Consider the following 52,727-nt stretch of genomic DNA (forward strand, 5'->3'; position numbering starts at 1 on the left):
GGGCGGGTGATGATGAGCAAGCTGACCCAGCGGAGCCCAACAACAATGAAAAACACCCCGTTCGATCTCACCGGCAAGGTCGCCGTCGTCACCGGCTCGAGCCGCGGCATCGGCCGCTCCTCGGCGGAGTTGCTGGCAAAGCTCGGCGCCAAGGTCGTGGTCTCCTCGCGCAAGGCCGACGCCTGCAAGGAGGTCGCCGACGGCATCAATGCAGCGGGTGGTGATGCCATCGTCATCCCCTGCAACATCGCGCGCAAGAACGAGGTCGAGGCGCTCATCGCGGGCGCGACGAAGCACTACGGCAAGATCCACATCCTCGTCTGCAACGCCGCGGTCAATCCGTATTACGGCCCGCTGCTCGACATCACCGACGACGCCTTCGACAAGATCATGGGCTCGAACGTGAAGAGCAACATCTGGCTCTCCGCGCTCGCGATCCCGCAAATGGCCGAGCGCGGCAACGGCTCGGTGATCATCATCTCCTCGATCGGCGGCTTGCGCGGCTCCACGGTAATCGGCGCCTACGGCATCTCCAAGGCCGCCGATTTCGCGCTGTGCCGCAGTCTCGCCGGCGAATGGGGCCCGAAAGGCGTCCGCGTCAATTGCATCGCCCCCGGCCTCGTCAAAACCGATTTCGCCCGCGCGCTCTGGGAAGACGAAGCCCTGCTCAAGCGCCGCACCGCCACCACGCCGCTGCGCCGCATCGGCGAACCCGACGAAATCGCCGGCGCGGTGGCCTATCTTGCCTCCGACGCCTCGAGCTTCATGACCGGCCAGACCATCGTCATCGACGGCGGCGTGACGACGGCGGCGGTGTAGCCGTCTCTTTCCCTCTCCCCTTGTGGGAGAGGGTGGATCGCCGCGTAGCGGCGAGACGGGTGAGGGGTCCGTCTCCGCGAGTGACCCTCCCGCATTATTCCACGCCGATAGAACCCCTCATCCGGCGCTTCGCGCCACCTTCTCCCACAAGGGGAGAAGGAAGCGCCGTGGCACCCACTGATCCAACCTTGACCTTCCGCCTCCAATCCGCTCCCTTTGGTCCGACACAACGACCCCCTCAGGGAAACGCCAAGAAAAACGCCAAGGTAAGCCGCCATGTCTTTCGTCCTCGCCATCGACCAGGGCACCACCTCCTCGCGCGCGATCGTGTTTCGCGGCGACATTTCCATCGCGGCGAAGGCGCAAGCCGAGTTTCCGCAGCACTTTCCAGCCTCGGGCTGGGTCGAGCACGAGCCGGAGGACATCTGGACCTCGACGGTGATGGTCTGCCGCGAGGCGATCGAGCACGCCGGCATCAGCGCCAAGGACATCGCCGCGATCGGCATCACCAACCAGCGCGAGACCACCGTGGTGTGGGACCGCGCCACGGGCCAGGCCGTGCACCGCGCCATCGTCTGGCAGGACCGCCGCACCGCCGACGTCTGTGCGAAACTGAAGGCGGACGGCCGCGAGCCCGTGATCTCGCAAAAGACCGGCCTGATCATCGATCCCTATTTCTCCGGCACCAAGGTCGCCTGGATCCTCGACCACGTTCCCGGCGCTCGCGCCCGCGCCGCGCGCGGCGAACTGATGTTCGGCACCATCGACTGCTATCTGCTCTGGCGCCTCACCGGCGGCAAGGTGCACGCCACCGACGCCACCAACGCCTCGCGCACGCTGCTGTTCAACATCCACACCGGCCAGTGGGACGACGAACTGCTGGAGATCATCGGCGTGCCGCGCTCGATGCTGCCCGAGGTGAAGGACTCCTCCGCCCGCTTCGGCGAGAGCACGCCCGATTTGTTCGGCGGTGCGATCGCGATCTCCGGCATCGCCGGCGACCAGCAGGCCGCGACCATCGGCCAGGCCTGCTTCCGCCCGGGCATGATGAAGTCCACCTACGGCACCGGTTGCTTCGCGCTGCTCAACACCGGCACAACACCCGTTGTCTCCAAAAACAAGCTGCTCACCACCGTCGCGTACCAGCTCGACGGAAAACGCACCTACGCGCTCGAAGGCTCGATCTTCGTCGCGGGCTCGGCGGTGCAATGGCTGCGCGACGGTCTCGGCATCATCAAGCACGCCGCGGAGACCGGCCCGCTCGCCGATCAGTCGGACTCCATGCAGAGCGTCTATCTCGTCCCTGCCTTTGTCGGCATGGGCGCGCCCTACTGGAATCCGCGCGTCCGCGGCGCGCTGTTCGGCCTCACCCGCAACACCGGTCCCGCCGAGCTCGCCCACGCCGCGCTGGAGAGTGTTTGTTACCAGACCTTCGACCTCTGGGCCGCCATGCGCGCCGACTGGCCGAGCTCTGAGACCGCCAGCGTCGTGCTGCGCGTCGACGGCGGCATGACCGCCTCCGACTGGACCATGCAGCGCCTCGCCGATCTCCTCGACGCACCGGTCGACCGCCCCGTGATCCAGGAGACCACGGCGCTGGGCGCCGCCTATCTCGCCGGCCTCCAGGCCGGCGTCTATCCCGAGCCGACAAAGTTCGCCGACAACTGGCGCCTCGAGCACCGCTTCAAGCCGAACATGAGCGAGGCGACGCGCGAGCGAAAGCTCGCGGGATGGGCCCGCGCGGTGAAGGGCGTGCTGGCGAGCGACGAGGGGGAGGGGTAGGCCCCGATAACGGCGGCAGCGATCGCTCTGACGCCGAGGGAATGAGGCGCGTCCACAAACTCCGCTGTCGTCCTGGCGAAAGCCAGGACCTATAACCACCGAGCCAAGTTGCCTTGGACCGCTATCGGCCCCAACCTGCCGCAACAACGACCAACTGTGGTAATGGGTCCTGGCTTTCGCCAGGACGACACGGGGTGTGTGGACGGCGTTCAGCTTCAAAGGGACGCATCCTATGATCATCCCCGACGGCTATTCCGACGTCCCCGCCGGCAAGATCGCCGCTGTCGTTACCCATCTCGAAATGACCGCACCTCCCGCGCACCGCGCCGATCCGCGCGGCAGTTGGTCCCTGCGCAAGGTCGACGCTCCCGCGCTTGATTGGTACCGCGACCTCCACCGCCGCGTCGGCGAGGAGTGGCTGTGGTTCTCGCGCGCGCGCATGAGCGACGCCGAACTCGCCGCAATCATTCACGCGCCGGGCGTCGAGATCTACGCGCTGGCCATGGACGGTCGCGACGAAGGCCTGCTGGAGCTGGATTTCCGCGAGCCCGGCCAGTGCGAGCTGGTCTATTTCGGCGTCACCGCCAGCTTGATCGGGCGAGGCGCCGCCCGCTTCCTGATGAACCGCGCGCTGGAGATCGCATGGTCACGCGACCTTCGCCGCGTCTGGGTGCACACCTGCACCTTCGATCACCCCTCCGCCGTCGCGTTCTACCAGCGCTCCGGCTTCCGTCCCTTCCGCCGCCAGATCGAGATCGCCGACGACCCGCGCCTCGACGGCACCGCGCCACGCGATGTGGCGAAGCATGTGCCGATCATCGAATAGTACGCGGCTGCCGCTCCACCGTCATTGCGAGCGCAGCGAAGTCCGAGACAGAATCCCCCTTCAAGCCGAACATGAGCCATGCGACGCGCGAGTGGAAGCTAGCCAGCTGGGCAACGGCGGCGAAGGGCGTGCTGGCGAGCGACGAGGGAGAGGGTAGCTTGGGCCGCACGGTTGCTTCTGCACCGTCAGGCAGCTAGACAAGTGGATGCAACCAGTGCGAGAATGGTTGCGGTCAGTTGCAATGGCTTGTCTATTTTTTCCAGAAAGAAATTTCAATGAGCGTTCTTGAGACGACTAAAGTTGAGAACCTCTCGCGAATTGTCGAAGAATCAACTCGGTCAACAAAAGAGGGCGTGAAGTACTTTATTGAGCCCGCTCCGGGTACGCTGGCTCGAGCCAAGAATAAGCGCTATCATATCATCTTCGGACGCAGAGGATCCGGAAAGTCGAGCCTGTTGGCAAAAGTGACAGCGGATCTCACTGTTAACAGAAGTCCGATTGCCTACGTAGACCTCGAAGAGTTTAAGGGGCACAGCTATCCAGATGTATTGCTGAGCGTGCTCATCAAGACGCTAAGCGAATTCAAAGCGTGGATGGATTCCGCGGCAATCCACCCATCCAATAGAACATCATTCTGGAATAAGCTTTTTGGAGCGTCGCCGTCGAAGAAGGGGTTCCCTCGCGCAAAAACCGTCGAAATATCTGCCGAGCTTGGGGAGATGATCAAAGAGCTCAACACTGTCCTTTTCGCCGCTGACGATGCCAAGATTCAAACGACGCGCAAGGGCGAAACCGCTGTTGAGTTGCAGACGGCGCTTACCGCTGGAGGAAAGATCCCAATTGCCTCGATTGAATCAAATCTGAAATCCTCTGAAAAAGGGACGCAGTCGACCCAAACTCAACAGGAGTATACGTCAAGGAAGATCGAAATCCTGCACCGGAATATTATGCGATACAAAGGTCTGTTCCAGCGCATGACAGAACTCGCCGACGGACCAGCGTTTCTATTGTTGGACGATTTGTATCACATAAGGAAAGCGGATCAGGCTGAGGTTGTTGACTATCTCCATCGAATTGCAAAAGGGCTCAATCTTTGGATCAAGGTCGGCACGATACGTCACAGGTCGCGTTGGTATACGTATAGCGATCCGCCGCGAGGAATGAAGCTCGGCGATGACGCGGAAGAAATTGATCTGGATGTGACGTTAGAGAAGTATGATCTGACGAAGCGCTTTCTCTTGCGAATTCTGGAGCAGTTCGCTCGAGAATCTAATCTGAAATTGGACGACTTTCTTACCGACGGAGCACGCGATCGCCTTGTGTTGGCAAGCGGCGGCGTGGCCCGCGATTTTCTCACTATTTTCCGGCGTGCAATTGATGTAGCGAGAGAGCGCCTCGCACGAGGAGACAGCGCGAGAGGGGAGAAAATCGGTGCAGAGGATGTCAACAAGGCGGCCGGCGAGTTCGACAAATTTAAAAGAGAGGACTTTTCACGCGATGCCGGCAAAGATGAGGAAAAGAAGCTTCTAGAGATATTTGAGAAGCTCAGCGATTTCTGTTCGACTGAAGCAAAGGCAAACTGCTTTTTGATCGATAAGGATTATAAGGAGAGCGACGTCGAGAACGTCCCAGATCTTGTTGATCTGAAATTCCTCCACCACGTTCGATCCCGAGTCACTGTCCGAGAACGCGTTAATCGACTATACGATGCTTATATGCTCGATCTTAGTCAGTATACGGGGGAGCGTGCTCGCCGAAATTTTGAAATTGTAGAATTTTGGGGGCAGAATGCCGAGGATGCGCTACGCAAATCTCGATATATTTTTGCCGAGAGACCGCGATCCTAATCGCCGCTAAAACACCTTCTGCTCCGCCCGCGCCAGCGAGAATCCGTGCTGCATGGCGTTGAAGCACGTCAATCCCGTCTGCTCCGACCGACATGTGAACCCCGCGCGCTGCCACACCTCGCCATAGGCGAGCACCGGCAGCGAGGCGTCCATCACGGTGTCGCCGGCGCAGATGCCTCCCGCGCTGCCTTTCGCGCTCATCTCGAAGGCATGGCCCCAATCGAGCTCGCAGTCTGCTGGCCGGCGCGGGCGGTTCTCCATGTTCATGATGTCGCAGCGGAGCACGCTCTGGCCGTTATCGGTGAAGAACTGGCAGACAATGTTCTTCGACGGCGTCAGAAAGCCGATCGGGCGGTCCTGTGCATGGGCGACGCTCGCGGCGGCGAGCAGGGCGAGCGTGGTGAAAGATCGCAGATGCATGACGAGCCCTCGGCTGATCGAGTGTGCATTGATTCCGCTTTGTTGCGGGATGCGCAATGCTCTTCTTCCAAGATATCTGTTGCGGCAGGTCCGCATTGGCGATGAACTGGACGGCCCTGCCATATCCCACGACTGACAAGAGCGCGAACCATGTTCCTGATCGGCCAATACGACTCCCCCTTCGTCCGCCGCGTCGCGATTGCGTTGCGGCTTTACGGGCTCGCTTTCGAGCACAAGCCGTGGTCGACCTTCGGCGATGCCGACAAGATCGCGCCGTACAACCCACTGCGCCGCGTGCCGACGCTGGTGCTCGACGACGGCGAAGCGCTGATCGAGAGCACGATCATCCTCGACTATCTCGACGAGCTCGTCGGCGAGGCAAAGGCGATGCTGCCGCGCAGCGGCGCCGGCCGGCGCAAGCATCTGCGCATCTGCGCGCTCGCCTCCGGCCTCGGCGACAAGGCGGTGAGCCTGCTCTACGAGCGCGTGCTGCGGAAGGAGCAGCTTGCGCTGTGGGTCGAGCGCTGCCAGGCGCAGATCGCTGATGTCCTCGGCGTGCTTGAAGCCGAGCGCGCCAGGGTGACGACGCCGTACTGGCTCGGCGAGCGCATCGGCCACGCCGACGTCGCGGTCGCCTGTGTCCTTCGCTTCACCCGCGAAGCGCATCCGCAGCTGTTCGATGCCAACCGCTATCCAGCGCTCAGCGCGCATGCCGAGCGTTGCGAGGCGCTGCCGGCATTCCGGGAGATCGTGCAGCCGCTGGCGCCGCCGAAGGGGTGATATCTCTTACCCTCCCCTGGAGGGAGGGTCGATCGCGCAAAGCGCGAGCGGGGTGGGGTGATCTTTCAACACGGGCAGAGCCGTAGCCCGGATGAGCGAAGCGATATCCGGGAAGACCTGTCCCGCATGTCGCTTCGCTCATCCGGGCTACGCGCTTGCTCGCCAGGACGGCACCGGTGGGCGCGCGGCACCCGCCCGACTGACGACAGGCGGTCCGCGATGATGGAATATTACTACTGTTTTGCCCGACGCCGCAACTCGATTTCGGTAACCCCGAAATTCGTCAAGCTTTTCAACCCCATTCTACTGTGCATGGGGTTGTTTTCGCATTTTTGTTTTGAAGGCGCGGCTAGCCCGCGCCTGCGCGCTTCTTCTGCCAGACCAGATGCACCGCGCAGGTGCAGCCGGGCGGATGCGAGGCGAGGTCGTTTGACGCCTCATCGTTCGCCGGCGTCGCCGCGAAGGCCTTGCCCTGCTGCGACGGGATGTAGTTCAGCACCGGCGCGAGCCAGCGCTCGGCTTCCGCCACCGTCATGCCCTTGCGCGCGGCGTAGTCCTCGACCTGGTCGCGCTCGATCTTGCCGACGCCGAAATAATAGCTCTCGGGGTTCGCAAAATAGAGCCCGGATACGGATGAGCCCGGCCACATCGCAAAACTCTCGGTCAGCTTAACGCCGGCGGTCGCTTCCGCATCGAGCAGCTCGAACAGCGTCGCCTTCTCGGTGTGGTCGGGCTGCGCGGGATAGCCGGGCGCGGGGCGGATGCCCTGATACTTTTCGAGGATCAGCTCGTCGTTGGAGAGCGCCTCGTCCGGCGCATAGGCCCAGAACTCGCGGCGCACGCGCGCATGCATACGCTCGGCGAAGGCTTCGGCGAGGCGGTCGGCCAGCGCCTTGCACAGGATCGAGGAGTAATCGTCATTCGCCAACTTGAAGCGGTCGGCGACCGCGTCCTCGCCGATGCCGGCGGTGACGACGAAGCCACCGACATAATCGGGCACGCCGGTGCCGACAGGCGCGATGAAGTCGGCGAGCGCCGCATTGAAACGGCCCTCGCGCTTCTCGAGCTGCTGGCGCAGCGTGTGCAGCGTCGCGATGCTCTTGGTGCGGCTCTCGTCGGCATAGAGCACGATGTCGTCGCCTTGTGCGTTCGCCGGCCAGAAGCCGATGGTGGCGCGGGCTCGGAACCACTTTTCCTTGACGATGGTGTCGAGCATCTTGCGCGCATCGTCATAGAGCGAGCGCGCGACCTCGCCGACCTTGGCATCGTCGAGGATGGCGGGGAAGCGGCCGTGGAGCTCCCAGGTCTGGAAGAACGGCGTCCAGTCGATGCAGTCGACGAGCTCGGCAAGGTCGTATTCGTCGAAGCTGCGGATGCCCAGGAAGGTCGGCTTCACCGGCTTGCTCTTGGCGAAATCGACCGGCACGCGGTTGGCGCGTGCGGCAGCGAGCTTCAACCGCTTCTTGTCGGCCTGCGCGCGCAGATGCGCGTCGGAGATCTTGGCGTATTCGGCGCGCACCTCGGCGGCGTAGGCCTCGCGCTTCTCAGGGCTCAGCAGCGAGGAGGCGACGCCGACGGCGCGGCTGGCGTCGTTGACGTGCACGACGGGGCCGGCGCGATAGCTCGGGTCGATCTTCACCGCCGTATGCACGCGGCTGGTCGTGGCGCCGCCGATCAGTAGCGGCAGCTTCAGTCCCTCGCGCTGCAATTCGCCGGCGAAGAACGCCATCTCGTCGAGCGAGGGCGTGATCAGGCCGGAGAGACCGACAATGTCGGCCTTCTCCGCCTTCACGGTCTCGACGATCTTGGCGGCGGGCACCATCACGCCGAGATCGATGACCTCGTAATTGTTGCACTGGAGCACGATGCCGACGATGTTCTTGCCGATGTCGTGGACGTCGCCCTTCACCGTCGCGAGCACGATCTTGCCGGCGGACGACGAGCCCTCGGTGCCGATGCCGCTGGCGAGGTTGCGCGCCTTCTCTTCCTCCATGAACGGCATCAGGTAGGCAACGGCCTGCTTCATGACGCGCGCGGACTTCACCACCTGCGGCAGGAACATCTTGCCGTCGCCGAAGAGGTCGCCGACCACGTTCATGCCGGCCATCAGCGGGCCCTCGATCACGTCGAGCGGGCGCGAGGAATTCTTGCGGGCCTCTTCGGTGTCCTGCTCAATGAACTCGGTGATGCCGTGGACCAGCGAGTGCGACAGCCGCTTCTCCACCGGCCATTCGCGCCAGGCGAGGTCGGCTTCCTTGCTCTCGGTCTTCTTGCCGCGGAATTTCTCGGCGAGCGCCAGCAGGCGCTCGGACGCGCCGGGATCGCGATTGAGGACGACGTCCTCGCAGGTCTGGCGCAGCTCGGGATCGATGTCGTCATAGACGATCATCTGACCGGCATTGACGATGCCCATGTCCATGCCGGCCTTGATGGCGTGATACAGGAACACCGAGTGCATGGCCTCGCGCACCGGCTCGTTGCCGCGGAACGAGAACGACAGGTTGGAGACGCCGCCGGAGATGTGTGCGCCCGGCAGGTTCTGGCGGATCCAGCGCGTCGCCTCGATGAAGTCGACGCCGTAATTGTTGTGCTCCTCGATGCCGGTCGCGATCGCAAAAATGTTCGGATCGAAGATGATGTCCTCAGGCGGGAAGCCGACCTTGTTCACCAGGATGTCGTAGGCGCGCTTGCAGATCTCGGTCTTGCGCGCGAACGTGTCGGCCTGGCCGACCTCGTCGAACGCCATCACCACCACGGCCGCGCCATGGCGGCGGGCGATCTTCGCCTCGTGGATGAACTTCTCCTCGCCTTCCTTCATCGAGATCGAGTTGACGACGGGCTTGCCCTGCACGCATTTCAGGCCGGCCTCGATCACCGAGAATTTCGAGGAGTCGACCATCACGGGGACGCGGGCGATGTCGGGTTCGGCGGCGACGAGGTTGAGGAACGTCACCATCGCGGCTTCCGAGTCCAGAAGACCCTCGTCCATGTTGACGTCGATGATCTGCGCGCCGTTCTCGACCTGGTCGCGCGCGACCTGCAGCGCAGCCGTGTAGTCGCCGTTGGTGATCAGCTTGCGGAAGCGGGCCGACCCCGTGACGTTGGTGCGCTCGCCGACATTGACGAAGGGGATAGCATCGGTCAGCACGAACGGCTCGAGGCCGGAGAGCCGCAGGCGCGGCTCGATTTCGGGCACGATGCGCGGCTTGTGCGGAGCGACCGCAGTCGCAATCGCCGCGATATGGTCCGGCGTGGTGCCGCAGCAGCCGCCGACGATATTGACCAAACCATCGCGCGCGAACTCACCGACGAGGCGCGCCATGTATTCCGGCGTCTCGTCATACTGGCCGAATTCGTTGGGCAGACCGGCGTTCGGATAGGCGCAGACCAGCGTATCCGCGACGCGGCCGATATCGGCGATATGGGCGCGCAAATCTTCGGCGCCGAGCGCGCAGTTGAAGCCGATGGTGATAGGTTTTGCGTGCCGCACCGAATTCCAGAACGCTTCCGGCATCTGCCCGGACAGCAGGCGGCCGGACTTGTCGGTGATGGTGCCCGACACCATCACGGGCATGTCGATGCCGAGCTCTTCGGTGATCTCGGCGATCGCATAGAGCGCCGCCTTGGCGTTGAGCGTGTCGAAGATGGTCTCGACCAGCAGCAAGTCGACGCCGCCGTCGATCAGGCCGCGGATCTGCTCGCCATAGGATTTGCGCAAATCGTCGAAGGTGACGGCACGGTAGCCCGGATTGGAAACGTCCGGAGAGATCGAGGCGGTGCGGTTGGTGGGACCGATGGCACCCGCAACGAAGCGCGGCTTGCCGTCTTCGGCTTCGACGCGGCGGGCGGCGTTGCCGGCGAGGCGGGCACCCTCGCGCGCCATCTCATAGACGATGTCGGTGAGGTCGTAGTCGGCCTGTGCGATCGAGGTCGTCGAGAACGTGTTGGTCGCGACGATGTCGGCGCCGGCGCGCAAGTAGGCGGCGTGGATGTCCTCGATCGCCTGCGGCTGGGTCAGGATCAACAGGTCGTTGTTGCCGCGCAGGTCGCGATGGAAGTCCTTGAAGCGCTCGCCGCGGAAGGCTTGCTCGTCGAACTGGAGGTTCTGGATCATCGTGCCCATGGCGCCGTCGAGCACGAGGATGCGCTCGCGCGCGGCGTTCAGCAGGGCAGTTCGCTTGGCGGAAACGGGTACGGTCATTTTCTGTTACGCAGCCTTCTGGGCGCTCTTGGCGCGAATGCCGAGCAAATGGCTGATCGCGAACACGAGATCGGCGCGGTTCATGGTGTAGAAGTGGAAGGTGTCGACGCCGTGCTTGGCGAGCTTCTGCACCTGGCCGGCGGCGACGGTCGCGGCGACCAGCTTGCGGGTTTCGGGGTCGTCATCGAGGCCTTCGAATTTCGCGGCGAACCAGTCGGGCACGGTGGTGCCGGCACGTGTGACGAAATTGCGGGCCTGCTTGAAATTGTGCATGGGCATGATGCCCGGCACGATCGGAATACTGATGCCGCGAGCGCGGACGCGGTCGAGATAGCGGAAGTAGAGGTCGTTATCGAAGAACACCTGCGTGATGGCGCGCGTCGCGCCGGCGTCGACTTTTGCTTGAAGCGTGTCGATATCGGCGTCGAAGTCGCGCGCCTCGGGGTGCTTCTCGGGATAGGCCGAAACGGAGACCTCGATGTCGCTGTGCCGCTTCTTGATTCCCGCGACGAGCTCGGCCGAGCTCTGGTAACCCTCGGGATGGCTGGAATAGGGCGTGCCGATGCCGCCGGCGGGATCGCCGCGCAAACCGACGATGTGGCGGACGCCGACCTCGTGATAGCGGTCGACGATCTCGTCGATCTCGCCGCGCGAGGCGCCGACGCAGGTCAGATGCGCCGCCGGCAGCAGCGCAGTCTCCTTGAGGATGCGGGCGATGGTGGAATGTGTCCGCTCGCGGGTCGAGCCGCCGGCGCCATAGGTCACCGAGACGAATTTCGGGTCGAGCGGGGCCAGCCGGTTGATGGTCTCCCAGAGATTGCGCTCCATCTCCTCGGTCTTGGGCGGAAAGAACTCGAAGGAGATCGCAGGCCGCTTCAGCTGCCCGTCTTGCCGGTCGGCTGTCGCAGGCGTCGTCAGGTCATTCATGGCACCACTCGTTGCAAGGATCCCGCCAAGTCTTCGTGGCCGGCCGTCAGGTCTAGGTTGGGAGCGCGTAAGATAGGACAAAGGCGGTCTGCCCGACAGCCCATCAGAAGTGGGAAATAGCCCACTTCTGATGGGCAGCACGCAATTTTGCGCCGTTTCGAGGTCGATGTGGGATATGGATAGGTGTGTAAATTATATAATATTCATATGTAGTTGGTGAAATTTTCGGGTGCATGATACCGCTCGAATTGATGTGGGCAGCTTGAAGTTAGTGTGTCTACAACTGTCTTTGGCCCAATACCGCCGGCTCGACCGTGCACAGGCGCCGCCCGCACGCCAGACCTGCGCTGCCAACCCATTGCCGCCGCAGGGTCCTTCACTACGCTAACGCGCCATGATCCCGCTCTCAGTCCTCGACCTCTCCGTCGTCACCACAGGCACCAAGCCCGCCGCGGCGCTGCGCAACAGCATCGACTTGGCGAGGCATGTCGATGGCCTCGGCTATGTCCGCTATTGGCTCGCCGAGCATCACAACCTGGCCTCGGTCGCGAGCCCGGCACCCGACGTGATGATCGGGCAGATCGCGGCGGTGACGAAGCACATCCGCGTCGGCTCAGGCGGGGTGATGCTGCCCAACCACGCGCCGCTGGTGGTGGCTGAGCGGTTCAAGATGCTGGAGGCGCTGTTTCCCGGCCGTATCGATCTCGGCCTCGGCCGTGCGCCCGGCACCGATGGTGCCACGGCCTACGCGCTGCGCAGCCGGCTCGACCGCCGCGAGGGCGACGATTTCCTGGAGCGGCTGCACGAGTTGATCCTGTGGGAGACCCGCGAATTTCCCTCGGGCCACCCCTACAACAACGTCGTCGCGATGCCGGACGATACCGCCCTGCCGCCGATCTGGCTGCTTGGCTCCAGCGATTATTCTTCGGAACTCGCCGCGCAAGTCGGCATGGGCTTCGCCTTCGCGCATCATTTTGCGTCCCACGACGCGATCGATGCGATGGTGCATTACCGCGACCGCTTCCAGCCCTCGGCCTGGCGCGCGAGCCCGCACGCGATCCTCGCGGTGGCCGTCATCACGGCCGATACCGACGAAGAAGCCGAAAAGCTCGCGACGTCCTTCGACCTCAATCGCCTCCGCCGCGACCGCGGCCAGTATCTGCCGCTGCCGAGCGTCGAGGAGGCGCTAACCTATCCTTACTCCGACTCCGAGCGCACCTCGATCGCCCGCAACCGCTCGCGCCTGTTCGTCGGCAATCCGGCGACGGTGCAGAAAAAGCTGCAGCCGCTGATTGATGCCAGCAAGCCGGACGAGTTGATGGTGATCACCGCCGTGTACGATCACGACGCGCGGAAGAAGTCGTATTCGCTGCTGGCGGAGGCGTTCGGGCTTAGAGCGGCTGTGTAAGACGGTTTCGTGCCCCGGACGCAGCGCAGAGCGGAGCGGTGCGCTGCTGAGCCGGGGCCCATCGCGCCTCCGGGTATTGCGGCTTCTGGGTCCCGGCTCGCGCTTTGCGCGTCCGGGACACGAGATCAATCCTGCGTCTCGCTGAATGTCGCCCGGAACGGATGCCCGGGATACACGCCGACGATGCGGAATTCGCGCGAGAAGAATTTCAGCTCCTCGATCGCGAACGCCAGGCCCTTGTCTTCGGGATGGCCGTCGACGTCTGCGTAAAACTGCGTGGCGAAGAAATTGCCGTCGACCATGTAGCTCTCGAGCTTGGTCATGTTGACGCCGTTGGTGGCAAAGCCGCCGAGCGCCTTGTAGAGCGCGGCGGGCAGGTTGCGCACGCGGAAGACAAACGTGGTGACCAGCGGGCCCGATCCTTGGGACGCCCATTTCGGCTCGCGCGCCAGCACCACGAAGCGCGTCGTGTTGTGGGCCTCGTCCTCGATGTCCTCGGCGAGGATGTAGAGGCCGTAGATCTTTGCGGCGAGGCGCGAGGCGATCGCGGCGACGGTCTTGTCCTTGCGCTCGGAGATGTCGCGGGCGCTGCCGGCGGTATCGGCGTGCACGATCGGCTTGATGCCGAGCTTGCGGATGATGCGCCGGCACTGGCCGAGCGCATGGACATGGCTCTCGACGCTCTTGATGTCTTCGAGCTTGGTTCCTTTCACCGCCATCAGCTGGTGGCGGACCGGCAAGAACCATTCGCCGATGATGAAAAGGCCGGAGGCCGGCAGCAAATGATGGATGTCGGCGACGCGGCCCGCGACCGAATTCTCGATCGGGATCATGCCGAGATCGGCCTCGCCGGACGAAATCGCCGACAGGGCGTCTTCGAAGGTGGCGCAGGGCATCGGTTCGGCGTCGGGATAGGCCTCGACGATGGCGATGTGGGAATTGGCTCCGGGTTCGCCTTGGAATGCGATCTTCATCTTGCTCATGTCTTGAAGTGCTCCTGGTCGGCCTTGTAACAGCGGCTCAGGATTTGGAAAGGATGCTGCGCGCGGTTTCGAGATCGGGCGGCGTGTCGACGCCGCGGGGCACGCTGTCGACGATCATGATGTCGATGCGCATGCCGGCCTCCACCGCCCGGAGTTGTTCCAGGCTCTCCTGCTTTTCGAGGGGGGAGGGCGGCAGCGACACGAACCGCTCCAGCGCGGCGCGACGATAGGCATAGAGGCCGATGTGGTGGTATCGCGGTCCGTTGCCGTAGGGGGCGGTGGCGCGGGTGAAATAAAGTGCCCGCAACCGTTTCGGCCCGATCGGTGAGCCGATGGCCTTCACCACGCTCGGGGCGAGGTCCTCCTCCTCGGTGTGGATCTGCGAGGCCAGCGTGACGATGTCGACCGCGGGATCGTCGAAGGGCGGCAGCACCTCGCGGATGGTTGCCGGTGTGATGGTCGGGAAATCGCCCTGGAGATTGATCACGATCTCGGCCTTGCCCTCTGGATCGAGCTTCTGCATGGCCTCGTGGATGCGGTCCGAGCCGGAGGGGTGGTCGGGGCTGGTCATCACGGCCTCGCCGCCATGGGCCGTCACGACCGAGGCGATCTCGTCCGTGTCGGTGGCCACCGCGACCCGGCCGATGCCGGCGGCTTCTGCGCGGCGCAGCACATGCACAATCATCGGCAGGCCCGCGATATCGGCGAGCGGCTTGCCGGGCAGGCGGGTGGCGGCCATGCGGGCCGGGATCAGCACCAGAATGCGGGGATCGGTCATTGGGTTCAAAGGTCTGGGGTCAAGGGCCTGGAAATGGAGCGTTTTCCGCGCCGAGAAATGGGTGGGGACGGGTTCGAAGCCGGGTCGCTTATACGGGTTGCCAGACCCCGGGCAAACCGATATCTCAATGGCAAAACTCGGGGAAACTACAAGGAACGTTCTGATTCTCCCGAGGCTCGTCCTGGCGGCCGCCCGGCCGCTCAATCCTTCTCAGCGGTGTGGGGCCTGGCCGGAAATGGACTCTTTCGAACTGAACAAGATTATCGGTGCCGTGCTCGGCACCTGTCTCATCCTGCTGGTGACGAGCTTCACCGCCCAGGCACTGTTCTCCCCCAAGATGCCGGAAAAGCCGGGCTTCGAGATCGCGGTGAAGGAAGACGCCGGCCATGGCAAGGAAGGCGGCGCCGCCGCGGCTTCCTCCGAGCCGATCGAAAAGCTGCTCCAGACCGCCTCCGTCGAGAAGGGCGCGGCCGCCGCCAAGAAGTGCGGCGCCTGCCACACCTTCGAAAAGGGCGGCCCGAATCGCGTCGGTCCGAACCTCTACGGCGTCGTCGGCGAGAAGCGGGGCGAGGGCCGTAACGGCTTCAACTTCTCGGCCGCGATGAAGGGCAAGGGCGGCACCTGGACCTTCGACGACCTCAACAAGTTCATCGCCAATCCAAAGGGCTTCATTCCGGGCACCGCGATGGGCTTCGCCGGTATCCCCAAGGATTCCGAGCGCGCCGACGTCATCGCCTATCTGAATTCGCTGTCGGAGCATCCGCAGCCGCTGCCGACGGCATCGAAGTAAGGCTTCAAGACTCAATCTTGGAAGATGCGGCCAGGCTGAAAAGCCTGGCCGTTTCCTTATCCGGACCTCGCGGGCTCGTTATCGGGGCGTTTGGCCGCATCCGAGAGGCCGTCCGGCCTTCCAACATGAGGAAAAAGCAACATATTCCGTCGAAACCTCGCCTATATTGGGACCTTAAAGGAGTAGCCTCCTTCAAGACAGGACTATTGATTTGGCCATTACCCGACGCGATCTCCTGCTCACCGGCACTGCCGCCGCAGCGCTTCCCGCCCTCGGTTCCGTGGCGGGTGTTCCCGTCATCGGCACGGCCGCGGCGCAATCGGCCGGGGAGTTGCCTTGGCGCCATGCCTTATCGTTGTTTGGGCAGATCAAGTACCCCGCCGACTTCAAGCGCTTCGACTACGTCAATCCGGACGCGCCCAAAGGCGGCATCGTGCGTCAGATCGCCATTGGCACCTTCGACAATCTCAACATGGTCGTCTCCGGTGTGAAGGGGCAGGTCGCCGGCGCCATTGGGTTCATCTACGAATCCCTCATGACCTCCTCGCTCGACGAAGTCTCGACCGGATACGGTGCGCTGGCCGAGGCCGTCAGCCATCCCGATGATTTTTCCTTCGTCATCTATCGTCTGCGACCACAGGCCAAATGGCATGACGGCAAGCCGGTGACCCCGGACGACGTGATCTTCTCGCTCGATTCCTTCAAGAAGCATCACCCAAGATATGCAGCTTACTACAGCCATGTGGTGAAGGCCGAGAAAGTCGGCGAGCGCGATGTGAAGTTCGTGTTCGACGCGCCGGGCAACCGCGAGCTGCCGCAGATCGTGGGAGAGCTCACGGTGTTGCCGAAGCACTGGTGGGAGGGGACCGATGCGCAGGGCCGCAAACGCGACATCTCCACGACCACGCTGGAGATTCCGCTCGGGTCAGGCCCTTATCGAGTCAAGGAGTTCGTCGCGGGCCGGTCGTTCACGCTCGAACGCGTCAAGGATTATTGGGGGCGCGACCTCCCCACCGGTGTTGGCCAGAACAATTTCGACCAGATCCGCTACGAGTATTTCCGCGACACCACCGTGGCGATCGAGGCCTTCAAGGCCGATCAGGTCGACTGGCGCACTGAGAACAGCGCGAAGAACTGGGCGACAGCCTACGATTTCCCGGCCGTGACCGAAAAGCGGGTGATCCTCGAGGAATTTCCCAATCGCAGCTCGGGCGTGATGCAGGCTTTCGTGCCGAACCTGCGCCGCGCCAAGTTCAGCGATCCGCGCGTCCGTCGTGCGCTCAACTACGCCTTCGACTTCGAGGAGACGAACAAGCAGCTCTTCTACGGCCAGTACAAGCGCGTCGGCAGCTATTTCGAGGGACTCGAGGATCTGATGGCGACCGGCCTGCCGCAGGGCAAGGAACTCGAGATTCTCGAAACGGTCCGTGCCGAAGTTCCGCCCGAGGTTTTCACGACGGCCTACACCAATCCGGTCGGCGGCAGTCCGGAATCTGTGCGCGACAATCTGCGCGAAGCGCTCCGACTGTTCAAGGAAGCCGGCTACGAGGTGCGCGATCGCAAGCTGATCGACGTCAAGACCGGCACCCAGTTCGCCCTCGAGTTGCTGAACGAGGATCCGAGCTTCGAACGGGTCGCGCTGTTCTACAAGCCATCCCTGGAACGACTGGGAATTGCCGTGAGCGTAAGGACCGTCGATCCGACCCAATACGAGAATAGGACGCGCGAGTGGGATTTCGATGTTATCACCAAATCGTGGCCGGAATCGCAGTCGCCGGGTAACGAGCAGCGCGAGTACTGGTCGTCGAAGACGGCCGGCATCGCTGGTTCGCAAAATCTAGCGGGCATCAAGAACCCGGCGGTCGACAAGCTGATCGAGCGGGTGATTTATGCCAAAGGGCGCGACGAGCTCGTCGCGGCAACCAAGGCGCTCGACCGCGTGTTGCTGTGGAATCACTTTGTCGTGCCGCAGTGGACTTATTCGAAAGTGCGTACCGCGCGCTGGGATCGTTTCGGCCGACCGACGGAATTGCCCAGATACGGCGCGTCCGGTTTCCCGTTCATCTGGTGGTACGACGCAGACAAGGCGGCGCGGATCGCAAAGAAGTCGTGAAGGATATCCCCCGCATGGCGCAACTTTCACGCCGGCATGTGCTGGTTTTGGGTGCCGGCGGTGCGCTCAGCGCCGCCCTGTCGCGAGGCGCGGCGGCGTCGGAGGGGCCGGCCGAGGCCCACGGCATCTCGGCCTTCGGCGATCTCAAATATCCCGCCGACTTCCACCACTTCGACTACGTCAAACTCGACGCGCCGAAGGGCGGCACGTTCTCCCTCATTCCGTCGGTGCGCGCCTACAACCAGTCCTATCAGACCTTCAACTCGCTCAACGCCTTCATCCTGAAAGGCGACGGCGCGCAGGGCATGGACATGACGTTTTCGCCGCTGATGGTGCGCGCAAACGACGAGCCGGACGCGATGTACGGGCTGGCGGCCAAATCCGTGCAGATATCGCCCGACAAGCTGGTCTATCGCTTCACCATGCGGCCCGAGGCGAAATTCCATGACGGGACCAGGCTCACTGCCCACGATGCGGCGTTTTCGCTGACGGCGCTGAAGACCAAGGGACATCCGCTGATCATCGTGCAGATGCGTGACATGGTCAGTGCGGAAGCGCTCGACGATGCGACGCTCGTCGTCACCTTCGCCAAGGGACGTGCGCGCGACGTGCCGCTCTATGTCGCGAGCCTGCCGATCTTCTCGAAGGCGTATTATGCCTCCCGCCCGTTCGACGAGTCGTCGCTGGAGATCCCGCTCGGCTCCGGCCCGTACAAGGTCGGTAGGTTCGAGGTCAATCGTTACATCGAGTTCGAGCGTGTGAAGGACTGGTGGGCTGCCGATCTGCCGGTTTGCCGCGGCAGCTACAATTTCGACGTCGTGCGCTACGAGTTCTACCGCGATCGCGATGTCGCCTTCGAGGGGTTTACCGGCAAGAACTATCTCTACCGCGAGGAGTTCACCTCCCGCATCTGGGCGACGCGCTACGACTTTCCGGCGGTGAAGGACGGCCGGGTCAAGATGGAGGTCGTGCCCGACGATACGCCGTCCGGCGCGCAGGGCTGGTTCATCAACACCCGGCGCGACAAATTCAAAGATCCGCGCGTGCGCGAGGCCCTGATCAACGCCTTCGATTTCGAGTGGACCAACAAGACCATCATGTACGGCGCCTATGCCCGTACGGTGTCGCCATTCCAGAACTCAGACCTCATGGCCAGCAATGGGCCTCCGTCGCCGGAGGAACTGAAGCTGTTGGAGCCGTTCCGTGGCCAGGTTCCCGACGACGTATTTGCGGCGCCGTTCACGCCGCCGATCTCCGACGGCTCCGGACAGGATCGCAGCCTGCTCCGCAAGGCGCAGCAATTGCTGAACGAGGCCGGCGTGCCCATCAAGGACGGCAAGCGGGTGCTGCCGAACGGCGAGGTCTTCAAGATCGAGTTCCTGCTGGACGAACCTTCGTTCCAGCCGCACCATGCGCCCTACGTCAAGAATCTGGGCACTCTCGGCATCGAGGCGAGCGTGCGCGTCGTCGACGCCGTGCAGCACAAGGCGCGCCAGGAAGATTTCGACTTCGACATGACCATCCAGCGCTTCAGCATGTCGGCGACGCCGGGCGATGCCATGCGCGCGTTCTTCTCGTCGCAGGTCGCAAACACCAAGGGCTCGTACAATCTCGCGGGCGTGGCCAGCCCGGCGATCGACGCCATGATCGAGAAGATCATGGCGGCGGACAGCCGCGAGGAATTGACGGTTGCCTGCCGCGCCTTCGATCGCCTGTTCCGCGCCGGCCGCTACTGGGTGCCGCAATGGTACAACAAGACCCATCGGCTCGCTTATTGGGATCAGTTCGGTCATCCGCAGAAGCTGCCGCGATACGCCAACGGCGTCGGTGCTCCCGACATCTGGTGGTATGAACCCGCCAAGGCGGCCAAGCTCGAGCAGGCGAAATAATCATGAGCGCCTATATCGCCCGCCGTATCCTGCTGATGATCCCGACCCTGCTCGGGATTCTCTTCGTGTCCTTCGTCGTGGTGCAGTTCGCGCCGGGCGGTCCGGTCGAGCGCGTCATCGCGCAGCTCTCGGGCGCCGATACCGGCGGCACCTCGCGCATTTCGGGCGGCGGCGACTTTGCGCAGCGGGCGCCGGGCCAAGTCGGCGCCGGCGGCGATGCCATCAACTCGAAATATCGCGGTGCGCAAGGTCTCGATCCTGATTTCATCAAGAAGCTGGAGGTGCAGTTCGGCTTCGACAAGCCGGCGCCGGAACGCTTCGCGCTGATGGTGTGGAATTTCGCCCGCTTCGATTTCGGCAAGAGCTATTTTCGCGATGTCAGCGTTCTGCAGCTCATCAAGGAGAAGCTGCCGGTCTCGATCTCGCTCGGGATCTGGCTGACGCTTCTGACCTACCTGATCTCGATCCCGCTCGGCATTCGCAAGGCTGTGAACGACGGCGCACGGTTCGACACCTGGACATCGTCCGTGCTCGTGCTCGGCTATGCCATTCCCGGCTTCCTGTTCGCTATCCTGCTGATTATCTTGTTTGCCGGCGGCTCGTTCTTCAACTGGTTCCCGCTGCGCGGACTGACCTCGGACGGCTGGTCGCAATTTCCGTGGTACTGGAAGATCATCGACTATTTCTGGCATCTGACGCTGCCGCTGATCGCCATGGGGTTAGGTGCGTTCACCACCATGACGTTCCTGACCAAGAACTCGTTCCTGGACGAGATTCGCAAGCAATACGTCATGACGGCCCGCGCCAAGGGCTGCAGCGAGAACCGGGTGCTCTACGGCCACGTCTTCCGCAACGCCATGCTGATCGTGATCGCCGGCTTCCCCGGGACCTTCATCCACGCCTTCTTTTCCGGCTCGCTCCTGATCGAGACCATCTTCTCGCTGGACGGGCTCGGGCTGCTCAGCTTCGAGAGTGTGCTCAACCGCGACTATCCCGTGGTGTTCGGCACGCTCTACATCTTCTCGCTGGTCGGACTCGTGATCAATCTGATCTCCGACCTGACCTATATGTGGATCGACCCCCGCATCGATTTCGAGGCACGGGAGGTCTGATGACGATCACCGCGCCGACGCCGATCGAAACCACGGCGAAGTCGCCGCTCGGCGATGCCGTTCCGATCACGCGCAAGCCGTTCGCCCCATCGCCGCTCAACAGGCGGCGGTGGCAGAACTTCAAGGCCAACCGGCGCGGCTACTGGTCGTTCTGGATCTTCATCACCCTGTTCGTGGTCTCGCTGTTCGCCGAGCTGATCGCCAACGATCGGCCCTTCCTGATCAAGTTCGACGGGCGTCTCTACTGGCCGGCTTTCGTCACCTACTCGGAGACCACCTTCGGCGGCGATTTCGAGACGGCGGCCGACTACCGCGATCCCTATCTGCAGAAGCTCATCAAGGACAAGGGCGGCACCATCGTCTGGCCGCTGATCCGTTACTCCTACGACACCCACAATCTCGACCTGCCGACACCGGCGCCGTCGCCGCCGACCTGGATGCTGACCGAGAAGCAGTGCCAGCCGGTGGTGGAGAAGAAGGGGCTGAAGGGCTGCCGCGACCTCGAATACAATTGGCTCGGCACTGACGATCAGGGCCGCGACGTGGTGGCGCGGCTGATCTACGGCTTCCGCATCTCGGTGCTGTTCGGCCTTTGCCTCACCATCGTCTCGTCCGTCATCGGCATCGCAGCGGGCGCGGTGCAAGGCTATTTCGGCGGGCGGGTCGATCTCATCTTCCAGCGCTTCATCGAGATCTGGACGGCGATTCCCTCGCTCTATCTTCTCCTGATCCTGTCGTCGGTGCTCGTGCCCGGCTTCTTCGTGCTGCTCGGCATTCTCCTGCTGTTCTCATGGGTCTCGCTGGTCGGTCTCGTGCGAGCCGAATTCCTGCGCGGACGCAACTTCGAATATATCCAGGCGGCGCGGGCGCTCGGCGTCTCCAACCCGGTCATCATGTTCCGCCACCTGCTGCCGAACGCGATGGTCGCGACCATGACGTTCCTGCCCTTCATCGTGTCGAGCTCGGTGATGACGTTGACGGCGCTCGATTTCCTCGGCTTCGGCCTGCCGCCGGGATCGCCCTCGCTCGGTGAGCTGCTGTCGCAGGCCAAGGCCAATGTGCAGGCGCCGTGGCTCGGCTTCTCCGGCTTCTTCTCGGTCGCGATCATGCTGTCGCTCCTGATCTTCATCGGCGAAGCCGTGCGCGACGCCTTCGATCCGCGCAAGACGTTCAGGTAAGGCCATGGACGCGATCAACCAACCCCTGCTCAGCGTGCGCGACCTTTCGGTGGCCTTCCACCAGGGCGGCGCCACCACGCTTGCGGTCGACAAGGTCTCGTTCCAGATCAAGCGCGGCGAATGCGTCGCGCTGGTCGGTGAGTCCGGCTCCGGCAAGTCGGTCAGTGCGCTTTCGATCCTGAAGCTCCTGCCGTACCCCAACGCCTCCCATCCCTCGGGCAGCATCCGCTTCAAGGGACAGGAGCTGATCGACCAATCCGAGCGGCAGATGCGGGAGATCAGAGGCAGCGACATCTCCATCATCTTCCAGGAGCCGATGACCTCGCTCAACCCGCTGCACACGATCGAGGCGCAGATCGGCGAGATCATCCAGCTGCATAATCCGACCAGCAATGGAGAGGCGCGCAAGCGGACGCTGGAGCTGCTGACACAGGTCGGCATTCCCGAGCCCGAGACGCGACTGAAGAGCTATCCGCACCAGCTCTCCGGCGGCCAGCGACAGCGCGTGATGATCGCGATGGCGCTCGCCAACGAACCGGACCTGTTGATCGCAGACGAGCCGACGACGGCACTCGATGTCACCGTGCAGGCGCAGATCCTGGCGCTGCTCGCCGAGATCCGCTCGCGGCTCGGCATGAGCCTGCTTTTCATCACCCACGACCTCGGCATCGTGCGCCGCATCGCCGACACGGTCTGTGTCATGAAGGGCGGCGTGATCGTCGAGCAGGGGCCGGTCGAGCAGGTCTTCAAGACCCCGAAGCATTCCTATACGCGCGACCTGCTCGCGGCCGAGCCCAAGCCCGATCCGGCGCCGCCGCAGCCGAGCGCGCCGGTGGTGATGTCGGCCGATGACCTGAGAGTGTGGTTTCCGATCAAGCGCGGCCTGATGCGCAAGACGGTCGGTCACATCAAGGCGGTCGACGGCGTCAGCGTCGCCGTGCGCAAGGGCGAGACGCTCGGCGTCGTCGGAGAATCCGGCTCCGGCAAGACCACGCTGGGGCTGGCGCTGCTGCGGCTGATCTCCTCGAATGGGCGCATCGTGTTCCTGGGGAAGGATATCCAGGGCCTGCGCTTCAAGGAGATGCGGCCGTTCCGGCGCGACATGCAGATCGTGTTCCAGGACCCGTTCGGCTCGCTCAGCCCGCGCATGTCGGTCGCCGACATCATCGCCGAAGGCCTCTCCGTGCATCAGCCGAAGCTGTCGGGCGAGGAGCGCGAGGCGCGCGTCGTCAAGGCGCTGGAGGATGTCGGGCTCAATCCGGATACGCGTTTCCGCTATCCGCACGAATTCTCCGGCGGCCAGCGCCAGCGCATCAGCATCGCGCGCGCGGTGGTGCTGGAGCCGGATTTCGTCGTGCTGGACGAGCCGACCAGCGCGCTCGACATGCTGTTCCAGGCGCAGATGGTGGATCTGTTGCGCGAGCTCCAGCGCAAGCGCGAGCTCACCTACATGTTCATCTCGCACGATCTGCGCGTCGTCGCCTCGCTCGCCAGCCATCTCATCGTAATGCGCGGCGGCAAGGTGGTCGAGGAAGGCCAGGCAGCCGAGTTGTTCAAGCACCCGAAGACGGATTACACGCGCGCGCTGTTTGCCGCCGCATTCCGGCTGGAGACGGCGGGCAACGGGGCGGTGGCGACGTAACGTTCGTCATTCCGGGGGGGCGTAGCGCGTCCCCGGGGATGCTTCTGCTTGTAGCGAAAGCGGGATTGCGCCTACCAGATCGAGTTGATCTACGCGGCGCGTTCCTTGTCTCGTTCCTCGACCGTGGTCGCTGTCTCTTCCAGCTTCTTTTCGTAATTTTCCGCGAACTTCTCGATGCTATCGGCCCACATCCTCAGCATCGAGGCCTGAAAGTGGATTATCGGATTCAAGGCATTCATGCCGATTGCTGTCGCTGCGGCTATGCGCCGTTGTGGATCGCGCGCGGGATCGTTTGCGGTAGCGGTCTTGTCTGCCATCGTATTCGCTCCTTCGCTCTGGGTGTTACGGCCTAAGGTCACCTCTCCGGTCGTGAATGCGTGCTTCTAAACGCTCGGCCAAAATCTGGTCTGCCGCGAGCCGCGCGCATTGGTCGTCATGCAGTTCATCCAATTTTTTCAAGTAAGCGACTGCGGCTATTTGCAGGAGATCGAAATCATCTTCGCCGATATCGCGAAGATCGGCGATGTAGCGGTAGAGGGCGGAACGCCTGTTATCATTCTCGCTGATGCCGCTATGGAGCAGCAAATAGTTCCGCCAAGCGAATGCACACGCGCCTTCTCTGGCTTGAGAGCTCATGGGGACCTCCCAAAGCCAGAGAAAGATCGACGGCGCGTTTCGTTCCGCAAGTCTCTCAGTTGTAACGTTGTTCCGTAGCTGCGCAGCGAGGTGCTATCAGCCGGCGGCGGGTTGCCCGTCGAGCGACGGTTTGGCCAATGATCGTCGCGTGTGTTCCCTGAGAGCTTGTTGGGAACATATGAGATTGCCGGTTCTATCTGCGCTGGAGTGTCGCAGTCGGCTCCGCTCAGATTCATCGATATTCATAGTAATATCCGGCCTTGAGCTTATTGCGGAGCCGGTGATGGCTTCAAAGCTGTCTTCGGGTGCTGTCGCCACCTTGCTACTGGTCGGAGCAACAGTGCTCTTGATCGCAAGTCGGCCACCTGCGTGGATATTGCTGCTGCTCGGTTCCTTCGCACTGGCGGCGCTGTATATCGTCGCGAGAACGAGGTCGCGTTACGATCCGCTCGATCCACGCTTCGGCAGCTGCATCCCTCCGATGTCCAAGCCGAAGACCAGCACCGGCAACGTGCCGAAGCCGCATAGCGATGTCTGACATTCATCAGGCGGCGATTGGCTTCGGCCCGAGACGAAAATGCGGCCATATCGATTTCGACATCGCCTTCCGAAAGTAAAGTGGACGCGGCAAATCGTGGTAGACACCCTACAGCCGCTTGATCGCCTCCACCTCACTGCCTGCCGCCTTGATCCGCGCGATCGCCGGCTCGACCGACTCGATCGCGGTCGCCATGTGATACGCATTGGCATGGACCATGGTGTGGCCGTCGCGGACGATCGCGACATGGCCCTTCCAGAAGATCAGGTCGCCGCGCAGCAAGCTGCCCCGCTCGTGCGGCTCCAGCGCGCGGCCGAGGCTCGCTAGCTGCATGTCGCTGTCGCGCGGGCAGCCTATCCCCGCGGCGGTCAGCGACACCTGCACGAGGCCCGAGCAATCGATGCCAAGGCTGCTCTTGCCGCCCCACAGATAGGGCGTGCCGACGAAGCGCTCGGCCACTGCGACGAAATCCGGCTCGCGATGATCGAGCGGGACGAGATGAGCCTTTGGCACGAAGGCCCCATCGCGCGTCACGGCGAAGCTGCCGTCCTCGCGGGCCACGGCAATCCTCGATCCCAGAACGAGCGTGGCGGCCGGCGGCAGCTTGATGGAAGGACCGGGGAACGCGAACGTCCGCAGCGCGCTGACCTTGTGCGTCGGCGCGGCCGCCGGCGTCATCAGCGCCGCGTCGGGCAGCCAGCCGACATAGCCATCGGCATTGAGCTGGCCCCAGGCCCAGCCCTCGCCGTTGCGATCGTAGACCGTGACGCGCTCGCCGCGCAGCGCCTCCGTCATCAGCATCGCGCCTGAGGACGGCTGCTCGCGCACGGGCGCGATCGGCTCGACCACCTCGAACTCGTCACCCTCGACGAAGCGCTGCGCCTCGACCTTGCCTTCGAGATATTTGGCGGCGAGATCGCCGCGCGCCGGTGTCAGCCGTGGATCGCGTCCTGGATCACGCATAGCGCTCACTCAGCAAGGCGTAGATGGCGCGCGCGGCTTGGCATTCGCCGCCTTCGGGCCGCGCCGGCTTCGCCGACGGTGTCCAGCCATAGATGTCGACATGCAGCCAGCTTCCGGCGTGCTCGACGAAACGTTGCAGGAACAGCGCGCAGGTGATCGAGCCGGCGAAGCCACCCGATGGTGCGTTGGTGATGGTGGCCGTCTTGGAATCCAACCACGCATCGTAAGGCGGCCACAGCGGCATGCGCCACAACGGATCGTTCTCCTTCACCGCGCAACGCGCGACCTCAGTGGCCAGCGTCTCATCATTGGTGTAAAAGGGCGGTAAATCCGGCCCCAGCGCGACGCGCGCGGCACCCGTCAGCGTGCCCAGGTCGATCAGCAGATCGGGCTTCTCCTCGTCCGCCAATGCCAATGCATCGGCGAGCACCAGCCGGCCCTCCGCATCCGTGTTGCCGATCTCGACCGTGATGCCCTTGCGCGAGGTAAAGATGTCGAGGGGGCGGAAGGCATTGCCGGCGACTGCGTTCTCCACCGCAGGAATCAGTACGCGCAGCCGCACCTTCAGCTTGGCGTCCATCACCATGCGCGCCAGCGCCAGCACGTTGGCGGCGCCGCCCATATCCTTCTTCATGATCAGCATGCCGCTCGACGGCTTGAGATCGAGCCCGCCGGTGTCGAAGCACACGCCCTTGCCGACCAGCGTCACCTTGGGATGAGCAGGGTCGCCCCAGCCGATATCGATCAGCCGTGGTGCGCGGTCGGAGGCCATGCCGACGGCATGGATCAGCGGGAAATTGGTCTTCAGATCCTCACCGATGGTGCAGTTAAAGCTCGCGCCGAACTCGGCGGCGAGCGCTTGCGCGGCTGCGGCGAGCTGCTCCGGGCCCATGTCGTTGGAGGGCGTGTTGATGAGGTCGCGCGCCAGCATCGCGGCGTCCGCGATGCGGTCGATCTCGGCGGCATCGACGCCGTCGGGCGGCACCAGGCGGACCTCGGGCCTTTCGGCCTTGCGGTAGCGGGAAAAGCGGTAGCACCCCAGCGCAAAAGCGAGCGCCGCCAGCCGCGCATCGTGCGGTGCATTGGCGAAGCGATAGGTCCCCGGCGGCAGCAGGCCGGGCAGGGCGCCCGGCCGGAACAGATCGCGCGATCTAGCTCCTTCATCCTCGAGGCCGAACAGCACTTGCGCGATCGCCCCATCGGGTGCGGGCAGCGCGAGATAGCCGCCCGGCTCGGCGGAATAAGCGCTGGCGGTCGCGAACTGGCGTTGCGCCGGCGGTAGCGTCTCGGCGACCTGATCCCAGCTCGACTTGGTGACGAAGGTGATCGGGATAGCGGTTGAGGACGTCTCGAAGACAGAGGGCATTGGCGGGTCCGGATCGTCGGGTCATGCGAACTCCAGAAGACTTCGCAGAGTTTTGCCGTGGCCGCAATCGGCTTTGCTCTCACCGCTCAGTGAGCCGCTACTCGCAGCAAGTGGGCCATGCTAGGTTCCGGCAATGGCTGCCAGGTGTGCGGAGATCGCCGGCAGCTGGAGGCGAGGCCTGCCGGGAGGAAATGCAATGGAATTTGTGTGGAGCGTGGTCACGTTCATCGGCCAGGCCGTCGAGGCGATCTTTGGCTATGTCGAGCATCATCATTGGATATTTGCCTTCCTTGCTGGCGGCTACGTCTTCTATCTTCACGACCGCTCCGTCCACGCGCGCTTCGATGCGCTCGACAAGCGCGTCGACGAAATCCGCAAGCGCCTTGCCATCGAATATTGATCGGACGAAACGAAACCGCTGTGAGGCAGCTCTCGTATCCACGTTGAGAACTGCCGTTCACGAGAGCGCGGTCGCAGAGCTTTACTAGCGCTGCGGTTGTGGCATTATTGGCGAATATTTTAGATTGTGCCGCGCATTTCTGCACGCATCGAGGGCAGGAATGCGATTGCCAGAGTGATTCTTGCCCGGGCTGAGACCGGCATCAAACTATTCGTCGAAGGCAATTTCTGAAGGCAATTTCTCTCATCGTTTTGGGCGGCGCAGCATTCGCAATGAGCGGCGCAAAATGGATAGATCGTTCGTTATTGCGCAGATCTCCGACCTGCATCTGGACGGGTCAGGCCGGCTGCTTGCGACGATCGAGGCACTCGGCGCTGCTCTGCGCGAGAGCATGGCGGACTTCGCCGGCGTTCCCGATCGCATCTTGCTGATCACGGGCGATCTCGTGGACGACCCGACGCCGCGCGCGCTTGACGAAGCGCTCGCGGTCATCGCGTCCTTCCGGCAGACCGGGCTGTTCACCGACATCCAGGCGGTCGCCGGCAATCACGACGTCAAGCGGGCGAGCCAGCGTGTGGGCCGTCACGACGTCTACGACTACCTGCATCTGCCGCGGACCTCGAAGAGCGTCTACTACCGTCAGGCCGGCCTTGATCTGGTGCTGCTGGATTCCAACCGCGCGAGCCTCACGAAACTTGCAAGCGGTAATATCGACCAGGGCACCTACAGCGCCATGGTTGCCGATTCCGCCCGGCTGAGTGTCGAGCTCGCAGGCAGCCTTGGATCGGCGGGACGCGCCGATTATTTCGAGCCGGCCGAAAACCTGGTGCGGGTGCTGGCGCTGCACCATCATCCGCTGCCGCAGGCGACCGGCGAAGGAAAGCGGTTTCTCGGCGCGCCGGATGAGCCGCTGATGTATCTCGCCGCGCCCGCCACCTTCCTCGAAGCGGCGACCTCGCTCAACATCGATCTGGTTCTGCACGGTCACCGGCATGTCGAGGGACTAACCCGCTATTCGATTCCGGATCCGCGCGCGACGCGGAGCCAGAGCAGTGAAGCGTTCTGGCGCACGATCTACGTGCTGTCCTGTCCATCCTCGACCGGGCAGGGCGGCGACGATGCCGGATTCAACATCATCCATTTTGGTCCGATGTCCGATGCCGGCAATTCCGAATATGGATTTGCGATCGCGCGCCATTCGCGGCCGCGCAATGGTGGCGGTTTCCGCCTGCTCGACTCGAACCTGCCGGATGGCATCATCCGCCTGCCGGCAGGGCGGGATTACTCCCGCGATCCGGCCGTCCAGACGGTGATCGAGATCGCTTCAATGGCGACGCTGAGGCGGGATCAGGTGGCGGCACTGGCGCGCCGGCTGCTGATGCGCCGTGCCTTCTACGCCGACAGCGAGCCGGTTTCGGCGGATGCGCTCCATACCTACCTCATCACCTCTCAGGGCTGGGCCGATCTCGACCGCAAGTTCTCGAGATCGGTGTCCAGTCATGATGCGGCCGCGGTTGCCGCGGTGGCGGTGCTGCTGCGCCGGCTGGTCGAGCAATCCGCCGGCGTGCTTGGCATCGATCCGCTTCAGCTCGACGAGCTTCTTGCGAGGCGTCTGGTCAGCCCCGAGGATCTCCGGCGCGAATGCCAGGGAATGCCGTGCACGGACACCGGCGGCGTCGAGGCGCAGGTGCTGCAATTGCTGCGGGACCTGAACGAGCAAGTGAAGGTGCTCGGCCTCGATCTGGGGCTCGGCGGCGAGGCCCCGCTGCAGACGCCGCCGTGAGGGCCGTCCGGCGTTAACCGGCCATTAGGGTTAACAGTCTATTGCTGGCGCGTTCGGCTCGATCCATCCGCTCGAGAGTCAAAGCGTCATGCGTCTACGGTTCAGTCCCGCCCGGCTTCTCGCGTCTGCCTCGCTCGTCGCGATGGTGGCGATCAGCCTCGGCGGCTGCACGGCAATGTCAAAGCTCTCCGACGTCACCGGCTCGATCGGGTCGACCGGGTCGCGCGCGGAGGCAGCACCCACCGATCCCGCGCGCGCCGTCGAGGTCTATGGCGAGCGCTATCGTGCCAATCCCAAGGACGCCGAGGCTGCGCTCGGCTATGGCCAGGCGCTGCGCGCCAATGGCCAGCGCGCCCAGGCCGCCGCCGTGCTCGAGCAGGCGACCATCGCCAATCCCGGCAACAAGGCGCTGCTCGCCCAATATGGCCGCGCACTCGCCGACAACGGCAATTTCCAGCAGGCCTTCGATGTGCTGTCGAAGGCGCATTCACCCGACAATCCGGACTGGCGCCTGCTCTCGGTGCAGGGCACGGCGCTCGATCAGATGGGCCGTCACGAGGAGGCACGCTCCTATTATGCGAGCGCGCTGAAGATCGCTCCGGGCGATCCCGGCGTGCTCTCCAATCTCGGCCTGTCCTACATGCTGTCGAGGGATCTGCCCAAGGCCGAGGAGGCGCTGCGGCAGGCCTATGCATCGCCGCGCGCCAGTAGCCGGGTGCGGCAGAATCTCGGTCTGGTCGTCGGTCTCCAGGGCCGCTTCGCCGAGGCCGAGACGATCGTGAAGGCAGACCTGCCGCCGGACCAGGCCGCGGCCAATGTCGCCTATCTCAAGGACATGCTGAACCGCAGCGAGGGCCAGCGCGGCGCGCCGAAGCGGACGCCGGTCGCCTCGCTCAGCCAGTCCGACTGATCCGCCACCCGATCGCTTCGTCCTGACTTCACTAAGGCGGACCGCGCGCGGTCCGCCTTTCGTGTCACTGCAGCTCGGAGATCTTGATGCCGGTCGGCCCGAGAATGACGACGAACAGCACGGGCAGGAAGAACAGGATCATCGGCACCGTCAGCTTCGGCGGCAGCGCGGCGGCCTTCTTCTCGGCCTCGTTCATGCGCATGTCGCGGTTTTCCTGCGCCATGACGCGCAGCGAGTGCCCGAGCGGAGTGCCGTAACGTTCCGCCTGCTGAAGCGCCAGACACACCGATTTGACGCCCTCAAGCCCGGTGCGCCGCGCCAGATTCTCGTAGGCCACCTTGCGGTCCTGCAAATAAGACAGCTCGGCGGTGGTCAGCGCGAACTCTTCCGACAGCGCGATCGACTGGCCCACGATCTCGGTCGCGACCTTGCGGAACGCCATTTCGACCGACATGCCGGATTCGATGCAGATCAGCAGCAGGTCGAGCGCGTCGGGAAAGGCGCGCCTGATCGAGAGCTGGCGCTTGGAGATCGCGTTCTTGAGGAACAGCATCGGCGCCTGCAGGCCGGCATAGGCGGCGCCGATGCAGATACCGATCTTGATCGGCAGCGGCCTATCCATGTGCGCGATCAGGAACACGTACAGGATCGAGCCCACGAACAGCACGATCGGAGCGACCATGCGCGCAAACAGGAAGGTGATATAGGGCGCCTGGCCGCGGTAGCCCGCCATGATGAGCTTGTCACGGGCGGCTTCCTGCGCGAGCCATTTGGTGAGATTGAAGTCCTCGACGACCTTGGAGACGATCTGCTTCGGCGTCTGGCGCAGCGAGACCTTTTCATTCTTGTTGAGGCGGTCGCGCTCGCGCTGCCGGATGCGTTCGCGTTCGCTTGCCACCGCCTTCATGCGCTTGGAGAGGCCTTCGCCGGCGAACAGCGGCATCACCAGCGTATAGACGGTAGCGCTGGCGGCGATGGCCGCCAGCAGCATGGTCATGAAGCGGACGTCATGAAGTTTCGAGACGAGAAATTCGACCATACGCCACCGTCAGAAATCGAAGTTGATCATCTTCTTCATCACCATGATGCCGATCGACATCCAGATGACGCAGCCGACCAGCATGAGCTGGCCGGTAGGATGGGTCCACAGCAGCGAGATGTAGTGCGGCGTCGTGAGATAAACGAGGAACATCACGATCGGCGGCAGCGAGCCGATGATGCCGGCCGAGGCCTTGGCTTCCATCGACATCGCCTGGATCTTTTCCTTCATCTTCTTGCGGTCACGCAGCACCTTGGAGAGGTTGCCGAGCGCTTCGGAGAGATTGCCGCCCGACTTCTGCTGGATCGAGATGACGATCCCGAAGAAATTGGCTTCCGGCAGCGGCATCCGGTCGTAGAGGCGCGAGCAGGCTTCGCCGAGCGGCATGCCGATCGCCTGCGTCTCGATGATCGCCAGGAACTCGCTGCGCAGCGGCTCGGGTGCATCCGCAGCGACGACTTTGATCGATTCGAACAGCGGCAGGCCCGCCTTGATGCCGCGGACGATCACGTCGACGGCGTCGGGCAGCGCCTTCAGGAAATTGGCTTCGCGACGCTTCTTCAGGAAGCCGAGTGCCCAGCGCGGCAGGCCGAAGCCGCCGGCAAAGGCAAGACCGGCGGCGCCGAGCAGGCCGCCGCCGACGAACATGGCGGCCGCGAACAGCACGCCCGCCACGACGGCGGACACGATCCAGAATTTCTGCGGTGTCCAGTCCAGCCCTGCCTGTGACAGGCGGACGCTGAGCGGAACGCTCTTCTCCTGCTGACGCCGTGCTTCGAGATCCCTCAGCGAGCTCTCGACCTGCTCGCGGCGCGATCGCTGGCTCTTTTCGGTCTGCTTGGCCGCCGGCGCGTCGGCGCGCGCGATCGAGGCGCGGCGGTTTTCCGCCTGCCGTTCTCCGGACAGCAACGGATAGAGGAAGACCCAGGCGATGCCGCCGACAGCGGCAGTGGCGAGGAAGGCGAGGGCGAGGATTTGCATGTTCATGGCGTCGCTGACCCGCTCATTTCGCCGGCGCTGCTTCCGCAGCGTCGAGCGCGGCGGCAAGGCGTTTCTCGTCGCCGTAATAGCGGGCGCGTTCCCAGAACTTCGGACGGCCGATGCCGGTCGAGCGGTGCCGGCCGATGATCTTGCCGTTGGCGTCCTCGCCGATGAGGTCGTAGACGAAGATGTCCTGGGTGATGATGGTGTCGCCTTCCATGCCCATCACCTCGGTGATGTGGGTGATGCGGCGCGAACCGTCGCGCAGGCGCGCCGCCTGGACGATGACGTCGATCGAGGCGCAGATCATCTCGCGAATTGTTCGCGACGGAAGGGAAAAGCCGCCCATCGTGATCATGGATTCGCAGCGCGAGAGCGCCTCGCGCGGATTGTTGGCGTGCAGCGTGCCCATCGAGCCGTCATGGCCGGTGTTCATGGCCTGCAGCAGGTCGAACGCCTCGGGTCCGCGGACTTCGCCGACGATGATCCGTTCGGGACGCATACGCAGGCAGTTGCGTACCAGCTCGCGCATGGTGACCTGGCCCTCGCCCTCGATGTTGGGCGGGCGGGTCTCGAGCCGCACCACATGGGGCTGCTGGAGCTGGAGCTCGGCGGCGTCCTCGCAGGTGATGACGCGCTCGTCGTGCTCGATGTAGTTGGTGAGGCAATTGAGCAGCGTGGTCTTGCCCGAGCCGGTACCGCCGGAGATCAGCACGTTGCAGCGGACGCGGCCGATGATCTGGAGGATCTCGGCGCCCTCCGGCGAGATCGCGCCGAACTTGACGAGCTGATCCAGCGTCAGCTTGTCCTTCTTGAACTTGCGAATGGTGAGCGCGGGCCCGTCGATCGACAGCGGCGGCACGATGGCATTGACGCGGGAGCCGTCGGCGAGGCGTGCGTCGCAGATCGGCGATGATTCGTCGACGCGCCGGCCGACCTGGCTGACGATGCGCTGGCAGATGTTGAGGAGCTGCTGGTTGTCGCGGAAGCGGATGCCGGTGCGCTGGATCTTGCCGGCGACCTCGATGTAGACGGTGTTCGCGCCGTTGACCATGATGTCCGCGATGTCGTCGCGCGACAGCAGCGGCTCCAGCGGACCGTAACCGAGCACGTCGTTGCAGATGTCGTCGAGCAGCTCCTCCTGCTCGGCGATCGACATCACGATGTTCTTGATCGCGATGATCTCGTTGACGATGTCGCGGATTTCCTCGCGGGCGGATTCCGAATCGAGCTTGGCGAGCTGGGCGAGGTCGATCGCCTCGATCAGCGCGCCGAAGATGGTCGCCTTGACCTCGTAATAATTGTCCGAGCGCCGGTTCTCCATGGGAGGAGGCGGCGGGGCTTTGATCGGGGCGAGCGGCGGCGAGGCGACAGCCGGTGGGGGCGGCGCGCGCGACACCGTCGGCGCCGGAGCCGCGACAGGCTCTGGCGACACGGCGCCGGGCTTGGGGGCCCGAAGGTCGGTGTCTGTTCCGCTACGCTTACCGAACACTTAACGACTCCATGCGGCGGCTTATTTTCCCCGCAACTTCTCAATCAGGGGTGAAAGCAAGGAAGACTTTTGTTTCTTCGTCTCGCTGCGACCGGTCAGGCGCTGGGCGATCTGGAGGAACATCTCGATCGACTTGTGGTTGGCAGAAATCTCCGCGATCATCTGGCCGTTGTTGGCTGCCGAGCCGAAGATCTGTGGCTCGAACGGGATCGAGACGACCGGCTGGCTCTCGATCGCCTTGGCAAACTCGGTGGCGGCGATTTCGGGCCGCTTGGGGACGCCGACCTGGTTCAGGCAGTAGAGCGGCGGCCGGTCGTTCGGGCGCGAGGCCTTTAGCAGATCGAACAGGTTCTTGGTGTTGCGCAGATTGGCGAGGTCCGGCGCCGCCACGATCAGGATGTCGTCCGCGCCGATCAGGGCGCGCTTGGTCCAGCCCGACCATTGGTGCGGGATATCGAGCACGATGCACGGCATGGTGGAGCGCAGCGTATCGAACACGGAATCGAAGGCGTCGGTGCCGAAATCATAGACCCGGTCGAGCGTGGCGGGCGCCGCCAGCAGGCTGAGGTGGTCGGTGCATTTCGACAGCAGACGGTCGATGAAGGCGGTATCGACGCGATCGGGCGAGAACACGGCGTCGGCAATGCCCTGCGGCGGGTCCTGATTGTAGTCGAGCCCGGCGGTGCCGAAGGCGAGGTCGAGATCGGCGACCACCGCGTCCATCGCCAGATCGCGCGCGATCGCCCAGGCGACGTTGTGGGAGATGGTGGATGCGCCGACGCCGCCCTTGGCGCCGACCACAGCGATGATGCGGCCGACCGCCTTGGCTTCCGGTGCGGAGAACAGGTTGCAGATCGAGCGCACGACGTCGATGGGGCCGACCGGCGCGAGCACGTAGTCGCTGACGCCGCGACGCACCAACTCGCGATAGAGCGTGACGTCATTGATGCGGCCGATCACCACCACGCGGGTGCCGGCGTCGCAGACGGTGGCGAGCTGGTCGAGGCCGCCGAGCAGGTCGTTGCGGCCGTCGCTCTCGAGCACGATCACGTTCGGCGTGGGCGCCGAGCGATAGGCTTCGATCGCGGCGGCCATGCCGCCCATCTGGATCTTCAGGTGGGCCTTGCCGAGGCGGCGATCTTCGCCGGCCGACTGCACCGCGGCAGCGGTCTCCACGGTCTCGCAGAAAGCCTGGACCGAAACGCGCGGCGCCGGCGCAATATGCTCATCGACCGGAGGGAGCGATGCTTCCGGCTGCTCTTCTTGGGACTGGCGAGCGTAGCTGATCATTTGCCGGTGTCGCTGAGTTTGGCCTTTTCGGCTTCAGGATAGATGACTGCCGTCGGAGCGCCCTTGCGATACTTCTCGAACGCGGCGGTGCGCCGCGTCGTGTAGGACGGCGTTTCCGAACGCGGCTGCTCGAGGTCTGCCGGGTTGTCGATCATGGCGGCCATGTTGCGCTGATAGGCGCAGCCGTAATTGTAATAGTCCTTGTTCTCGAACCAGCTCTTGTTCTTCATCGAAGGGCCGATGTCCTCCGGCCACAGACCGCAGGGACCAGCGACTGCGGCGATCCTGGAATAGGTCAGCCGGATCGGCGGCAGGAATCGCTTGTCTGTCGGCTGGTAGGGGCGGGTGATGATGCCGCGCGGGGGAATGCCCGCAGCCGACAGCATGGCCTGGATCTCACGCATCGATTCCGCTGCCGGTCGCGCATTCGGCGTGCCGGACGGTACGTCGATATGGATGGCGCCGGTGCCTTCGTGCAGCCAGGCCGATGCAAGGCCCATCACGTCGGCGCGCTGGGCGGCGGTCAATCCGCCGCGGGCGTGGCCGACGAAGACGACGATCGAGCGGTTCTGCTCCTCGACCGCGATCGGGTGACGCTGCTTGTAGTCGTCGGGGATGGAGGCGGTCGCCACCTCGTCGTGCTGGCAGCCGCCGAGCGCAAGCGCGATGCCGACGAGCGCGCCACCGATGCCGATGGCGCGTTTGCGAAGCTGGGGTGGTCTTGTGATCATCTTGAAGTCCCCGTTCCGCCTCAGTCGGTGATGAAGCCGTAGGTGCCACGGTAGTTCCGGGCCGGTTCGGTCCGGCCGGGCACGCCATAGATGCGGTTGATGTTGCCGATCAGCCCGGCCTGCGGGTCGGCAGGCGCGGCGAAGCCGTCATCCGGCCGCGACAGATCCTTCGGTGCTGCTGCGCGAACGACATAGGGCGTCACGATCACGACCAGCTCGGTCGCGTTGTTGACGAAGTCGCGGCTGCGGAACAGCGTGCCGAGGACCGGAAGCTGCATCAGGCCCGGCAGCCCGCTGATCGCCTGCTTGGTCTGCTGCTGGATCAGGCCGGCCATCGCCATGGCGCCGCCGGAGGGAATTTCCAGCGAGGTCTCGGCGCGGCGGGTCCGGATCGAGGGCACAGTCACCGAGTTCACCGACGTCGAGGTCACGGCCTGCGACAGCGTGATCGCATTTTCGTTCGATAGTTCCGAAACTTCGGTCATCACCCGCAGGCTGATCTTGCCTTCGGTCAGAACCACCGGAGTGAAGTTGAGCGAGATGCCGAACTTCTTGAAGCTGATCTGGGTGGTACAGACATGCGTGGTGGGATCGCACGCATAGCCCGCCGGCACCGGGAATTCTCCGCCGGCGATGAAGGTCGCCGACTCCCCGGAGATCGCGGTCAGGTTCGGCTCGGCCAGCGTCCGGATCACACCGGCGGTCTCCATCGCGCGCAGGGTGGCCTGCACCGAGGGCGTCGCGCCGAACTTGGTGGTCAGACTGTTGCCGTCCACGAGATTGTGGCCAAGGGCGGTGAACGGATTGGAATTGGTGAAGCTCACCACCGAGGTGCCGTAGTTCAGGTTCGCGGAGAGGTCGATGCCGAGCTGCTTGACGATGCTGCGCTGGACCTCGGCCACCGTCACCTTCAGCATGACCTGATCGCGGCCGCGGACCACGATCGAGTTCACGACCTTGTCGGCGCCGCCGGCGAGGCGCGCGGCGAGTTCGTTGGCCTGCTGCGCCTCCATCGGACTCGCCACGCTGCCGGTCAGCACGACGCCCTCGCCGAGCCCGTCGATCTGGATGTCGGAATTCGGCAGCACCTGCTTCAATGCGGCGCGCACGCCGTTGAGGTCGCGCTTGACCGCGATGTCGTAGGCCGCAATCTGCTGGCCGGCGGAATCGAAAAACACGATGTTGGTCTGGCCGACCGAGGCGCCGATGATGTAGGCGCGCTGCGCCGAGCGCACCACCGCATTGGCGATCTTGGGGTCGGCGACCAGCACGTCCTTGATGTCGCGCGGCAGGTCGATCACGATCGACTTGCCGACGCCGAGCGAAAGGAAGCGCGCGTTCATCTGGCCGTCGGCGGCGGCCGGCGCCACGGGGCGGTAGTCGGCGGCGACCACGGGGGTCAGCGCCGGGTTGAGTACCAGTGCGAGGGCGGCCGAAAACGACAGGGCGCGGACCAATGAGGTTCGCATCGTCGTCAAATCTGCCCTGCATTTCATATCGACTGCCCTCATCGTACCTTTGCCGTCGCGCTCGGGATGCCATAGCGAATGATCGAAACGCCATCGCGCTTCTGTGCGGAATCATCGAGCGTGATCTCGCTCATCTTGACGTCGACGATGCTGCGCAGCGCCAGCGACAGCGTGCCGCTCTGGCGAGCGGCGGACAGCGTCGCCGTCTGTGCGGGATTGAGCTCGAGGGTAACGGTCTTGCCGACCACCGCGTTTTGGCCGTCCTTTTCCTTCGGTGCCTGGTCGATGGCCAGGACGCGGATGTTGGCCAGGATGATCTCGGAGGTGATGAGATCGGGAGCGCCACTGCTCTGATCCGGGTTCTTGAGGCGGCGGGTCAGAAGCACGTCGACGCGATCGTTTGGCAGGATGAAGCCGCCCGCGCCGGTCTCCGGTGAAATCTCGGTCGAGATCGCGCGCATGCCGGTCGGCAGGATCGCCGCCATGAAGCCGGAGCCCTCGGGCTTGACCAGCTTCTGGTCGCGGATCGGCTCACCCTGAATGAAGGGGGCGCGTGCGATCGAGCCTGTGACCTGGGTTGCGCCCTCCGGGCGTTCGTTGCGGCGAATGAACGTGGCGCTGGCGCTCGCGGCCGGCCAAGTCTGCCATTGCACGTCTTCAGGCTTCACCGTCTGGCCGAGACCGATGTCGTTCTTGGCCACCAGCACGTCGACGGTCGGAAGCTGCGCGACCGGAGCCGCCGGAGGCGGCGCAGAATTGTTCGAGCCGCTCGCCAGGTACGCGGCAACACCGCCGGCGCTGATGGCGACCGTCAGGACGACAATGCGTGCCCTATTCATACGCTTCACTTTCCAACAAAAACGCCGCGACGCTGCCGCCGCCGTAATCGGCAGTTGACCAGCTATTCGTCAAAGCATGGTTAATGAGGCGTATCTAAATCGGCTTAACGCCGGGTTTACCCGGGGGCGTTCAGCGCAGTGCGAGGTGAGCGAGGTCGATCGCCTTCACCCATTCGGTCTCCGGGTAGACCATCAGCGCGCTCAGCGCGAGCGCGATGCCGTAGGGGATGCCACTCTCCTTGGCGTGCAGTCGTGCAAGCCAGGCCTGGCCCGCGAGGCCGTAGGGCAGCGGCCATTGCCGGAACTGGAGCAGGAGCAGTGTCAGCGCTCCGCCGAACAGCGAGGCGTAGAGCAGGAAGTTCATCAGGTGCGCGAAGCCGAACCAGAGCGCAACGGAGGCTGCGACCTTGGCGTCGCCGCCGCCGACCCAGCCCATCGCAAAGCACGTGAAGGCCACGACCAGCAGAAGTACGCCGGCGCCGACATGACTGAGCATCTCGTAAGGTGCCATGCCACCGGCGAAGGCGAGGACGAAGAAGCCTGCGACCAGCGCCAGCGACACACGGTTCGAGATGGTCATCGTGAAGAGATCGCTCGCCGCGGCGAACGCCATCAGGGCCGGGAAGAGCATGAGGCGCGCAAGGTCGAGGATCATGGGCTGCGTCTTGAGGCCTGGGTTTGTCGCGGGATCTGGCGTCGCGCGATGCTAGCGGGCAGTGCTAAACAAACCGACAACGGCAGCAGCGGCCTGGGCGGGCAATAGCCCGCCAGAGGCATGCTCACCAGAGGCTGGCGATGCGCGCGGCGAGTGCGACCGTTGCCAGCAGCAGCGCAAGGCACACCCAATAGGCCGGCGAGCCGGTCGGCGCCGTCTGCGCCTCGCTCGCCGCAACGGCGGCATCGGTTGTGTACTTTCGCAACGCCACTGGAACTCGCCGTACTCAGAAAAACAAAGGCCCCGGAGGTCCGGGGCTTTTGCCGTCGTTGGTCGGTCGCTTACTTCAGCGAGCTGCTGATCGAGCCGAACTTGGTGTTCAGCGTGCTGCCGAGATTGTTGACGACGGTGATGATGGCCAGCGCGATGCCGGCGGCGATCAGGCCGTATTCGATGGCGGTGGCGCCGGATTCATCCTTGGCGAAACGCGCAATCAAGTTCTTCATGAACAAACTCCATCTTGGGTGGGATCGCCTCGTTCGGCGCTGTCGTTGACGCGATGACCATGAGAGCCGAGCTCTTTCGGTAGAGTTAATTCGATCGTGTAAACCCAATTGCTGCGCGATGCTTTTGCCCAGAGTGAATTTCACCTTAAAGCACCGGCCGAAATTCCCTTCGGTTCCGGACGCGCTGCAACTGCGTCGCCGGCTTCACCCTCCCTTAAATTTCGCGGAGTAGGCGTAGGAGGATCAGCAATTCGGAAGAGAGGCGACGATGTCGAGCCTGCCCATGCAAGTCGCCCTGATGCTCGGCGAGACTATCGCGAAGGTGGTCCCCGTCACTTTCGTGCTCGCTCTGGTCTTCACGGTGCTCGAGCATTTCTGGGCCTGCAATCCCGGCGTACCGTGGTGGCGCAAGCGGGAGATCGTCACCGACATTTGCTACTGGTTCTTCGTGCCCGTGTTTGCCCGCACCATGCGGATCGGGCTCTTGATCGTCGGAGCGGGCGTGTTCTTCAACATCCATGACGCCGACGATCTCATCGCCTTCTACGACAACGGCCACGGCCCGCTGGCGCAACTGCCGCTCTGGGTGCAGGCCGCGCTGTTCCTGGTGCTGTCGGACTTCATGCTGTACTGGCTGCACCGGCTATTCCACGGCGGCGAGTTCTGGAAGTACCACGCGATCCATCACTCCTCCGAGGAGATCAGCTGGATTTCGGCGGCCCGTTTCCACCCCGTCAACCTCGTGCTCGGCACCATCGGCGTCGATGTCGTGCTGCTGATGGCCGGCATCTCGCCGAACGTCATGATCTGGGTCTCCCCGTTCACGACCTTCCATTCGGCCTTCGTGCACGCCAATCTGACCTGGACCTTCGGGCCGTTCAAATATGTCCTGGCGACGCCGGTATTCCACCGCTGGCACCACACCCCGCTCGAAGACGGCGGCGACACCAATTTCGCCGGGACCTTCCCGGTCTGGGACGTGCTGTTCGGCACCTTCCGCATGCCGGAGGGGAAGCTGCCGCAGGACTACGGCAAGGACGAAGCGACCATGCCGAAGGAGATCGGAGGGCAGCTTGCCTATCCGTTCCGCCGATAGGGTGCTCCAGAGCGGCAAATCATCAGTCCGTTCAAACAATAGAAGGCGAATTTGCGGAACGTTCACGAATTGAGGGCAGGTTAGCGGGGTCGGGCACCGGCTCCGCTGTATCTGATCGCTTCTGCCGGTTTGTGACGTCCCGGGGGTAAGAGTATGCGTAAACAACTGCTGCGCCGCCATGCGCGCGTCTGTCTTCTGGTTGCGGCCGCGGTGCTGGCGTCGCCGGCTGCCGGCCTTGCCGAATCCACCGCCGATACCATCGCCGTCAACGTCGACCAGGCCAAGCTGGTCCGGCTGCCTGGCAAGGTGGCGACCATCGTGGTCGGCAATCCCTTGATCGCCGACGTCACGCTCCAGCCCGGCGGCATGATCGTCGTGACCGGTAAGGGCTACGGCGCCACCAATTTCATCGCGCTGGACCGGGCGGGCGAGATCCTGGTCGATCGCCAGATCCAGGTCGAAGGTCCGAGCGATCGGCTCGTCACCGTCTATCGCGGGGTTGAGCGCGAGTCCTACAGCTGCGTGCCGATTTGCCAGCGTCGCGTGACGCTGGGTGACAGCGACAACTACTTCAACACCACGATGAGCCAAGCCGGTTCGCTGAACAACAATGCCAGCGGCAATGCCGGCGCGGGTGCCAAGACCAACTAGTAAGTCAGATCGGTGAGGTGCTTGGGCAGGATCGTGTGATCTGGCCCGCGGCACCTGCACCGGCGAGGACGAGCTCTTCTTCCTGCACCCTTCTTCCGCGCGCCTCGGGTCGCCCCTGGTTAACGACCCCTTAACGGTGCGCGTCGCCGGCCGAGATCGGCCTGCAACACTTAAACAATCAGTTTTAGCTATTTCATTGAGCGGATGATCGCCGCTGGCTGGGGAAATTTGACGCGATGCCAACGCCTGCACCCGTGAGGTTCACGGTCCGAACCATGCTGCGCCGGTTTCGCGGCAACCGCCGTGGTTCCGCGGCCGTCGAGTTCGCGCTGGTCGCGCCGATCTTCTTCGCGCTGCTGTTCGCCATCATCGAGACGGCGCTCATGTTCTTTGCGAGCCAGGTGCTCGAGACCATCACGCAGAATTCTGCGCGGGTGGTGCTGACCGGGCAGGCGCAATCGGGTTCGGTCACCGCCTGCGCGGTGTCCGGCGTCGGCACGCCGTGCACGCAGGCGACGTTCAAGACCTACGTCTGCAGCCAGATCCCGGCGCTGTTCGATTGCAGCAAGCTCTACGTCGACGTCACCAGCTTCTCGTCCTTCTCTGCGGTAACGCTGTCGAGCCATATCGACGGCTCCGGAGGTTTCGACACGAGCATGAGCTACAGCCCGGGCAGCGCCGGCGACATCGTGGTGGTGCGGCTGTTCTACCAGTGGCCACTGTTCGTGACCGGGCTTGGCTACAACATCGCCAATCTCACCGGCAGCAAGCGCCTGCTGGTGGCCACGGCCGCGTTCAAGAACGAACCCTACTAGAGCATGATCCGGAAGAGTGCATAGCGGTTTTCCGAAAAGATCATGCCCAAACGATAGACCAACGGATCGGCGGAACGATGCAGGCGATTGCGAAAATCTGGCGGGCGTTGCGTCTTTCCGCGCACGAATTTCTTGCCGATGGCAGAGGTCTGGCGGCCACCGAATTCGCAGTGATCGTGCCGCTGATGCTGGTGATGTTCTTCGGCACGGTCGAGTTCTCGTCGGCCGTGGCGATCGACCGCAAGGTGACGCTGATGGCGCGGACGCTGTCGGACCTCACCTCGCAGTCGACGTCGGTCGGCGATACCGACATGACCAATTTCTTCGCCGCCTCGACCGGCATCATGACGCCCTATGCCACCTCGCCGGTCTTGGCGACGATCACCGAGCTCTATGTCGATCCCTCGACCTTGCAGGCGCATGTGCAGTGGAGCAAGGGATCGGTGCCACGGACGCCGAAGTCCCTGGTCACGATTCCCACGACGCTGGCGATCGGCGGCACCTACCTGATCTTCAGCGAGGTCAGCTACACCTATACGCCGTCGGTCGGCTATGCGCTCAAGAGCGCGATCTCGTTGAGCGACGTTGCCTATACAAGGCCGCGCCAGTCGACCTGCGTCTACTACAGCCCGGATACCGCCTGCACGACCTACTAAGTGCAGCGGGTCTTCCAACATGAAAAAAGGCCGCGCGTCGCGCACGGCCTTTTCCATTGTTGCTTTGACTTGCTCGTTTGAGCTGATCCGGACCGAAGGTCCGTGGGCTCAGCCTGCGGAGCGAAGGTTGTCGGCGGCCGACTTGCCGGACCGGCGATCGGCCACGATCTCGTAGGAGATCTTCTGGCCTTCGCGCAGCGTGCCAAGGCCGGCGCGCTCGACGGCGCTGATGTGCACGAACACGTCCTGGCCGCCATCGTCCGGCTGGATGAAGCCGAAGCCCTTGGTCGCGTTAAACCACTTCACGGTTCCCATGCTCATGGGGTAGTTCCTTCTCAGATAAACAATGTAAGAGCCCGCTCGCGCGGACAGGTTAGATCGAATTTCTGGAAGGGTCGTCAGCGTGTCTGAACCGGCTGTACCGGTGGATGCCAATGTCGTCCGGCCGAAAATCGATTAATTCATTTTATTGGAAATGGGGCTTCAAAACAATCGTGACGTGCACGATTTTTTGATCCGCCGCGGCGAGCGCGGCAGATCAGCATACAGGTCGGAATTTTATTTCCGCGCTCGCGCGCAGATCGAGCCTTCGGCGCTTAGCGACGGCGGAACTGGCCGCCGCGTTGTCCGGGCCGCGGAGGTCCACCCGCGGTGCTGGGACGTTCGTCCTTGTGGCGGAAAATCAGCCGGCCCTTCTCGAGGTCATAGGGCGACATCTCCACCGTCACGCGGTCACCCGCCAGCGTCTTGATGCGGTTCTTCTTCATCTTGCCGGCGGTGTAGGCGACGATCTCGTGTCCGGCGTCGAGCTGCACGCGGTAGCGGGCGTCGGGGAGGATTTCGGTGACCAGTCCTTCGAACTGGATCAGCTCTTCCTTAGCCATTGATATCTCCAGGTCGTGGACGGCTAGTGCGAATAGGGTTTGCGGGTCGATTGGCCGTTCGGCCGACTCTCACGGCGCAGAAAGGCCACGCCTTGTATCCCATCAGGCTTGCCGGCGCTATGCGCGGGACGCTGTTCCGACCGATCGGTTTGCGAATGTCCCAGCTTATTAGCACCGGAGCGGCGGCGGCGGCGAGACCCCTTCGAGGCGTTCTGGCCGTCGTTGAACCGTCCGTCGACATGCCGAGCGTCGCCGCCGTGCCGGCCTTCACCGGGGCGTCCGTCGCCCTGCTTGCCGGCGCTATGGTGACGTCCGTCGCCATGCCTTTCGTCGGCCCGACGTCCGTCACCGTGCCGTGCGCCTTGCGGACGCTGGCCTGGGCGGCCTCCGCGGCCCTGTCGCTGCTGCGGCGCGGGAGGACCCGCATCGCGGCGGCCGGCATCGGTGCGGAGGTCTTCGCGCGGCAGCGCCACGCGGATCAGCCGCTCGATGTCGCGGAGATAGCTGAGCTCCTCACCGCCCGCGACCAGCGAGATCGCGGTGCCGTCGGCGCCGGCGCGCGCGGTGCGACCGATACGGTGCACATAGGTTTCGGGCACGTTGGGCAGGTCGAAATTGATCACATGGCTGATGCCGTCGACGTCGATGCCGCGGGCGGCGATGTCGGTGGCCACCAGGGTGCGGATCTCGCCCGAGCGGAACTGGGCGAGCGTGCGCTCGCGGTGGTTCTGCGACTTGTTGCCATGAATGGCGTTGGCGGCGATGCCGGCCTTGGCAAGCGTCTTCACCACCTTGTCGGCACCGTGCTTGGTGCGGGTGAAGACCAGCGCGCGATTGATCGCCTCGTCCTGCAGCAGCTTGGTCAGGAAGGCGGGCTTGGCCGCAAAGTCGACCTGCAGGATGCGCTGGTTGATCCGCTCGGCGGTCGAGGAGACCGGGGTCACCGCGACGCGGGCGGGATCGCGCAGCATGGAGTCCGCGAGCTCGGCGATGTCCTTCGGCATGGTGGCCGAGAAGAACAGCGTCTGCCGCTTGATCGGCAGCTTGGCGACGATTTTGCGGATGTCGTTGATGAAGCCCATGTCGAGCATGCGGTCGGCCTCGTCGAGCACGAGGAACTCGACGCTCGAAAGCTTCAGCCCGTTGCTCTGCACGAGGTCGAGCAGGCGGCCGGGGGTGGCGACAAGCACGTCCACGCCCTGCATCAGCGCACGGACCTGGCGGCCCATCGGAACGCCGCCGATGGCGAGCGTCGAGGACAGGCGGATGTGGCGGCCATAGGCGTTGAAGCTGTCGAGGATCTGCCCCGAAAGCTCGCGGGTCGGCGACAGCACCAGGACACGGGCGGTCTTGGGCTGCGGCTTGATGCGGTTCTCGAGCAGGCGGTGCAGGATCGGCAGCGCGAAGGACGCGGTCTTGCCGGTGCCGGTCTGGGCGATACCGACGACGTCGCGGCCGGTCAGCGCCAGCGGGATGGTCTGGGCCTGGATGGGGGTGGGGGTGACGTAGTTCTCTTCACGAAGAGCGCGCGCGATGGGTTCGGCGAGGCCGAAGTCCTGAAACGAAGTCAAAAGATGGGTTCTTTCCATGTCAAAAGCGGGCGCCCGGCGCATTCAGCGCGGCGCGCGCAAACGGGTGTCGAGAAGACACCTGCGTGTTTGGGGTGTCGGATGGCTTGGGAGATATGGGGCAAGCCAGAGGCCCGTAGAGGGCTTAAGAACACGCGGCTCGCTACGACCCCTTGATTCGCAAGAGGTCTCGGCCGTTCATATGGAACATTGAGGGGGCGCTTTCAAGGCAAGTCGGCCCTAAACAGCGGTTGCGGTGCAGAAATAGTTATGCCGGAAATTTAGACAGAAGCGTCATTTTGCTCAAAAAATAAACTGATTGCCGCATTAGCATACATTTTATTCGCTCAAATTTTGGGCAAATAGACTGCGGCGAAACTTTGATTTCTGCCTAATTCCCAAGTTATATCAATGTGTTGATATGTGCCAAGCCCATGGCATGGTTCTTGCGATTCCGTTAATCGCAGGCGGCCGTGGGGCCGTTTCGCAGCGTCTTTTCACGTCTGCGTCAGGGAGATGATACACAAATGCTTACCAAATCCACTCGCGATATAGCGGCGTCATTTAGCCGCCGCGGCGTACTCGCCGCGACCGCCGGACTGATGCTCGGTCTGGCCACATTGACTGGCGCGAAGGCCGCTGACGACACCATCAAGGTCGGCGTGCTCCACTCCCTCTCCGGCACCATGGCCATCAGCGAAACCACGCTGAAGGACACCATCCTCTTCCTGATCGACGAGCAGAACAAGAAGGGCGGCGTGCTCGGCAAGAAGCTCGAGGCCGTCGTCGTCGATCCCGCCTCGAACTGGCCGCTGTTCGCCGAGAAGGCGCGCGAGCTGATCACCAAGGACAAGGTCTCGGTCGTGTTCGGCTGCTGGACCTCGGTGTCGCGCAAGTCGGTGCTCCCGGTGTTCAAGGAGCTCAACAACATTCTGTTCTACCCCGTGCAGTACGAGGGCGAGGAGAGCGAGCGCAACGTGTTCTACACGGGTGCGGCGCCGAACCAGCAGGCGATCCCCGCCGTCGACTATCTGATGAAGGAAGAGAAGGTGAAGCGCTGGGTGCTCGCGGGCACCGACTACGTCTATCCGCGCACCACCAACAAGATCCTGGAAGCCTATCTGAAGTCGAAGGGTGTCGCCCAGGAAGACATCATGATCAACTACACGCCGTTCGGTCACTCCGACTGGCAGACGATCGTGGCCGACATCAAGAAGTTCGGCTCGGCCGGCAAGAAGACCGCAGTGGTCTCGACCATCAACGGCGACGCCAACGTTCCCTTCTACAAGGAGCTCGGCAACCAGGGCATCAAGGCCAAGGACATCCCGGTGGTCGCGTTCTCGGTGGGTGAGGAAGAGCTCGCCGGCATCGACACCAAGCCGCTGGTCGGCCATCTCGCCGCCTGGAACTACTTCGAGTCGATCAAGACCAAGGACGGCTCGAACGAGAAGTTCATCAAGGACTGGCAGACCTACACCAAGAACCCGAAGCGCGTGACCAACGACCCGATGGAAGCGCACGTGATCGGCTTCGCCATGTGGGTGAAGGCGGTCGAGAAGGTGAAGTCGACCGATCCGGACAAGGTGATCGACGCGCTTCCCGGCATCGAGGCGCCGAACCTGACCGGCGGCGTGTCGAAGATGCTGCCGAACCACCACATCACCAAGCCGGTGTTCATCGGCGAGATCAAGGGCAACGGCCAGTTTGACGTGGTCTGGAAGACCCCGGGCCTCGTCGCCGGCGACGCCTGGTCGAAGGAGCTCGACGGCTCCAAGGACCTGATCGGCGACTGGGTCGGCAAGAAGTGCGGCAACTTCAACACCAAGACCAACAAGTGCCTCGGCTCGGGCTCCTGATCCGGGTCTGACGCTCCATTGCACGATCGGGGAAGGCGGCGATCCCGCCGCCTTCTCCACCCATTTCTGCCGGGGTCATTCACAGTGCTAGCCAATTTGCCCGCCCGTCTCTGTTCGCTCCTGCTCTCGTTGTTTCTGATTGCGTTCGCACTGCCGGCCTTTGCGGGGCCGTTCGAGGATGCGGTCGCCAAGTTCGCCAACGACGATTTTTCCGACACCGAGGAAGCGGTCGGCGTGATCGCGAGCAGCGGCAACAAGCTGGCCTTTCCCATCATCAGCGCGCTCCAGGACGGCCGTCTGATGGCCGATCCGGACAGCAAGAAGGTTTACGTCACCGGTACCGACGGCAAGTCGATCGACGCCGCGACCGGCGAGGCCGTCACCAGCGTTCCCGACAGTGCGAGCGCGGTCCGCCTCAACAACCGCCTGCGCCGCAGCGTCGATGCCGCGCTCGGCAGCCTGACCCTGCAGTCGCCGGACGTCGGAACGCGCCTGCAGGCCGCGCAATCCGTCTTCAAGTCGCACGAGGAAACCGCGCTCGAGGCGGTCGATGCGGCGCTCGCCAAGGAAAGCAACAAGTCGGTCAAGACGGCGCTCGGCGAAGCCCGTGCGGCGATCCTGCTGTTCAAGCCCGATGCCACGGAGGTCGAGAAGCTCGAGGCCGTCGCCACCCTCAAGGCGCGCGGCGACCAGGAGGCGATGGCGCTGCTCACCGGCATGGGCGACCAGCCGGCCTCGGTGACCAAGGCTGCAGCCAGTGCAATCAGCTCGATCCAGTCTTCGCTCGCAGTCTGGTCCACGGTGCAGAACGCCTGGTACGGGCTTTCGCTCGGCTCGGTGCTGCTGCTCGCCGCGATCGGGCTTGCCATCACCTTCGGCGTGATGGGCGTCATCAACATGGCCCATGGCGAGATGGTGATGATCGGGGCCTACACTACCTTCGTGGTGCAGGAGGTGATCCGCACCCGCTATCCCGGCCTGTTCGACTATTCGCTGCTGATCGCCGTGCCGCTCGCCTTCCTCGTCGCCGGCGCGATCGGCGTGCTGATCGAGCGCAGCATCATCCGCTTTCTCTATGGACGTCCGCTGGAGACGCTGCTGGCGACCTGGGGCCTGTCGCTGGTGCTGCAGCAGGCGGTGCGCACCATGTTCGGCCCGACCAACCGCGAAGTCGGCAATCCCTCCTGGATGAGCGGCGCGTTCGAGCTCGGCCAGATCACCATCACCTATAACCGGCTGTGGATCCTCTGCTTCACGCTGGCCGTGTTCGCGATCCTGCTGGCGATGCTGCGCTACACCGCGCTCGGCCTCGAGATGCGCGCGGTGACTCAGAACCGCCGTATGGCGGCCTCGATGGGCATCGCCACCTCGCGCGTCGACGCGCTGACCTTCGGCCTCGGCTCGGGCATTGCCGGCATCGCCGGCGTGGCGCTGTCGCAGATCGACAATGTCAGCCCCAATCTCGGCCAGAGCTACATCATCGACAGTTTCATGGTCGTCGTGTTCGGCGGGGTCGGCAATCTCTGGGGCACGCTGGTCGGCGCCTTCACGCTCGGCATCGCCAATAAGTTCCTGGAGCCGGTCGCCGGCGCCGTGCTCGGCAAGATCGCGATCCTGGTTCTCATCATCCTGTTCATTCAAAAGCGGCCGCGCGGCCTGTTCGCGCTCAAGGGCCGTGCGGTGGAAGCATGACCCCTCACATGCTGACGCGATCGCTGGACCGCGGCGCGACGATCTTCCTGCTAGTTGTCGCCGCGCTGGGCGTGCTGATCCCGCTGTCCAACCTGCTGCTGCCCGCCGGCTCGTTCCTGCATGTGCCGACCTATCTGGTTGCGCTCTGGGGCAAATATGTCTGCTACGCGATCCTGGCGCTCGCGATCGACCTGATCTGGGGCTATTGCGGCATCCTCTCGCTCGGCCACGGTGCCTTCTTCGCGCTCGGCGGCTACGCCATGGGCATGTACCTGATGCGGCAGATCGGCACCCGCGGCGTTTACGGCAACCCGATCCTGCCCGACTTCATGGTGTTCCTGAATTGGCAGAAGCTGCCCTGGTACTGGTACGGCTTCGACATGTTCTGGTTCGCGGCGCTGATGGTGTTGTTCGTGCCGGGCCTGCTCGCCTTCTGCTTCGGCTGGCTCGCGTTCCGATCCCGCGTCACCGGCGTCTATCTGTCGATCATCACGCAGGCGATGACCTATGCGCTGCTGCTTGCCTTCTTCCGCAACGATTTCGGCTTCGGCGGCAATAACGGCCTGACCGACTTCAAGGACATCCTCGGCTTCAACGTGCAGGCGGAAGGGACCCGTGCCGCGCTGTTCGCGCTGAGTTGCCTGGCGCTGATCGTCGGCTTCCTGATCTGCCGCGCCATCGTCTCCTCCAAGCTCGGCAAGGTGCTGATCGCCGTGCGTGACGCAGAATCGCGCACGCGCTTCCTCGGCTACCGCGTCGAGTCCTACAAGCTGTTCGTGTTCACGGTGTCGGCCTGCATGGCCGGTGTCGCCGGCGCGCTCTACGTGCCGCAGGTCGGCATCATCAACCCCTCCGAGTTCGCGCCGGGCAATTCGATCGAGGCGGTGATCTGGGTGGCGGTCGGCGGCCGCGGTACGCTGGTCGGCGCCGCGCTCGGCGCTGTCGTCGTCAACTACGCCAAGACGTTCTTCACCTCGGGCGTGCTGGCGCCGTATTGGCTGTTCATGCTGGGCGCATTGTTCATCCTGGTGACGCTGCTGCTACCCAAGGGCATCGTCGGCACCTTCAATGCCTGGTGGGCTTCGGCGAAGGAAAAACGCACCGCGGCTTCGGTGAGCGCGGCGGCCGAAGATGGCGTCACCGAACCCAAGATGGCGGAGTAGGCGCAATGAACGTCATGGACACCCGCGCGACCTCCGCAATGCTTTACCTGGACGGTGTGCACGTCTCTTTCGACGGCTTCCACGCCATCAACAATTTGTCGCTGACGCTCGAGCCCGGCGAGATGCGCGCCATCATCGGCCCGAACGGCGCGGGCAAGACCACGATGATGGATATCATCACCGGCAAGACCAAGCCCGATGAGGGCACGGTGCTGTTCGACGGCGTCACCGACCTGACGCGCCTCGACGAGACCCGCATCGCCGAGCTCGGCATCGGCCGCAAATTCCAGAAGCCGACCGTGTTCGAGAGCCAGACCGTGCAGGACAATCTGCTGCTGGCGCTGAATGTCGACCACTCGGTCCGCGGCACCCTGTTCTGGAGCGGCAGCAAGGCAGAGTCCGAGCGCATCGACAAGGTGCTGGAGACGATCCGTCTCACCGAGGCCCGCAACCGCCTCGCCGGCAGCCTCAGCCATGGCCAGAAGCAGTGGCTCGAGATCGGCATGCTGCTGGCGCAGGATCCGAAGCTGCTGCTCGTCGACGAGCCCGTCGCCGGCATGACCGATGTCGAGACGCATCTCACCGCCGAGCTGCTGAAGGAGATCAACAAGACCCACACCGTCATGGTGGTCGAGCACGATATGACGTTCGTGCGCGAACTCGGCGTCAAGGTCACCTGCCTGCATGAAGGCGCGGTGCTCGCGGAAGGTACCATCGACCAGGTCTCGTCCAACGAGCGGGTCATCGAAGTCTATCTGGGACGCTGAGCGATGCTTGAGGTCAAGGACATCAACCTGTTCTACGGCGCGGCGCAGGCGCTGCGCGGCGTCTCGATCTCGGCCGAGCCCGGCAAGGTGACCTGCGTGCTCGGGCGCAACGGCGTCGGCAAGACCTCGCTGCTGCGCGCCATGGTCGGGCAATACCCGATCTCCTCCGGCGCGATCGTGTTCGACGGCAACGACATCACGGGCCTCAAGCCCTATGAGCGGGCGCGCAAGGGCATCGGCTTCGTGCCGCAGGGCCGCGAGATCTTCCCGCTGCTGACGGTCGAGGAGAACCTCAAGACCGGCTTCGGCCCGCTCAAGCGCGAGGACAAGCACATTCCGGACGACGTCTTCTCGCTGTTTCCGGTGCTGCAGTCCATGCTTGGCCGGCGCGGCGGCGACCTCTCCGGCGGCCAGCAGCAGCAGCTCGCGATCGGCCGCGCGCTGGTGATGCGGCCGAAGCTGCTTCTGCTCGACGAGCCGACCGAGGGTATCCAGCCCTCGATCATCAAGGATATCGGCCGCGCCATCTCGTACCTGCGCAACCTCGGCAACATCGCCATCGTGCTGGTCGAACAATATCTCGACTTTGCCTGCGAACTCGGCGACAGTTTCGCGGTGATGGATCGCGGCGCGGTGAAATTCACCTGCGACCGCACCAATCTCGACGCGAGCGAGATCAGCCGCCAGATGGCGCTGTAAGCCGCAAAATCCTGCCGCGACCGGCTGGGGAGACGGATGCGCAGCGAACTGTCAGCCACGTCCACGATTTTCGAGGCCAACCGTGCTCGCGGCGCGGTGCGGTTCGACGTGCATGCGCGCGATGGCGTGACGCGGCGCGGCGCCTTGCATGAATCCGGCTCGCTCCGCGTTCGCTTTCCCTCGCCGGAGGATGAAGGGCTGTTCGGCGTGTTCGTGAACACGGCCGGCGGAGTCGCCGGCGGCGATCGCTTCGACATCGAGATATCGGCGGCGGATCGCGCGCGGCTGACGCTGACCACGGCAGCGGCCGAAAAGGTCTATCGCGCGCCGGGCACGGCGGCGCAGCTCAATATCACGCTGAAGGTCGGCGCGGGCGCGCATTTGTCCTGGCTGCCGCAGGAGACCATCCTGTTCGACCGTGCCCGCGTGCAGCGTCGCTTCGACATCGAGCTCGACGAGGCCGCCTCGCTCCTGCTCTGCGAGATCGTGGTGTTCGGCCGTACCGCCATGGGCGAGCGGATGGAGCAGGGCGAATTCGTCGACCGCTGGCGCATGCGCCGTGGTGGGAAGCTGGTGTTCGCCGAGACGGTCAGGCTCGATGGCGATATCGGCGCAAAGCTCGCGCGATCGGCCGTGGCCAAGGGCGGTGCGGCGATTGGCACGGCCCTGATCGTGCCAGGCGATGAGGCGCTGGTCGAGCGTCTCCGTGAAGCGTCGGAGTCTTTCTCCGGTGAGGTCGGGATATCCGCCTGGAATGGCTTTGCAATGGCGCGGTTCTGTGCCCAAGATGCGGCCCGCCTGCGCGCCGACATGATGGCCGTGCTGGCGCGCACCGGCGCGGCGCTGCCGCGGCTCTGGTTGAACTGACTGGCTGAATTGACGTGTTGAACGGAAGAGATTTCGCATGAACCTGTCTCCCCGCGAAAAGGACAAGCTTCTGATCTCGATGGCGGCGATCGTGGCGCGCCGCAGGCTGGACCGAGGCGTCAAGCTCAACCATCCCGAGGCGATCGCGATCATCTCCGACTTCATCCTCGAGGGTGCCCGCGATGGCCGCACCGTCGCCGAGTTGATGCAATCCGGCGCGCAGGTTCTGACCCGCGACCAGGTGATGCCTGGAATCCCCGAGATGATCCACGATATCCAGGTCGAGGCGACCTTTCCCGACGGCACCAAGCTCGTCACCGTGCACCAGCCGATCAGGTAAACACACGCGTCATTCCGGGGCGCCCGCAGGGCGAACCCGGAATCCAGAGGTTTTTTGGTTTCGAGATTCCGGCCTTCTCGCTGCGCGAGCCCCGGAATGACGAGGAGGATAGAATGATCCCCGGCGAACTCTTCATCCAGGACGGCGAGATCGAGCTCAATGCCGGCCGCAAGACGGTGACGCTGACGGTCGCCAACACCGGCGACCGCCCGATCCAGGTCGGCTCGCACTACCATTTCTTCGAGACCAATCCCGCGCTGAAGTTCGATCGCAAGAAGTCCCGCGGCATGCGCCTCGACATCGCCGCCGGCACCGCCGTCCGCTTCGAGCCCGGCCAGACCCGCGACGTCCAGCTCGTCGCGCTGGCGGGGAAGAAGACGATTTACGGCTTCCGCGGCGACGTGATGGGGAAGCTGTGAGTGCAATGAGGGTGAGCGCAGCGCGACGCGATTGAGGCGAGTGCAGTGGTCCATAGTGAGGTGAGCACGCCGGTCAGGCTCCCTCCCCCCTTGCGGGGTAGGGGAATCGCATTTGGCAGTAGAGGGGTGTTGCCAGACGGTTGGAACTGGATTCTTTGGGT

The 52,727-nt window shown here is 63.8% G+C and carries 50 protein-coding genes; 28 read left to right on the forward strand and 22 right to left on the reverse strand.

The window, feature by feature from the left end:
- Nucleotides 1-45 precede the first annotated feature (45 nt).
- From JQ635_RS21630 to JQ635_RS21645, 4 genes are all read left to right on the forward strand, one after another.
- Nucleotides 46-819 (forward strand): SDR family NAD(P)-dependent oxidoreductase, encoded by a 774-nt coding sequence (locus tag JQ635_RS21630; RefSeq protein ID WP_211411799.1) that lies wholly within the window; start codon nt 46-48, stop codon nt 817-819.
- 276 nt (nt 820-1,095) lie between these two features.
- Nucleotides 1,096-2,601, forward strand: a complete 1,506-nt coding sequence (gene glpK, locus JQ635_RS21635) for a glycerol kinase GlpK (protein WP_211411800.1) — start codon at nt 1,096-1,098, stop codon at nt 2,599-2,601.
- Between the two features lie 232 nt (nt 2,602-2,833).
- A complete protein-coding gene (locus tag JQ635_RS21640) occupies nt 2,834-3,427 on the forward strand; it encodes a GNAT family N-acetyltransferase (protein ID WP_211411801.1) in 594 nt (197 codons plus the stop codon).
- Nucleotides 3,428-3,702: 275 nt separating this feature from the next.
- Nucleotides 3,703-5,274, forward strand: a complete 1,572-nt coding sequence (locus JQ635_RS21645) for a hypothetical protein (RefSeq protein ID WP_211411802.1) — start codon at nt 3,703-3,705, stop codon at nt 5,272-5,274.
- A 6-nt stretch (nt 5,275-5,280) separates the two neighbouring features.
- Here the strand turns inward: JQ635_RS21645 and JQ635_RS21650 are convergent, their stop codons facing one another.
- Nucleotides 5,281-5,694 carry a DUF6636 domain-containing protein gene (locus tag JQ635_RS21650; protein WP_211411803.1) on the reverse strand — a complete coding sequence of 138 codons (414 nt, stop codon included), beginning with the start codon at nt 5,692-5,694 and terminating at the stop codon, nt 5,281-5,283.
- A 150-nt stretch (nt 5,695-5,844) separates the two neighbouring features.
- On the opposite strand from JQ635_RS21650, the gene JQ635_RS21655 reads away from it, so the two are divergent.
- On the forward strand, nt 5,845-6,474 hold the full coding sequence (locus JQ635_RS21655; protein WP_211411804.1) for a glutathione S-transferase family protein: 630 nt from the start codon (nt 5,845-5,847) through the stop codon (nt 6,472-6,474).
- Between the two features lie 349 nt (nt 6,475-6,823).
- On the opposite strand, the gene metH is transcribed toward JQ635_RS21655, so the two are convergent.
- The gene (gene metH / locus JQ635_RS21660) at nt 6,824-10,675 is read right to left on the reverse strand and encodes a methionine synthase (RefSeq protein WP_211411805.1); all 3,852 of its coding nucleotides are present in this window, start codon (nt 10,673-10,675) and stop codon (nt 6,824-6,826) included.
- 6 nt (nt 10,676-10,681) lie between these two features.
- Complete coding sequence (gene metF, locus JQ635_RS21665; RefSeq protein WP_211411806.1) at nt 10,682-11,602, reverse strand: methylenetetrahydrofolate reductase [NAD(P)H]; 921 nt, start codon at nt 11,600-11,602, stop codon at nt 10,682-10,684.
- A 394-nt stretch (nt 11,603-11,996) separates the two neighbouring features.
- On the opposite strand from metF, the gene JQ635_RS21670 reads away from it, so the two are divergent.
- Nucleotides 11,997-13,010: an LLM class flavin-dependent oxidoreductase gene (locus JQ635_RS21670; protein ID WP_211411807.1), complete on the forward strand. Its 1,014-nt coding sequence runs from the start codon at nt 11,997-11,999 to the stop codon at nt 13,008-13,010.
- Between the two features lie 125 nt (nt 13,011-13,135).
- Here the strand turns inward: JQ635_RS21670 and JQ635_RS21675 are convergent, their stop codons facing one another.
- Both JQ635_RS21675 and JQ635_RS21680 read right to left on the reverse strand, forming a co-directional pair.
- Nucleotides 13,136-13,993, reverse strand: a complete 858-nt coding sequence (locus tag JQ635_RS21675) for a prephenate dehydratase (protein ID WP_211411808.1) — start codon at nt 13,991-13,993, stop codon at nt 13,136-13,138.
- A 37-nt stretch (nt 13,994-14,030) separates the two neighbouring features.
- Complete coding sequence (locus tag JQ635_RS21680) at nt 14,031-14,771, reverse strand: 3-deoxy-manno-octulosonate cytidylyltransferase (protein ID WP_211411809.1); 741 nt, start codon at nt 14,769-14,771, stop codon at nt 14,031-14,033.
- Nucleotides 14,772-15,006: 235 nt separating this feature from the next.
- On the opposite strand from JQ635_RS21680, the gene JQ635_RS21685 reads away from it, so the two are divergent.
- From JQ635_RS21685 to JQ635_RS21710, 6 genes are all read left to right on the forward strand, one after another.
- Entirely contained in the window at nt 15,007-15,561 is a 555-nt protein-coding gene (locus JQ635_RS21685) for a c-type cytochrome (protein WP_183247061.1), read from the forward strand.
- A gap of 211 nt (nt 15,562-15,772) precedes the next feature.
- A complete protein-coding gene (locus tag JQ635_RS21690) occupies nt 15,773-17,674 on the forward strand; it encodes an extracellular solute-binding protein (protein WP_211411810.1) in 1,902 nt (633 codons plus the stop codon).
- Between the two features lie 14 nt (nt 17,675-17,688).
- Nucleotides 17,689-19,563: an extracellular solute-binding protein gene (locus tag JQ635_RS21695; protein ID WP_211411811.1), complete on the forward strand. Its 1,875-nt coding sequence runs from the start codon at nt 17,689-17,691 to the stop codon at nt 19,561-19,563.
- 2 nt (nt 19,564-19,565) lie between these two features.
- Nucleotides 19,566-20,675, forward strand: coding sequence for a microcin C ABC transporter permease YejB (locus JQ635_RS21700; protein WP_211411812.1), 1,110 nt, complete (start codon nt 19,566-19,568; stop codon nt 20,673-20,675).
- Nucleotides 20,675-21,853 carry an ABC transporter permease gene (locus JQ635_RS21705; RefSeq protein WP_211411813.1) on the forward strand — a complete coding sequence of 393 codons (1,179 nt, stop codon included), beginning with the start codon at nt 20,675-20,677 and terminating at the stop codon, nt 21,851-21,853. The genes JQ635_RS21700 and JQ635_RS21705 overlap by 1 nt, the downstream gene beginning before the upstream one ends.
- 4 nt (nt 21,854-21,857) lie before the next feature.
- The gene (locus tag JQ635_RS21710; RefSeq protein ID WP_211411814.1) at nt 21,858-23,495 is read left to right on the forward strand and encodes an ABC transporter ATP-binding protein; all 1,638 of its coding nucleotides are present in this window, start codon (nt 21,858-21,860) and stop codon (nt 23,493-23,495) included.
- 89 nt (nt 23,496-23,584) lie between these two features.
- Here JQ635_RS21710 and JQ635_RS21715 read toward each other — a convergent pair whose 3' ends face one another.
- Complete coding sequence (locus tag JQ635_RS21715) at nt 23,585-23,812, reverse strand: hypothetical protein (protein ID WP_211411815.1); 228 nt, start codon at nt 23,810-23,812, stop codon at nt 23,585-23,587.
- A gap of 25 nt (nt 23,813-23,837) precedes the next feature.
- Nucleotides 23,838-24,131 carry a hypothetical protein gene (locus JQ635_RS21720; protein ID WP_211411816.1) on the reverse strand — a complete coding sequence of 98 codons (294 nt, stop codon included), beginning with the start codon at nt 24,129-24,131 and terminating at the stop codon, nt 23,838-23,840.
- Between the two features lie 283 nt (nt 24,132-24,414).
- Between JQ635_RS21720 and JQ635_RS21725 the strand changes: the two genes are divergently transcribed.
- Nucleotides 24,415-24,669, forward strand: a complete 255-nt coding sequence (locus JQ635_RS21725; RefSeq protein WP_211411847.1) for a hypothetical protein — start codon at nt 24,415-24,417, stop codon at nt 24,667-24,669.
- 108 nt (nt 24,670-24,777) lie between these two features.
- Here the strand turns inward: JQ635_RS21725 and JQ635_RS21730 are convergent, their stop codons facing one another.
- Complete coding sequence (locus JQ635_RS21730; RefSeq protein WP_211411817.1) at nt 24,778-25,632, reverse strand: C40 family peptidase; 855 nt, start codon at nt 25,630-25,632, stop codon at nt 24,778-24,780.
- A complete protein-coding gene (locus JQ635_RS21735; RefSeq protein WP_211411818.1) occupies nt 25,625-26,998 on the reverse strand; it encodes a leucyl aminopeptidase family protein in 1,374 nt (457 codons plus the stop codon). Before JQ635_RS21735 ends, JQ635_RS21730 begins: the two co-directional genes overlap by 8 nt.
- 196 nt (nt 26,999-27,194) lie before the next feature.
- Between JQ635_RS21735 and JQ635_RS21740 the strand changes: the two genes are divergently transcribed.
- From JQ635_RS21740 to JQ635_RS21750, 3 genes are all read left to right on the forward strand, one after another.
- A complete protein-coding gene (locus JQ635_RS21740) occupies nt 27,195-27,398 on the forward strand; it encodes a hypothetical protein (protein ID WP_183247077.1) in 204 nt (67 codons plus the stop codon).
- 286 nt (nt 27,399-27,684) lie between these two features.
- Nucleotides 27,685-29,181 (forward strand): metallophosphoesterase family protein, encoded by a 1,497-nt coding sequence (locus JQ635_RS21745; protein WP_211411819.1) that lies wholly within the window; start codon nt 27,685-27,687, stop codon nt 29,179-29,181.
- Between the two features lie 88 nt (nt 29,182-29,269).
- Nucleotides 29,270-30,091, forward strand: a complete 822-nt coding sequence (locus tag JQ635_RS21750) for a tetratricopeptide repeat protein (RefSeq protein ID WP_211411820.1) — start codon at nt 29,270-29,272, stop codon at nt 30,089-30,091.
- Between the two features lie 64 nt (nt 30,092-30,155).
- On the opposite strand, the gene JQ635_RS21755 is transcribed toward JQ635_RS21750, so the two are convergent.
- The 10 genes from JQ635_RS21755 to JQ635_RS21800 form a co-directional block, all read right to left on the reverse strand.
- Entirely contained in the window at nt 30,156-31,130 is a 975-nt protein-coding gene (locus JQ635_RS21755) for a type II secretion system F family protein (RefSeq protein ID WP_211411821.1), read from the reverse strand.
- Nucleotides 31,131-31,139: 9 nt separating this feature from the next.
- A complete protein-coding gene (locus JQ635_RS21760) occupies nt 31,140-32,117 on the reverse strand; it encodes a type II secretion system F family protein (protein ID WP_211411822.1) in 978 nt (325 codons plus the stop codon).
- Between the two features lie 16 nt (nt 32,118-32,133).
- Complete coding sequence (locus JQ635_RS21765) at nt 32,134-33,603, reverse strand: CpaF family protein (protein WP_211411823.1); 1,470 nt, start codon at nt 33,601-33,603, stop codon at nt 32,134-32,136.
- Nucleotides 33,604-33,624: 21 nt separating this feature from the next.
- Nucleotides 33,625-34,893: an AAA family ATPase gene (locus tag JQ635_RS21770; RefSeq protein ID WP_211411824.1), complete on the reverse strand. Its 1,269-nt coding sequence runs from the start codon at nt 34,891-34,893 to the stop codon at nt 33,625-33,627.
- The gene (locus JQ635_RS21775) at nt 34,890-35,624 is read right to left on the reverse strand and encodes a CpaD family pilus assembly protein (protein WP_211411825.1); all 735 of its coding nucleotides are present in this window, start codon (nt 35,622-35,624) and stop codon (nt 34,890-34,892) included. Before JQ635_RS21775 ends, JQ635_RS21770 begins: the two co-directional genes overlap by 4 nt.
- Nucleotides 35,625-35,644: 20 nt before the next feature.
- Nucleotides 35,645-37,120, reverse strand: a complete 1,476-nt coding sequence (locus tag JQ635_RS21780) for a type II and III secretion system protein family protein (RefSeq protein WP_211411826.1) — start codon at nt 37,118-37,120, stop codon at nt 35,645-35,647.
- Nucleotides 37,121-37,131: 11 nt separating this feature from the next.
- Nucleotides 37,132-37,932: a Flp pilus assembly protein CpaB gene (cpaB, locus tag JQ635_RS21785; RefSeq protein WP_211411827.1), complete on the reverse strand. Its 801-nt coding sequence runs from the start codon at nt 37,930-37,932 to the stop codon at nt 37,132-37,134.
- A 130-nt stretch (nt 37,933-38,062) separates the two neighbouring features.
- The gene (locus JQ635_RS21790) at nt 38,063-38,587 is read right to left on the reverse strand and encodes an A24 family peptidase (protein WP_211411828.1); all 525 of its coding nucleotides are present in this window, start codon (nt 38,585-38,587) and stop codon (nt 38,063-38,065) included.
- A gap of 124 nt (nt 38,588-38,711) precedes the next feature.
- Nucleotides 38,712-38,858, reverse strand: coding sequence for a hypothetical protein (locus JQ635_RS21795; protein WP_211411829.1), 147 nt, complete (start codon nt 38,856-38,858; stop codon nt 38,712-38,714).
- 70 nt (nt 38,859-38,928) lie between these two features.
- The gene (locus tag JQ635_RS21800) at nt 38,929-39,093 is read right to left on the reverse strand and encodes a Flp family type IVb pilin (protein WP_018646598.1); all 165 of its coding nucleotides are present in this window, start codon (nt 39,091-39,093) and stop codon (nt 38,929-38,931) included.
- Between the two features lie 268 nt (nt 39,094-39,361).
- On the opposite strand from JQ635_RS21800, the gene JQ635_RS21805 reads away from it, so the two are divergent.
- From JQ635_RS21805 to JQ635_RS21820, 4 genes are all read left to right on the forward strand, one after another.
- Nucleotides 39,362-40,189 (forward strand): sterol desaturase family protein, encoded by an 828-nt coding sequence (locus JQ635_RS21805; protein ID WP_211411830.1) that lies wholly within the window; start codon nt 39,362-39,364, stop codon nt 40,187-40,189.
- Nucleotides 40,190-40,342: 153 nt separating this feature from the next.
- Nucleotides 40,343-40,840, forward strand: coding sequence for a pilus assembly protein N-terminal domain-containing protein (locus tag JQ635_RS21810; protein WP_211411831.1), 498 nt, complete (start codon nt 40,343-40,345; stop codon nt 40,838-40,840).
- 236 nt (nt 40,841-41,076) lie between these two features.
- Nucleotides 41,077-41,655: a TadE/TadG family type IV pilus assembly protein gene (locus JQ635_RS21815; RefSeq protein ID WP_211411832.1), complete on the forward strand. Its 579-nt coding sequence runs from the start codon at nt 41,077-41,079 to the stop codon at nt 41,653-41,655.
- A gap of 77 nt (nt 41,656-41,732) precedes the next feature.
- Complete coding sequence (locus JQ635_RS21820; RefSeq protein WP_211411833.1) at nt 41,733-42,311, forward strand: TadE/TadG family type IV pilus assembly protein; 579 nt, start codon at nt 41,733-41,735, stop codon at nt 42,309-42,311.
- A 108-nt stretch (nt 42,312-42,419) separates the two neighbouring features.
- Here JQ635_RS21820 and JQ635_RS21825 read toward each other — a convergent pair whose 3' ends face one another.
- The 3 genes from JQ635_RS21825 to JQ635_RS21835 all read right to left on the reverse strand — a co-directional run bounded on the left by JQ635_RS21825 (nt 42,420) and on the right by JQ635_RS21835 (nt 44,808).
- On the reverse strand, nt 42,420-42,632 hold the full coding sequence (locus tag JQ635_RS21825) for a cold-shock protein (protein WP_007599788.1): 213 nt from the start codon (nt 42,630-42,632) through the stop codon (nt 42,420-42,422).
- A 275-nt stretch (nt 42,633-42,907) separates the two neighbouring features.
- Entirely contained in the window at nt 42,908-43,195 is a 288-nt protein-coding gene (gene infA, locus JQ635_RS21830) for a translation initiation factor IF-1 (protein WP_024340539.1), read from the reverse strand.
- A 23-nt stretch (nt 43,196-43,218) separates the two neighbouring features.
- Nucleotides 43,219-44,808 carry a DEAD/DEAH box helicase gene (locus tag JQ635_RS21835; RefSeq protein ID WP_211411834.1) on the reverse strand — a complete coding sequence of 530 codons (1,590 nt, stop codon included), beginning with the start codon at nt 44,806-44,808 and terminating at the stop codon, nt 43,219-43,221.
- Nucleotides 44,809-45,290: 482 nt separating this feature from the next.
- Here JQ635_RS21835 and urtA point away from each other — a divergent pair, with 482 nt between their 5' ends.
- From urtA to JQ635_RS21875, 8 genes are all read left to right on the forward strand, one after another.
- Nucleotides 45,291-46,619, forward strand: coding sequence for an urea ABC transporter substrate-binding protein (gene urtA / locus JQ635_RS21840; RefSeq protein ID WP_211411835.1), 1,329 nt, complete (start codon nt 45,291-45,293; stop codon nt 46,617-46,619).
- Between the two features lie 84 nt (nt 46,620-46,703).
- On the forward strand, nt 46,704-48,311 hold the full coding sequence (urtB, locus tag JQ635_RS21845; RefSeq protein WP_211411836.1) for an urea ABC transporter permease subunit UrtB: 1,608 nt from the start codon (nt 46,704-46,706) through the stop codon (nt 48,309-48,311).
- Complete coding sequence (gene urtC / locus JQ635_RS21850) at nt 48,308-49,474, forward strand: urea ABC transporter permease subunit UrtC (RefSeq protein WP_211411837.1); 1,167 nt, start codon at nt 48,308-48,310, stop codon at nt 49,472-49,474. Before urtB ends, urtC begins: the two co-directional genes overlap by 4 nt.
- 5 nt (nt 49,475-49,479) lie before the next feature.
- Nucleotides 49,480-50,241 (forward strand): urea ABC transporter ATP-binding protein UrtD, encoded by a 762-nt coding sequence (gene urtD, locus JQ635_RS21855; RefSeq protein WP_211411838.1) that lies wholly within the window; start codon nt 49,480-49,482, stop codon nt 50,239-50,241.
- A gap of 3 nt (nt 50,242-50,244) precedes the next feature.
- Nucleotides 50,245-50,940, forward strand: a complete 696-nt coding sequence (gene urtE / locus JQ635_RS21860) for an urea ABC transporter ATP-binding subunit UrtE (protein WP_211411839.1) — start codon at nt 50,245-50,247, stop codon at nt 50,938-50,940.
- Nucleotides 50,941-50,976: 36 nt separating this feature from the next.
- Nucleotides 50,977-51,807, forward strand: a complete 831-nt coding sequence (locus tag JQ635_RS21865) for an urease accessory protein UreD (RefSeq protein WP_211411840.1) — start codon at nt 50,977-50,979, stop codon at nt 51,805-51,807.
- A gap of 37 nt (nt 51,808-51,844) precedes the next feature.
- On the forward strand, nt 51,845-52,147 hold the full coding sequence (locus JQ635_RS21870; protein ID WP_025033968.1) for an urease subunit gamma: 303 nt from the start codon (nt 51,845-51,847) through the stop codon (nt 52,145-52,147).
- A 113-nt stretch (nt 52,148-52,260) separates the two neighbouring features.
- Nucleotides 52,261-52,566 carry an urease subunit beta gene (locus JQ635_RS21875; RefSeq protein ID WP_092227079.1) on the forward strand — a complete coding sequence of 102 codons (306 nt, stop codon included), beginning with the start codon at nt 52,261-52,263 and terminating at the stop codon, nt 52,564-52,566.
- Nucleotides 52,567-52,727: the final 161 nt, after the last annotated feature.

Origin of the sequence: Bradyrhizobium iriomotense, from assembly GCF_018130765.1 — a bacterium.
Classification (GTDB): Bacteria; Pseudomonadota; Alphaproteobacteria; order Rhizobiales; family Xanthobacteraceae; genus Bradyrhizobium; species Bradyrhizobium iriomotense_A.

Coding starts and splice junctions, on each gene's coding strand:
- JQ635_RS21725 (WP_211411847.1), top strand. CDS start 24,415: ATGGCTTCAAAGCTGTCTTCGGGTGCTGTCGCCACCTTGCTACTGGTC.
- metH (WP_211411805.1), bottom strand. CDS start 10,675: ATGACCGTACCCGTTTCCGCCAAGCGAACTGCCCTGCTGAACGCCGCG.
- JQ635_RS21770 (WP_211411824.1), bottom strand. CDS start 34,893: ATGATCAGCTACGCTCGCCAGTCCCAAGAAGAGCAGCCGGAAGCATCG.
- JQ635_RS21655 (WP_211411804.1), top strand. CDS start 5,845: ATGTTCCTGATCGGCCAATACGACTCCCCCTTCGTCCGCCGCGTCGCG.
- JQ635_RS21670 (WP_211411807.1), top strand. CDS start 11,997: ATGATCCCGCTCTCAGTCCTCGACCTCTCCGTCGTCACCACAGGCACC.
- urtC (WP_211411837.1), top strand. CDS start 48,308: ATGACCCCTCACATGCTGACGCGATCGCTGGACCGCGGCGCGACGATC.
- JQ635_RS21870 (WP_025033968.1), top strand. CDS start 51,845: ATGAACCTGTCTCCCCGCGAAAAGGACAAGCTTCTGATCTCGATGGCG.
- JQ635_RS21810 (WP_211411831.1), top strand. CDS start 40,343: ATGCGTAAACAACTGCTGCGCCGCCATGCGCGCGTCTGTCTTCTGGTT.
- JQ635_RS21645 (WP_211411802.1), top strand. CDS start 3,703: ATGAGCGTTCTTGAGACGACTAAAGTTGAGAACCTCTCGCGAATTGTC.
- JQ635_RS21680 (WP_211411809.1), bottom strand. CDS start 14,771: ATGACCGATCCCCGCATTCTGGTGCTGATCCCGGCCCGCATGGCCGCC.
- glpK (WP_211411800.1), top strand. CDS start 1,096: ATGTCTTTCGTCCTCGCCATCGACCAGGGCACCACCTCCTCGCGCGCG.
- JQ635_RS21775 (WP_211411825.1), bottom strand. CDS start 35,624: ATGATCACAAGACCACCCCAGCTTCGCAAACGCGCCATCGGCATCGGT.
- cpaB (WP_211411827.1), bottom strand. CDS start 37,932: ATGAATAGGGCACGCATTGTCGTCCTGACGGTCGCCATCAGCGCCGGC.
- JQ635_RS21760 (WP_211411822.1), bottom strand. CDS start 32,117: ATGAACATGCAAATCCTCGCCCTCGCCTTCCTCGCCACTGCCGCTGTC.
- JQ635_RS21685 (WP_183247061.1), top strand. CDS start 15,007: ATGGACTCTTTCGAACTGAACAAGATTATCGGTGCCGTGCTCGGCACC.
- JQ635_RS21735 (WP_211411818.1), bottom strand. CDS start 26,998: ATGCCCTCTGTCTTCGAGACGTCCTCAACCGCTATCCCGATCACCTTC.
- urtA (WP_211411835.1), top strand. CDS start 45,291: ATGCTTACCAAATCCACTCGCGATATAGCGGCGTCATTTAGCCGCCGC.
- JQ635_RS21730 (WP_211411817.1), bottom strand. CDS start 25,632: ATGCGTGATCCAGGACGCGATCCACGGCTGACACCGGCGCGCGGCGAT.
- JQ635_RS21640 (WP_211411801.1), top strand. CDS start 2,834: ATGATCATCCCCGACGGCTATTCCGACGTCCCCGCCGGCAAGATCGCC.
- JQ635_RS21630 (WP_211411799.1), top strand. CDS start 46: ATGAAAAACACCCCGTTCGATCTCACCGGCAAGGTCGCCGTCGTCACC.
- JQ635_RS21820 (WP_211411833.1), top strand. CDS start 41,733: ATGCAGGCGATTGCGAAAATCTGGCGGGCGTTGCGTCTTTCCGCGCAC.
- infA (WP_024340539.1), bottom strand. CDS start 43,195: ATGGCTAAGGAAGAGCTGATCCAGTTCGAAGGACTGGTCACCGAAATC.
- JQ635_RS21815 (WP_211411832.1), top strand. CDS start 41,077: ATGCCAACGCCTGCACCCGTGAGGTTCACGGTCCGAACCATGCTGCGC.
- JQ635_RS21715 (WP_211411815.1), bottom strand. CDS start 23,812: ATGGCAGACAAGACCGCTACCGCAAACGATCCCGCGCGCGATCCACAA.
- JQ635_RS21800 (WP_018646598.1), bottom strand. CDS start 39,093: ATGAAGAACTTGATTGCGCGTTTCGCCAAGGATGAATCCGGCGCCACC.
- JQ635_RS21745 (WP_211411819.1), top strand. CDS start 27,685: ATGGATAGATCGTTCGTTATTGCGCAGATCTCCGACCTGCATCTGGAC.
- JQ635_RS21865 (WP_211411840.1), top strand. CDS start 50,977: ATGCGCAGCGAACTGTCAGCCACGTCCACGATTTTCGAGGCCAACCGT.
- urtD (WP_211411838.1), top strand. CDS start 49,480: ATGAACGTCATGGACACCCGCGCGACCTCCGCAATGCTTTACCTGGAC.
- JQ635_RS21750 (WP_211411820.1), top strand. CDS start 29,270: ATGCGTCTACGGTTCAGTCCCGCCCGGCTTCTCGCGTCTGCCTCGCTC.
- JQ635_RS21805 (WP_211411830.1), top strand. CDS start 39,362: ATGTCGAGCCTGCCCATGCAAGTCGCCCTGATGCTCGGCGAGACTATC.
- JQ635_RS21825 (WP_007599788.1), bottom strand. CDS start 42,632: ATGAGCATGGGAACCGTGAAGTGGTTTAACGCGACCAAGGGCTTCGGC.
- JQ635_RS21835 (WP_211411834.1), bottom strand. CDS start 44,808: ATGCGCCGGGCGCCCGCTTTTGACATGGAAAGAACCCATCTTTTGACT.
- JQ635_RS21740 (WP_183247077.1), top strand. CDS start 27,195: ATGGAATTTGTGTGGAGCGTGGTCACGTTCATCGGCCAGGCCGTCGAG.
- JQ635_RS21875 (WP_092227079.1), top strand. CDS start 52,261: ATGATCCCCGGCGAACTCTTCATCCAGGACGGCGAGATCGAGCTCAAT.
- JQ635_RS21755 (WP_211411821.1), bottom strand. CDS start 31,130: ATGGTCGAATTTCTCGTCTCGAAACTTCATGACGTCCGCTTCATGACC.
- urtE (WP_211411839.1), top strand. CDS start 50,245: ATGCTTGAGGTCAAGGACATCAACCTGTTCTACGGCGCGGCGCAGGCG.
- JQ635_RS21700 (WP_211411812.1), top strand. CDS start 19,566: ATGAGCGCCTATATCGCCCGCCGTATCCTGCTGATGATCCCGACCCTG.
- JQ635_RS21650 (WP_211411803.1), bottom strand. CDS start 5,694: ATGCATCTGCGATCTTTCACCACGCTCGCCCTGCTCGCCGCCGCGAGC.
- JQ635_RS21710 (WP_211411814.1), top strand. CDS start 21,858: ATGGACGCGATCAACCAACCCCTGCTCAGCGTGCGCGACCTTTCGGTG.
- JQ635_RS21720 (WP_211411816.1), bottom strand. CDS start 24,131: ATGAGCTCTCAAGCCAGAGAAGGCGCGTGTGCATTCGCTTGGCGGAAC.
- JQ635_RS21780 (WP_211411826.1), bottom strand. CDS start 37,120: ATGAAATGCAGGGCAGATTTGACGACGATGCGAACCTCATTGGTCCGC.
- metF (WP_211411806.1), bottom strand. CDS start 11,602: ATGAATGACCTGACGACGCCTGCGACAGCCGACCGGCAAGACGGGCAG.
- JQ635_RS21695 (WP_211411811.1), top strand. CDS start 17,689: ATGGCGCAACTTTCACGCCGGCATGTGCTGGTTTTGGGTGCCGGCGGT.
- JQ635_RS21705 (WP_211411813.1), top strand. CDS start 20,675: ATGACGATCACCGCGCCGACGCCGATCGAAACCACGGCGAAGTCGCCG.
- JQ635_RS21790 (WP_211411828.1), bottom strand. CDS start 38,587: ATGATCCTCGACCTTGCGCGCCTCATGCTCTTCCCGGCCCTGATGGCG.
- JQ635_RS21675 (WP_211411808.1), bottom strand. CDS start 13,993: ATGAGCAAGATGAAGATCGCATTCCAAGGCGAACCCGGAGCCAATTCC.